The organism is Streptomyces rapamycinicus NRRL 5491 (assembly GCF_024298965.1).
In the GTDB taxonomy this organism is placed as follows: Bacteria; Actinomycetota; Actinomycetes; order Streptomycetales; family Streptomycetaceae; genus Streptomyces; species Streptomyces rapamycinicus.
Map to the genome: position 1 here is coordinate 8,338,143 of NZ_CP085193.1, position 56,643 is coordinate 8,394,785.

General features: G+C 66.4%; 60 protein-coding genes, 1 tRNA gene and 1 CRISPR repeat array (2 of these 62 running past the window's edge). Of the genes, 45 read left to right on the forward strand and 16 right to left on the reverse strand.

The genetic code is table 11. From position 1 onward, the window contains the following. A protein-coding gene (locus LIV37_RS34885; RefSeq protein WP_158634870.1) for a helix-turn-helix domain-containing protein crosses the window boundary here: on the forward strand, positions 1-559 show its 3' portion. Its footprint begins 641 nt before the window's first position; the window shows 559 of its 1,200 coding nt (coding positions 642-1,200); its start codon lies off the left edge, out of view; its stop codon occupies positions 557-559. On the opposite strand, the gene LIV37_RS34890 is transcribed toward LIV37_RS34885, so the two are convergent. The 5 genes from LIV37_RS34890 to LIV37_RS34910 all read right to left on the reverse strand — a co-directional run bounded on the left by LIV37_RS34890 (position 549) and on the right by LIV37_RS34910 (position 6,153). Next, positions 549-1,298, reverse strand: coding sequence for an HAD family hydrolase (locus tag LIV37_RS34890; RefSeq protein WP_020871779.1), 750 nt, complete (start codon positions 1,296-1,298; stop codon positions 549-551). The two genes, LIV37_RS34885 and LIV37_RS34890, sit on opposite strands and share 11 nt — an antisense overlap. A gap of 210 nt (positions 1,299-1,508) precedes the next feature. Further along, positions 1,509-2,597 (reverse strand): SIS domain-containing protein, encoded by a 1,089-nt coding sequence (locus LIV37_RS34895; RefSeq protein ID WP_020871780.1) that lies wholly within the window; start codon positions 2,595-2,597, stop codon positions 1,509-1,511. A gap of 47 nt (positions 2,598-2,644) precedes the next feature. Beyond that, on the reverse strand, positions 2,645-3,451 hold the full coding sequence (locus LIV37_RS34900; protein ID WP_020871781.1) for a BtpA family protein: 807 nt from the start codon (positions 3,449-3,451) through the stop codon (positions 2,645-2,647). Between the two features lie 194 nt (positions 3,452-3,645). Continuing rightward, positions 3,646-4,083, reverse strand: coding sequence for a hypothetical protein (locus LIV37_RS34905; RefSeq protein WP_020871782.1), 438 nt, complete (start codon positions 4,081-4,083; stop codon positions 3,646-3,648). Continuing rightward, the gene (locus tag LIV37_RS34910) at positions 4,084-6,153 is read right to left on the reverse strand and encodes a PrsW family intramembrane metalloprotease (RefSeq protein ID WP_148717777.1); all 2,070 of its coding nucleotides are present in this window, start codon (positions 6,151-6,153) and stop codon (positions 4,084-4,086) included. It abuts the gene before it with no gap. Between the two features lie 603 nt (positions 6,154-6,756). Between LIV37_RS34910 and LIV37_RS34915 the strand changes: the two genes are divergently transcribed. From LIV37_RS34915 to LIV37_RS34970, 12 genes are all read left to right on the forward strand, one after another. Beyond that, on the forward strand, positions 6,757-7,119 hold the full coding sequence (locus LIV37_RS34915; protein WP_202979593.1) for a hypothetical protein: 363 nt from the start codon (positions 6,757-6,759) through the stop codon (positions 7,117-7,119). A 407-nt stretch (positions 7,120-7,526) separates the two neighbouring features. Next, entirely contained in the window at positions 7,527-8,159 is a 633-nt protein-coding gene (locus LIV37_RS34920; RefSeq protein ID WP_243146106.1) for a hypothetical protein, read from the forward strand. 231 nt (positions 8,160-8,390) lie between these two features. Next, a complete protein-coding gene (locus LIV37_RS51850; RefSeq protein ID WP_020871786.1) occupies positions 8,391-8,981 on the forward strand; it encodes a hypothetical protein in 591 nt (196 codons plus the stop codon). 38 nt (positions 8,982-9,019) lie between these two features. Continuing rightward, positions 9,020-9,832, forward strand: a complete 813-nt coding sequence (locus LIV37_RS34930) for a CpaE/TadZ family protein (protein WP_148717776.1) — start codon at positions 9,020-9,022, stop codon at positions 9,830-9,832. Positions 9,833-10,085: 253 nt separating this feature from the next. Next, positions 10,086-11,267, forward strand: a complete 1,182-nt coding sequence (locus LIV37_RS34935) for a TadA family conjugal transfer-associated ATPase (RefSeq protein ID WP_020871787.1) — start codon at positions 10,086-10,088, stop codon at positions 11,265-11,267. Next, positions 11,264-12,163, forward strand: coding sequence for a type II secretion system F family protein (locus LIV37_RS34940; protein WP_121825080.1), 900 nt, complete (start codon positions 11,264-11,266; stop codon positions 12,161-12,163). Before LIV37_RS34935 ends, LIV37_RS34940 begins: the two co-directional genes overlap by 4 nt. Further along, a complete protein-coding gene (locus LIV37_RS34945; RefSeq protein WP_121824144.1) occupies positions 12,160-13,056 on the forward strand; it encodes a type II secretion system F family protein in 897 nt (298 codons plus the stop codon). The genes LIV37_RS34940 and LIV37_RS34945 overlap by 4 nt, the downstream gene beginning before the upstream one ends. 30 nt (positions 13,057-13,086) lie before the next feature. Beyond that, the gene (locus tag LIV37_RS34950; protein WP_148717775.1) at positions 13,087-13,275 is read left to right on the forward strand and encodes a hypothetical protein; all 189 of its coding nucleotides are present in this window, start codon (positions 13,087-13,089) and stop codon (positions 13,273-13,275) included. A 120-nt stretch (positions 13,276-13,395) separates the two neighbouring features. Continuing rightward, positions 13,396-13,761, forward strand: coding sequence for a TadE/TadG family type IV pilus assembly protein (locus LIV37_RS34955; RefSeq protein ID WP_020871791.1), 366 nt, complete (start codon positions 13,396-13,398; stop codon positions 13,759-13,761). Further along, complete coding sequence (locus tag LIV37_RS51855) at positions 13,758-14,270, forward strand: TadE/TadG family type IV pilus assembly protein (protein WP_121824142.1); 513 nt, start codon at positions 13,758-13,760, stop codon at positions 14,268-14,270. Before LIV37_RS34955 ends, LIV37_RS51855 begins: the two co-directional genes overlap by 4 nt. Next, on the forward strand, positions 14,267-14,713 hold the full coding sequence (locus LIV37_RS34965) for a TadE/TadG family type IV pilus assembly protein (protein ID WP_020871793.1): 447 nt from the start codon (positions 14,267-14,269) through the stop codon (positions 14,711-14,713). Before LIV37_RS51855 ends, LIV37_RS34965 begins: the two co-directional genes overlap by 4 nt. Positions 14,714-14,802: 89 nt before the next feature. Continuing rightward, complete coding sequence (locus LIV37_RS34970; protein ID WP_148717774.1) at positions 14,803-17,703, forward strand: AfsR/SARP family transcriptional regulator; 2,901 nt, start codon at positions 14,803-14,805, stop codon at positions 17,701-17,703. Between the two features lie 383 nt (positions 17,704-18,086). Here LIV37_RS34970 and LIV37_RS34975 read toward each other — a convergent pair whose 3' ends face one another. From LIV37_RS34975 to LIV37_RS34990, 4 genes are all read right to left on the reverse strand, one after another. After that, on the reverse strand, positions 18,087-18,263 hold the full coding sequence (locus tag LIV37_RS34975) for a hypothetical protein (RefSeq protein ID WP_020871798.1): 177 nt from the start codon (positions 18,261-18,263) through the stop codon (positions 18,087-18,089). 241 nt (positions 18,264-18,504) lie between these two features. Continuing rightward, a complete protein-coding gene (locus tag LIV37_RS34980; protein ID WP_243146104.1) occupies positions 18,505-19,332 on the reverse strand; it encodes an IS5 family transposase in 828 nt (275 codons plus the stop codon). A 363-nt stretch (positions 19,333-19,695) separates the two neighbouring features. Beyond that, positions 19,696-22,165: direct repeats of the CRISPR family, unit length 29 nt; unit sequence CTGCTCCCCGCACCCGCGGGGATGGTCCC. A 610-nt stretch (positions 22,166-22,775) separates the two neighbouring features. Beyond that, positions 22,776-23,240, reverse strand: coding sequence for a winged helix-turn-helix transcriptional regulator (locus tag LIV37_RS34985; protein ID WP_158634869.1), 465 nt, complete (start codon positions 23,238-23,240; stop codon positions 22,776-22,778). A gap of 449 nt (positions 23,241-23,689) precedes the next feature. Further along, positions 23,690-24,415 carry a GGDEF domain-containing protein gene (locus tag LIV37_RS34990; protein WP_020871799.1) on the reverse strand — a complete coding sequence of 242 codons (726 nt, stop codon included), beginning with the start codon at positions 24,413-24,415 and terminating at the stop codon, positions 23,690-23,692. Between the two features lie 487 nt (positions 24,416-24,902). On the opposite strand from LIV37_RS34990, the gene LIV37_RS34995 reads away from it, so the two are divergent. The 32 genes from LIV37_RS34995 to LIV37_RS35150 all read left to right on the forward strand — a co-directional run bounded on the left by LIV37_RS34995 (position 24,903) and on the right by LIV37_RS35150 (position 47,436). After that, on the forward strand, positions 24,903-25,349 hold the full coding sequence (locus tag LIV37_RS34995; protein ID WP_020871800.1) for a helix-turn-helix domain-containing protein: 447 nt from the start codon (positions 24,903-24,905) through the stop codon (positions 25,347-25,349). 32 nt (positions 25,350-25,381) lie between these two features. Then, complete coding sequence (locus tag LIV37_RS35000; protein ID WP_020871801.1) at positions 25,382-25,987, forward strand: hypothetical protein; 606 nt, start codon at positions 25,382-25,384, stop codon at positions 25,985-25,987. Then, positions 25,984-27,210, forward strand: coding sequence for an MAB_1171c family putative transporter (locus LIV37_RS35005; RefSeq protein ID WP_121824139.1), 1,227 nt, complete (start codon positions 25,984-25,986; stop codon positions 27,208-27,210). Before LIV37_RS35000 ends, LIV37_RS35005 begins: the two co-directional genes overlap by 4 nt. Before the next feature lie 33 nt (positions 27,211-27,243). Next, positions 27,244-28,644 carry an NAD(P)/FAD-dependent oxidoreductase gene (locus tag LIV37_RS35010; RefSeq protein WP_121824138.1) on the forward strand — a complete coding sequence of 467 codons (1,401 nt, stop codon included), beginning with the start codon at positions 27,244-27,246 and terminating at the stop codon, positions 28,642-28,644. A 561-nt stretch (positions 28,645-29,205) separates the two neighbouring features. Then, positions 29,206-30,027 carry a hypothetical protein gene (locus LIV37_RS35015; protein ID WP_185058018.1) on the forward strand — a complete coding sequence of 274 codons (822 nt, stop codon included), beginning with the start codon at positions 29,206-29,208 and terminating at the stop codon, positions 30,025-30,027. 1,041 nt (positions 30,028-31,068) lie between these two features. Further along, the gene (locus tag LIV37_RS35020; RefSeq protein ID WP_158634868.1) at positions 31,069-31,227 is read left to right on the forward strand and encodes a hypothetical protein; all 159 of its coding nucleotides are present in this window, start codon (positions 31,069-31,071) and stop codon (positions 31,225-31,227) included. A gap of 188 nt (positions 31,228-31,415) precedes the next feature. After that, positions 31,416-31,823 carry a hypothetical protein gene (locus LIV37_RS35025; protein ID WP_148717772.1) on the forward strand — a complete coding sequence of 136 codons (408 nt, stop codon included), beginning with the start codon at positions 31,416-31,418 and terminating at the stop codon, positions 31,821-31,823. Between the two features lie 177 nt (positions 31,824-32,000). Beyond that, positions 32,001-32,387 carry a hypothetical protein gene (locus tag LIV37_RS35030; RefSeq protein ID WP_020871807.1) on the forward strand — a complete coding sequence of 129 codons (387 nt, stop codon included), beginning with the start codon at positions 32,001-32,003 and terminating at the stop codon, positions 32,385-32,387. 117 nt (positions 32,388-32,504) lie between these two features. Continuing rightward, positions 32,505-32,873 (forward strand): hypothetical protein, encoded by a 369-nt coding sequence (locus tag LIV37_RS35035; protein WP_020871808.1) that lies wholly within the window; start codon positions 32,505-32,507, stop codon positions 32,871-32,873. Positions 32,874-33,095: 222 nt separating this feature from the next. Further along, positions 33,096-33,269 (forward strand): hypothetical protein, encoded by a 174-nt coding sequence (locus LIV37_RS35040; protein WP_158634867.1) that lies wholly within the window; start codon positions 33,096-33,098, stop codon positions 33,267-33,269. Between the two features lie 218 nt (positions 33,270-33,487). After that, positions 33,488-34,096, forward strand: coding sequence for a DUF8033 domain-containing protein (locus tag LIV37_RS35045; RefSeq protein WP_020871809.1), 609 nt, complete (start codon positions 33,488-33,490; stop codon positions 34,094-34,096). A gap of 2 nt (positions 34,097-34,098) precedes the next feature. Continuing rightward, positions 34,099-34,497 carry a hypothetical protein gene (locus tag LIV37_RS35050; protein WP_148717771.1) on the forward strand — a complete coding sequence of 133 codons (399 nt, stop codon included), beginning with the start codon at positions 34,099-34,101 and terminating at the stop codon, positions 34,495-34,497. Between the two features lie 61 nt (positions 34,498-34,558). Then, the gene (locus LIV37_RS35055) at positions 34,559-34,816 is read left to right on the forward strand and encodes a hypothetical protein (RefSeq protein WP_020871811.1); all 258 of its coding nucleotides are present in this window, start codon (positions 34,559-34,561) and stop codon (positions 34,814-34,816) included. A 123-nt stretch (positions 34,817-34,939) separates the two neighbouring features. Then, positions 34,940-35,218: a hypothetical protein gene (locus LIV37_RS35060; protein WP_020871812.1), complete on the forward strand. Its 279-nt coding sequence runs from the start codon at positions 34,940-34,942 to the stop codon at positions 35,216-35,218. Positions 35,219-35,496: 278 nt separating this feature from the next. Further along, entirely contained in the window at positions 35,497-35,856 is a 360-nt protein-coding gene (locus tag LIV37_RS35065; RefSeq protein WP_020871813.1) for a hypothetical protein, read from the forward strand. 276 nt (positions 35,857-36,132) lie between these two features. Next, the gene (locus tag LIV37_RS35070; RefSeq protein ID WP_020871814.1) at positions 36,133-36,612 is read left to right on the forward strand and encodes a hypothetical protein; all 480 of its coding nucleotides are present in this window, start codon (positions 36,133-36,135) and stop codon (positions 36,610-36,612) included. A gap of 124 nt (positions 36,613-36,736) precedes the next feature. After that, positions 36,737-37,381 (forward strand): DUF7178 family protein, encoded by a 645-nt coding sequence (locus LIV37_RS35075; protein WP_185058019.1) that lies wholly within the window; start codon positions 36,737-36,739, stop codon positions 37,379-37,381. Positions 37,382-37,713: 332 nt separating this feature from the next. Further along, the gene (locus tag LIV37_RS35080) at positions 37,714-38,256 is read left to right on the forward strand and encodes a hypothetical protein (RefSeq protein WP_148717770.1); all 543 of its coding nucleotides are present in this window, start codon (positions 37,714-37,716) and stop codon (positions 38,254-38,256) included. 176 nt (positions 38,257-38,432) lie between these two features. Continuing rightward, positions 38,433-38,507: transfer RNA gene (locus tag LIV37_RS35085), tRNA-Ile, on the forward strand. A gap of 283 nt (positions 38,508-38,790) precedes the next feature. Continuing rightward, a complete protein-coding gene (locus tag LIV37_RS35090) occupies positions 38,791-39,282 on the forward strand; it encodes a hypothetical protein (RefSeq protein WP_020871816.1) in 492 nt (163 codons plus the stop codon). Then, complete coding sequence (locus tag LIV37_RS35095) at positions 39,279-40,337, forward strand: AcrVA2 family anti-CRISPR protein (RefSeq protein WP_020871817.1); 1,059 nt, start codon at positions 39,279-39,281, stop codon at positions 40,335-40,337. The genes LIV37_RS35090 and LIV37_RS35095 overlap by 4 nt, the downstream gene beginning before the upstream one ends. A gap of 133 nt (positions 40,338-40,470) precedes the next feature. Next, entirely contained in the window at positions 40,471-41,247 is a 777-nt protein-coding gene (locus LIV37_RS35100) for a hypothetical protein (RefSeq protein WP_020871818.1), read from the forward strand. 265 nt (positions 41,248-41,512) lie between these two features. Continuing rightward, positions 41,513-41,809: a hypothetical protein gene (locus LIV37_RS35105; protein ID WP_020871819.1), complete on the forward strand. Its 297-nt coding sequence runs from the start codon at positions 41,513-41,515 to the stop codon at positions 41,807-41,809. Positions 41,810-41,919: 110 nt separating this feature from the next. Further along, entirely contained in the window at positions 41,920-42,390 is a 471-nt protein-coding gene (locus LIV37_RS35110; protein WP_020871820.1) for a hypothetical protein, read from the forward strand. A 13-nt stretch (positions 42,391-42,403) separates the two neighbouring features. Continuing rightward, the gene (locus LIV37_RS35115; protein WP_020871821.1) at positions 42,404-42,757 is read left to right on the forward strand and encodes a ParB N-terminal domain-containing protein; all 354 of its coding nucleotides are present in this window, start codon (positions 42,404-42,406) and stop codon (positions 42,755-42,757) included. A gap of 591 nt (positions 42,758-43,348) precedes the next feature. Beyond that, positions 43,349-44,533, forward strand: a complete 1,185-nt coding sequence (locus LIV37_RS35120) for a DUF932 domain-containing protein (protein ID WP_020871822.1) — start codon at positions 43,349-43,351, stop codon at positions 44,531-44,533. Between the two features lie 27 nt (positions 44,534-44,560). Then, positions 44,561-45,007, forward strand: a complete 447-nt coding sequence (locus tag LIV37_RS35125; RefSeq protein ID WP_020871823.1) for a DUF4262 domain-containing protein — start codon at positions 44,561-44,563, stop codon at positions 45,005-45,007. A gap of 100 nt (positions 45,008-45,107) precedes the next feature. Beyond that, a complete protein-coding gene (locus tag LIV37_RS35130; RefSeq protein WP_020871824.1) occupies positions 45,108-45,449 on the forward strand; it encodes a hypothetical protein in 342 nt (113 codons plus the stop codon). A gap of 114 nt (positions 45,450-45,563) precedes the next feature. Next, a complete protein-coding gene (locus LIV37_RS35135; protein ID WP_020871825.1) occupies positions 45,564-46,205 on the forward strand; it encodes a hypothetical protein in 642 nt (213 codons plus the stop codon). A gap of 266 nt (positions 46,206-46,471) precedes the next feature. Further along, complete coding sequence (locus LIV37_RS35140; protein ID WP_158634866.1) at positions 46,472-46,627, forward strand: hypothetical protein; 156 nt, start codon at positions 46,472-46,474, stop codon at positions 46,625-46,627. 69 nt (positions 46,628-46,696) lie between these two features. Further along, positions 46,697-46,927 carry a hypothetical protein gene (locus LIV37_RS35145; protein ID WP_020871827.1) on the forward strand — a complete coding sequence of 77 codons (231 nt, stop codon included), beginning with the start codon at positions 46,697-46,699 and terminating at the stop codon, positions 46,925-46,927. Between the two features lie 8 nt (positions 46,928-46,935). After that, positions 46,936-47,436, forward strand: coding sequence for a hypothetical protein (locus LIV37_RS35150; RefSeq protein WP_020871828.1), 501 nt, complete (start codon positions 46,936-46,938; stop codon positions 47,434-47,436). A 123-nt stretch (positions 47,437-47,559) separates the two neighbouring features. Here LIV37_RS35150 and LIV37_RS35155 read toward each other — a convergent pair whose 3' ends face one another. From LIV37_RS35155 to LIV37_RS35185, 7 genes are all read right to left on the reverse strand, one after another. Beyond that, complete coding sequence (locus tag LIV37_RS35155; protein WP_167525783.1) at positions 47,560-48,603, reverse strand: replication-relaxation family protein; 1,044 nt, start codon at positions 48,601-48,603, stop codon at positions 47,560-47,562. A 160-nt stretch (positions 48,604-48,763) separates the two neighbouring features. Beyond that, positions 48,764-49,729 (reverse strand): C40 family peptidase, encoded by a 966-nt coding sequence (locus LIV37_RS35160; RefSeq protein WP_121824136.1) that lies wholly within the window; start codon positions 49,727-49,729, stop codon positions 48,764-48,766. Between the two features lie 233 nt (positions 49,730-49,962). Further along, on the reverse strand, positions 49,963-52,467 hold the full coding sequence (locus LIV37_RS35165) for a DUF8128 domain-containing protein (RefSeq protein WP_252505490.1): 2,505 nt from the start codon (positions 52,465-52,467) through the stop codon (positions 49,963-49,965). 85 nt (positions 52,468-52,552) lie between these two features. Further along, on the reverse strand, positions 52,553-53,404 hold the full coding sequence (locus LIV37_RS35170) for a GP88 family protein (RefSeq protein WP_158634865.1): 852 nt from the start codon (positions 53,402-53,404) through the stop codon (positions 52,553-52,555). Positions 53,405-53,514: 110 nt separating this feature from the next. Next, positions 53,515-55,293, reverse strand: a complete 1,779-nt coding sequence (locus LIV37_RS35175) for a VirB4 family type IV secretion system protein (RefSeq protein ID WP_020871833.1) — start codon at positions 55,291-55,293, stop codon at positions 53,515-53,517. A gap of 122 nt (positions 55,294-55,415) precedes the next feature. After that, entirely contained in the window at positions 55,416-56,570 is a 1,155-nt protein-coding gene (locus LIV37_RS35180; RefSeq protein ID WP_020871834.1) for a PrgI family protein, read from the reverse strand. Between the two features lie 16 nt (positions 56,571-56,586). After that, positions 56,587-56,643: the 3' portion of a TrbL/VirB6 family protein gene (locus LIV37_RS35185; RefSeq protein ID WP_020871835.1), read on the reverse strand. 1,767 nt of this gene lie beyond the right edge of the window; the window shows 57 of its 1,824 coding nt (coding positions 1,768-1,824); the start codon falls outside the window, past its right edge — the gene reads right to left on this strand; its stop codon occupies positions 56,587-56,589.

Here is a 56,643-nt window from a genome sequence, read left to right on the forward strand (position 1 = left end):
TGTCGAGGCACTCGCACTGGCTCGAACTGCCTATGATTCCAGTTCTGCTACGGGGCGAACGGGCGCGATGCTCGCCACTCGTATGGCTCGCGCTCTCGCTGAGAACGGCCAAAAGGCCGAGACGCGGGCAATGCTCCGTGTTGCGGAAGGTGCTTTCGGCCGTACAGGGGCACAGCCCGATTCACCTGTGTGGCTGGCCTATTTCGATGAAGGGGAACTATTGGCGCAGCAAGGAACCTGTTTGATGAAGAGTGGCGCTCTCGAAGAAGCGCGTGCCTGTTTGGGCGGTGCCCTTGAGTATCTACGCGCGAGTGGGACACAGAATCTTCGCGACCAAGTTCACTACCTGATCCGACTGGCAGATATCGGGTTAATGGCCGGTGACCTCGACGAATCCTGTGCTCAGGCCGCACGAGCCCTCACTCTCAATGAGCAGATTTCCTCGACGCGGATGACGAAGAACATCACCGACTTCATGGCAAAGCTGCGGCTGCACGGATCTACGCGGCCTGTTCAGCAGTTGCTTGGCAGGGTCGCAGAGTCAGGGATCACTCGCTGAGTTTCGTCAGCGATCCGCTGGCTTCACCGGCATTGGCACCCAGGACTGCGTCAAGCACCGCTTGGGTGTCTGCAAGGTCAGGAAGAACTATGTCCGCTCCTCCGCGGTGAAGTTCATCAGCCGACACCGACCCGGTCGCTACGGCGACAACTCGCGCATCTCCTGCCTTAGCGGTCGCGATGTCCATCAAGGTGTCGCCCACTATCACGGTCTCAGTAGCGGAAAAGTCCCGACGGTAGTGCAGTTGGGCGCGTTTCCAGGCGGAGGGCAGCAGTGCCACCCGCTCCTCAGCGTCATCCCCGTAGGCCCCAGCGTCTAGATCGAGATGCTCACCCAGCCCGAAGACGCTCAGCTTGAGCTCGGCGAGAATTCGCATGTTCCCGGTAAGGACCGATTGCCGAACACCGGGTACTCGGCTCAAGGTGCCGAGTGCTTCTGGAACCCCTGGCAGAACGTGGCCGCGGACAGCTAGTAGGTCTGCTCGTGCCTCAAGCTCCTCAGCAACAGCCGTGATGAAGGTGGTGAGGGTGCCCGGGTCTGGATCGATGTCGTGCAGACGGAGGGTCTCCGAGGCGATGAGCAGATCCGTTTTACCTGTCATGTCGGCCATGCGTGACATGGGGCGCCCCGTCACTCGGGTGAAGGCGCTTCTGTAGGCGTCACGGCTCACTCCGCCGCCGTCGAGCAAGGTGTGGTCGATGTCCCAGAGGATCAGGCGTGCGCACTCGTCGAACTGCATACCGCCACCCATGCGTCGTTGGCCACCAGGTCAAGTGCAGGCTACCCATACCGTCCAGCACGCATGGGAGACGCCTTCATCGACGAGATCCAAACTCAGAGTCTTTTCCGCCGCGACGCCGACCCTGTGGCCATCAGGACTGTCGAATCGGCCCTTGCCCGGGAGACCCTTCGCGGAGCGCGCTCGCCGACGCTTGCGACGGCTGTGGCGTCAACTGCTGGAGCGGTCTGCTTGGAAGGGCAGGCGCTCAAGGCGTTGTGCCGTGTAGGAGGCCGTATAACCGGCGAAGAGGTGATACAGGAGGGGAGAGAACTCCTCTCGCACCGCGCCGTGCACTGGCAGGACCGCATCGGCGTACGCGATCAGGTCTGTTTCGTTTCGGTCGACGACGGCGATGACATGCCGTCCGAGCCGGGATGCCTGCTCCGCGAGTCGCGCGGCTCGCTGCTGGGAACGTCCTGGTGGGGCGATGACGAACACGGGCATGTCGACCGGGTAGGCGAACCGCTCCACGTGGCTCCACTCCTCCAGGTCCTGGCCCGCCGCGAAAACTCCCGCCGCTTCGGCCAGTTTCGCCGCGCCGTACTGTGCCGTCCCATGATTCGGGCCGCTTCCCACCATGGCCACCACCGGCGCTTCGGCGATCACCTCGGCAAGCCGCGCACATCGCTCTTTGATGGCTTTGGTGGTCGCGTCCATGGTGCCGGCGAGCTCGGCGAGTTCCCGGCGCAGGCCGGCCGCCGCTGCTTCAGAGGAGTCGGCTCGGCGGGCTTCGGCCAGTTGGAGGGCGATGAGCAGCATGCCCAAGACGCTGGCCTGGTAAGTGCGGATCCCGGGCGAGCGCTCGGGGTGCTCCAGGTCGACCAGGAGGAAGCGGTCGGCCGCCCGGGTGACGGCGCTGCCGGGAGTGCCGGTCAGGGCCACGGTGAGCGCGCCGTCGGCCTTGGCGCGCTCGATGGCCTGGACGACTCCCTTGGTGCCGCCCGAGGCGGATGTGGCGATGACCAGGGTGCGGCCTTCACCGGTGCGGCGGCCGAGGGGAGGGCTGTAGCGGAGGAATCGCCATGCGCTCAGCGGCTCACAGGTGACCTCGGCGAAGGTCTCGAAGGCCATCTCCGCGGCGCAGGCGGCGTGGTGGGAGTCCCCGTTCCCGGTGAGGATCACCGTGTCGATCGATTCCCACTCGGCAGGGGAGAGCAGCGTGCTGACCCGGTTGGTGAACAGGTCCGTGCGGGTGCGCAGGTCGGTGGACAGGGCTTCGACCTGCCGGACCATGACCTCGGGCTGAATGGGCTCCATGGCCCCGCGTCCTTCCTCTCGCCGCGGGTGGTGGCCGGCACCGGGTATCACCGCTCCAGCGCTCGCACGATGTCGACGTACCGTTTCACTCGGTCGACATCGATCTGTCCGCCCCAGCCCCCGCGCTCCAGGCATGTGCCCACGAACGCGCCGTCTGCCGCCGCCATCAGTCGGGCGGCGTTGTCGTGGTTGGTGTGTCCGGCCATGAAGACCGGAACGTCGGGAACGGCTCGGCGTACCGAAGCGATCATCTCCAGCGCGGTGTTCTCGTCCGGATGGCACAGCGATACGGCGTCGGCGCCCACGTAGCGCGCTGCCCGCGCGACCTCCGCGGTGGTCTTCTCCTCGCCGAACCACCGGAAGTGCATGGAGTCCACTTCGGCGATGACCTTGATGCCCATGGCGCCAATCTTGCCGCGGTACTCCATCACACCGAGGGGATCGGCTTGCACCATGCCATGGGTGGTGAGCGTCGCCCCGACGACCGCCCCGGCCCGGATATAGGTGCCACCGGCTACTTTCGCCACCGCCAGCGAGGCCTTGAGCGCGTTGCGCATCAACTGCACACCGACCTGGAACTCCGGTCCGGTGGCCTGTACCACGGCACGGACGATCAAGCTCATGGCGGCTGTCCGGGCGGGATCCGACTCGTCTTCGACGCTGTAGACCCGGTCGACGGTCTGTATCAGACATCCGTCGGCGCCACCTTCGTGGAGAGCCCTGGCCGAACTCACCGCGGTCTCCAGGATTTTCTCCAGGCTGCCCTCTTCGTAAAACGGCGTGCCGGGCAATGGCCGCAGATGGACCATGCCCAGTACGGACTTCCGCGTGCCGAGCATGGTGAACTCGGGCATAGGTCCCTCCCGCACAGTTGACTCGATCAACCGGCAAGTCCGGCCCTGCGTGGCAGGTCCGGTGTCGCGGCGGCGCCGCGAACTTGTCCCCTGCGGCTGCTGGGGAGGTCTCCCCGCGAATCTTCCCCGTCAACCCTCATCACCCGCGGGCCCGCCATTACTGGCCGAAAACTCGGGCGACGTCGCGGGACGAGTCAGTCGGCCATGTCCTGGGCTGTGTATCCCAAGAGGCCGATCTTGAACAATGGGGCCAGCATCTGTTCGAGATACCACGGCAGGTCCGTCATCTCCTCGGCCACCGTGTGAGACTTCCTGTTGATTGACGGTGTGAAAGATGCCTCCCTTCTTCCAGGGAAGAGGAGAAGCAAGCCTCCGGTCTCAGCTCCCGGGTGGTACACGGAAACCCCGATACTCTGCTGCTCACGTTCGGATGAGTCAAGAGTGCCGATGATCTGTCCAAGCGTTTCTGGTGGCGCGCTCGACCAGTCCAGGTCGCCGTCCTCATCCTGGATGGCGTACGAGATCCCGCGAGGCTCGGCCGGTGACCATCCGGACTCCGACAAGGCACGCACGATGAGGGAAGCCGTGACCGGCGCCTGGAATGTGAAGTCGATGTCTGCCGTTCGGGACATCTATCCCGCCTCCTTCGAGATCACGCGCCACACATAGTTTTTCTTGTTGAGCCACTTGACGATGTTTTCCGGGATCGGCTTCTCGGAGATGAGCGAGAACCTCCTGCCGCCCTCTTCGGCGATGCGGCGCGCGTCACCGAGGTTTGACTTGAACTTCTCCATCACCTTCGGATTCTCGTTCGCGAGGTCCCAGTATCGGCCGGACTTGGCCTCGTACCATACTTCGATCCCGTCGTCTCCCGGGTAAGCTCCGTCGAACTCGCGTCCCCCTTCTCTGAAGGATCCGCGACCGCCCAGCTTCTCCTGCACGTGGTCCTCGTACTCCTTACCGCGCCGCACCCTGCCCTGTCCTGACGTTTCAACCGGGCTTCCGGACCCCTCGGACTCCGGAGAACCCCCGCCCCCGTGCCCGGCTGCGCTCGCCGACATCAGGACGATGCCCAAGGTGCCGAAGGCCGCGGCGTGAATGACCGCCGGGACGGTGACGAGGCCCGCTTCGGCTCCGGCGGTCGCCAGAGCGAGCCCGCCACCGGATGGCAAGAGGGCGAGCAGCGCCATCAGGAGGAGAGCGAAGCCGAGATAGGCGAGGAAATTGTCGAGCGCCTCCAGCAGGTGGAGGTTCCGGATCAGCGGTTCATCCGGCTCCAGACCGTCCCGGAGGCGCAATAAGAGCACCGCTCCGGTGGTCAGTCCGCCCAGCGCCGTCCAGACCCGGAGCCGGGCGACCGCTAGCAGCTCCCCGTGGGGCACGGCGCGGGTCGCCTGCCATGTGCGCAACAGCGCGATGAGCTGCCAGCCCATCCACAGCAGTCCGGCGACACCGAAAGCCATCAGGACGTACGGGCCGTTTCCCGAACCGAAACGCTCCTGGAGGGCGGCAGCGGCGGGGAAGGAGCCGACACAGAGGAAGACAATCGCCGGGGACGCGAGCCCGAGGGAGATGAGGACGAACCACTTACGGCGCCGGTCCCGCACGGCGCCCGCCATTCCGCGCACGGCGCGGAAGTCCAGGTGCCGCCAGGCGTGTTCGTTGTCGGAGGCGTCGATCTGCCCCGCGGCCCAAACGACGCTGTGATGCAGGGACTCGGCACCGGGGTACGCAGGACGAGCCGCGGCGTAGAGCAGCGAATGCCGCATCCGGGCAAAGCGCAGCGCGATCAGCATCGTCCACGGCACCCGCCATCCCCCGTACGCCGCCAGCGCCGCCAAACCGGACCGGCCGGTCCGCTCGCCCCGGAGGAGGATGCCCGGCACGAGCCGTTTGCCGCGCCGGATATGCCGTAGGTCGACGGCCATGGCGATGGCCAGGCACAGCAGCGGAACCGTCCACAGGACTCCGTCGAAGACATCCGCCCAGGCCCGCGCATCCCGGTCGGCGGGGCGCGCGGCGGCATAGTTGGTCAGCATGTGATGCGAAACGGCGGCCGCGACCGGCAGTGAGCTCAGCGCACGGACCCATCCGCGACCCCGCAACAGCACACCCACACCCAGCGCGGTCAGAGCCGTATACACCAGATGGGGACTGGTCTCCGCGGCCGGGCTGAGATCCCCCAGCTCCAACGTGCCCGAGGGGGCGGGGAACCAGGCGGAGAGGATCTGCTCGGGCCCCGGAATATAGGGCGCCCTAAGGCTGTCGGGGATGGCCCAGCCGCCGGCGGGATGCGCGATCGCCCGGTCCGCGTCCAGCCCGAACCGGGCCACCGCCTCCAGCAGCCCGAACCCCGCCCCCAGCGCCGCGCCGAGCACCACGTAGTCCGTCATGCCCCACTGGCGCCGGATCCGGACGTTCCAGGCGACCAGCAACAGCGGCGCGAGCTTGATGAGTTCCTCGATGACCGGATCGACGGTATAGCCGGCCACCTCCACGACCTTCGCCAGCGGCTCACCCGTCAGATCCGCAGCGCTCCGCGTGTACGCCAGCTCCAGCAACGCTGTCACGACACCACAGCCGTAGACACCGACCGCGATCGCCAGCAGCACCGTCGACACCCGTACCGACCTCGTAGGCGAGGCCAGAACCAGCAACTGCACCACGCCGTACACCGCCGCGGCCACCATGACCAACGCCACGCTCAGCCCCCCAACGGCCGTAGGACCAAAGCCGCGACGCTAAGGGGTAATGGGCAGCCGAGCAACCGAATAGCCCGGTGGCCGCGCGAGCCCGGTCAACTTTGAGCCGTCCGCCAGCTCCTTCCCGCAGTCGCGCCGTGCCGCGTAGACCGACTACACCAGCACCGCGGAGCTGGCGACGATCTGCTCTCCCTTTTGGTCGACGCGCTCACTAATTCAGCTAAAACGCCTGAATCGTCATCCGGACTTTGAAGTTAGGCCCGGAGGAGGCTCGGCTGCACCTTGCAGTTGGAACGAGGAGGCGCGATAGACGTGGATCTGTTCGGTCGTGGCGAGAACCGTACTTGAGGCGGTATGGCTATGCGGAGAGAAGGATCACGGAGGTCGTGCGGGCATCGGATCATTTGGGCGGTCCTTGGCGCTTCCGTAATGTTTGTCGTAGCGGCGTGCAATTCAGATGGGCCAACTGGCCGTGGAGGCGCCTCCGGTGCGGGTGCGGGTGATGCATCGAGTTCAAGGGCGCCAGTCTCGCCGTCTTCCCTGTCTGCGGTGGGGGTGGCGCGTCAGCAAGCAGTAGCAGCATACGTAGGCATGTGGCGGGACATGGCGGAGGCGGGAGAGACGTCGGACTGGCGGTCCCCGACGCTGTCGAGGTATGCCACCGGAGATGCGCTGTCGACGATCTCGCGAGGTATGTATGCCGACCACCTCAACGGATTCGTTTACAAGGGAAGGCCGAAAAACCACCCGAAGGTGACGTCGGTGGATCCGTCGAAGGATCCGAATGCGGTGCTGATCTCCGACTGCGGGGACTCTACGCACTGGTTGAAGTATCGGGTCGATAACGGCAAGCTCGCCGACAATGAGCCTGGCGGACACCGGTCGATTACGGCCGAGGTCAAGCAGCAGTCGGATGGTAAGTGGAAGGTGACGCGCTTTGCCGTCGAGGGGATCGGCTCGTGTTAAAGCGAGGAGCGGTCGTGGTGGGGCTGTCGCTGGTGGCAGTGATGGCGGGCGCGGTCCCCGCTTGGTCGGATGATTCGTGGGGTTCTGTGGACTGCACACAGAACCCGTACCCCGGATGCGACTTGGGCGCGGGGAAGGGCCCGCAGAAGGAGAGCCCGGATCGTAGAGGGGGTGGGGAATCGCCTGAACGGGGAGGCGGAGGCGATAGCGGCGGTAGCCGTCGCAGGGAGGATCCGGAGAGCTCCAATCCTGACTTCAATCGGGCTGATTGCTCCTACCGGCGCAGTGACTACAAGCCGCCCGCGGACGCTCAATCGGTCTCCTACCAGGGGTCCCTCATTGGCGGTGTCCCTACGGCTCAGTCAGCGGTGTTCCACGCCCAGGCCCAGCTCCCGATGGTTGGGCCGGTGGCCGGACCGAAGCCTGGTGAAGACGGGGCCTGGTACGTCTACAAGTGCGATGCGGGCGGTACACGTGACGCGCTCTACCGGCCTCCGGTGTGGATTCCCGAGGGACCACAGGACGATGGCGGCCCTCGGGTATCTCCGGCCGGGTTGGCGGAGCAGGCCCGCGGTCAGCTCCGGCTGCCCTCGCCGGAGATCAAGGCGAGCCCGGCGGAGCAGCAACTGGTGACCTTGCCGACGTGGCTGTGGCTGGAGCGCGGCGCGTGGCGGAAGGCGTCGGCGACGGCGTCGGTGCCGGGGGTGTCGGTGACCGCGGTGGCGCGGCCGACATCGGTGGTCTGGTCGATGGGCGATGGCGGTTCGAAAGTCTGCCATGGCCCTGGTACGTCGTACCGTCCGAGCGAGGCGTCCAAGGCGCGGCCGAACCCGAAGAGGCCGTCGCCGGATTGCGGTTATACCTACCGTTCGTCTTCGGCTGGGCAGCCGGATGACGCGTATCGGGTGTCGGCGACGGTGCACTGGTCGGTGACCTGGTCTGGAGCCGGCCAATCGGGCGTCTTCCCGGGCCTGACAACGACTTCGGCTGCTGCTTTCCGCGTTGCGGAAAGCCAGGCAGTCAACACCGACGACGAATGAGCCTGCTCTCCTCCTGCCGATGGAGGAGGGCGATAACACCCACATCTGTTTGTGATCACCGGGCTGTGCGGCTCGGTGCCGAGTAGCCCATGCCAGGAGGCGGTTGTGATGAGTACGCGAACGTATCTTCCTCCTCAAGCCCCGTTCCCAGAGGGCAGCGACTCTGGACGGCGGCGCCCTGGGGCGAGCGAGGAACCGTCTCGGCTGGTCGGTGGTCGGTGGCGACGCCGGGTGTCGTATCTGCCGCTGGGAGCGCTGTTGGTACTGGGCTGTTCGGCGGGCGGCGTAGTGGTGGCCTTGAACCTGGGGCACCGGCAGGCGGTGCTGGCGTTGGCGCACCCGGTCACGGTGGGGCAGACGCTGATGGAACGGGACCTACGGGAAGTGAACCTGGCCCGTGGCAGTGGGCTCGCAGCGATCCCCTCCGGGGCGACCGACCGGATCGTCGGGCGTCCGGCGGCTTACACGATGCCCAAGGGGACGTTGCTGACGGAATCGGTGCTGGGCGAGCCGCAGGTCCCACCGCGGGGGAAGGCCGTGGTTGCCGTGGGGGTAAAGGAGGGGCGGTTTCCTGCGGGGCTGGAGCGGGGGAGCCGGGTTGCGGTGGTGCAGGTGCCGGAGCCTGCGGGGGATTCCACGGAGGCTCCATTACCGAAGCCGTCGTCCCCCGTGTGGTACGCGACGGTGGTCGCGGCGTGGGGCAAGGAGCGTGGGGAGACGGCGGTGGTGTCCCTGCAACTGGGTGAGGATGAGGCGCGCGAGGTGGCGGCTTCTCCCACAGACAGCATCAGCGTGCTGCTGGTGCGCGAGGAAGCGCTGTGACCCTGGTGGCCCTGTGCAGTGTGAAGGGTTCGCCTGGGGTGACGACCACGTGCGTGGCGCTGGGGGCCCGGTGGCCGGCCGGGGAGCGGCCGGTGGTGGTGGAATGCGATCCGGCCGGAGGCGATCTGCTGGCCCGATTCCGCCTGGAGCTGTCACCGGGGCTGGTGAGTCTGGCCGTCGCGGCCCGCCGCTCTTCGCGGCCGGGCCTGGTGTGGCAGCACACCCAGTGGCTCCCCGGCGGGCTCTCGGTGGTGGCCGGACCCGCGGGCGCCGCACAGGCGCGAGCGGCGCTGGGGGAGATCAGCGATGCCCAGGCGTCGGTACTGCGTCGGTCGGCCGACAGGCCCGACACCGCGGTGATCGCCGACTGCGGGCGCCTTGACCCCGACTCCCCGGCCATGGCCGTCGTACAGGCGGCTGACGTGATGCTGCTCCTGGCTCGGGCGCATGACGACGCTCTGGCTCATGTCGCGGTGAGGCTTGAGGAGGCGGCTTGCTGGTCGCGGCGCCCCTGTTTGGTGCTCGTCGGCGATGGCTGCTCGACGACGGAGGTCTCCGGGGCGCTGGGGATCGAGGTTCTGGCGCGTATCCCGGAGGACGCGAAGGGCGCCGCGGCGTGCGGCGGGCTGCCCTCCCGGCGTGCGACGCCGACGCGTTCCGCTCTGGGGCAGGCGATCGTCGACATTGCCGCGCTGGTGTCCTCCCACGCCCGTTCCGAGCCCACCGCCTGGGGCGGACGTCGTCTGCCCCGGTTCGCCGCGATAGCGCGGTTCAGCCCGTCCACGCGGCGGGTGAGAGCACCGGGGACTTTGCCCAAGGAGGTGTGCTCCGATGACGCAACCGGGCGGTGAGCAGGCTGCCTGGTCTCCCCGAGCAGGGCAAGGGCAGCAGGACCGGGGGAGGGAACGGCACCGGGAACCGGGAGTGAGACTTCCTGGGCCGGCCGATCTGGTCGGCGCCGGAGTGCCTGTGGATTCTCCTGTGGAAAAACTGCGGCGCAAACTGCGTCGGGAGCTGGCTGCGCGACTGTCCGAGCGCATCCGGGCTGATGAGGAAGGGGGCCGTCGGGAGGTCCCGTCGAGCGAGCGTCGCAGGCAGGCGGAGATGATCCTGGCCGAGACAGCCGAGGAACACACCCGCATCGAGCTGAGCCGTGGCGGCACCGTGGTACCGCCGGAGACCGAACAGCAGATCATGGCCCAGGTACTGGACGAGGTCTTCGGTCTGGCCGGGCTGGAGCCGCTGCTGCGCAACCCGGAGATCGAGAACATCAACGTCACCGGCGATCGGGTCTTCGTCCGCTACGCCGACGGCCGCCGCGAGCAGCTGCCCGCTGTTACGGGGTCGGACACGGAGCTCATCGAGCTTATCCGCGATCTGGCCGCACGCTCCGGAGCGGAGGAACGACGTTTCGACCGGGGGACGCCGGGGGTGAGTTTCCATTTGCCCGGCGGGGAGCGGGCCTTCGCCGTGATGGCGGTCACCCCTCGCCCGTCCCTGTCGATCCGACGACACCGCTTGGAGGCGGTCACGCTTGCCGAGCTGTGTGAGCTGGGGACGGTCGACCAGGCATTGGCATCGTTCCTCCGCGCCGTGGTCCGCGCGCGGAAGAACGTGTTGATCACTGGTGGGACGGTGATGGGGAAGACCACCATGCTGCGGGCCCTGGCCGGCGAAATCCCTGGGTGGGAGCGGCTGATCACGATCGAGGACACTTTCGAGCTCGGACTGGACGCCGACAGCCAGAAGCATCCGGACGTGGTGGCGATGCAGGCACGCGAGGCCAACGTCGAGGGCCAAGGAGCCATCACCCAAGCGGAACTGGTGCGATGGGCGCTGCGAATGTCCCCCGACCGCGTCATCGTCGGCGAGGTCCGCGGACCCGAGGTGATCCCGATGTGCAACGCCATGAGCCAGGGCAACGACGGCTCCATGGCCACCCTCCACGCTTCCACCAGCCGCGGGGCCTTCGCCAAACTGGCCGCCTACGCCGTCCAGGGCCCGGAGAAGCTCCCACTGGAGGCCACGAACCTCCTCCTCGCCTCCGCCCTGCACTTCGTGGTCCACCTGGATACCGGGCCTGGCGGAAGCCGGGTGGTCGCCTCGGTGCGGGAAGTGGTCGACGCCGACGACAAGCAGGTCGTGTCCAACGAAGTCTTCCGACCCGGTCCGGACGGTCGAGCGGTGCCCGGGGCACCGCTGCGCGCCGAGACGGAGGAAGACCTTGCCGCCGCCGGGTTCGAGGCAGGGCTGTTCAAGCGCCCGGAGTGGGTGTGGCGGTCATGAACGGCTACGTCGCCCTGCTGGGCCTGTGCGGACTCGGAATGGCCAACGGCCTGATCGTGCTGGTCGCTGTCTGGCGCGGCAGTCTCCCGACCGATGCCCGAACGCAGCGCCGGAGCTCACGTCGCTCGGCGCGGCAGCCATCGCGGACACGGTGGTGGATGGCCGCGGCCGCCGGTGCCGGCGTACTGGCGGGGAGCGTCACCGGCTGGGTGGTCGGGGCGTTGCTGGCGGCGATGGCCACCTGGAGCGTGCCGCGCATCCTGGAGGCGACCAGGGCCGATCAGCAGCAGACCACCCGGATCGAGGGCATAGCAGGATGGACCGAGATGCTCCGCGACACCCTCGCCGCCGCAGCCGGCCTGGAGCAGACCATCATGGCCACCGCCCACACCGCGCCGAAGGCCATCCGCCCCCACGTGCTGAGTCTGTCCGCCCGGCTCGCCAGCGGAGAACGCCTGACCGTCGGGCTGCGACGGTTGCAGGCCGACCTGGACGATCCGACCGCCGATCTGGTGATCGCCGCCCTCATGCTGGCCTCACAGCACCAGGCGCGGCAACTCACGCCTTTGCTGGGCGAGTTGGCCTCGACTGCCCGCGCGCAGGTCCGGATGCGCCAGCGGGTAGACGCCAGCCGCGCCCGGATGCGCACCACTGTCCGCGTGGTGGTGGCCACCACCCTGGTCTTCGCCGGGGGCATGGTTCTGCTCAACCCGGAATTCCTCAGCCCGTACGACTCCGCCACCGGGCAGCTGATGCTGCTGCTGATCGGGGCGATCTTCACCGTCGGATTCGCCTGGCTGCGCCGGATGGCCCGGATCGAGGAGCCTGAACGATTCCTCACGGGACCAGGACCACGGGGCGACGTCGTCGTAGAGCACCAGGGGGCCAGCCGGTGACTGTGCTGATCTTGCTCTCCGCCGGTGTGGGTGCGGGGTTGTGGGCACTGTGGGTGTGGCTCATCCCGCCCCGCCCGCCCCTGGACGCACTCGTCACCCGCCTGCGTACCGAACCCGACCCGCCCCCGATCGTCGTCCGTACCGGTGACGGCGGGTGGGCACAGCGCTTGGGGCGCCCCTTCGTCGAGGTCATGCGAATTCTGGGACTGCCCCAGAGCGCACTCAGCAGGGATCTCGCGATCACCGAGCGCTCGGCCGAGGTCCACCTCGCCGAAAAGGCGGCCCTGGCGCTGACCGGCCTGCTGCTGCCCACGGTGATCGAGCTGCTGCTGGCCCTCGGCGACCGTCCACTGCCGTGGACGATGCCTCTGGCCGGGGCGCTGGCATTGGCGGTGGGGGGCTTCCTCCTGCCGGACGCCATGGTGCGCTCCGAAGCCGCCAAACGCAGGACTGCGTTCCGCCACGCGCTCGGAGCCTTCCTGAACCTCGTCCACCTCCTGCTCGCCGGCGGCTCCGGCGTCGACGGAGCGCTCACCGACGCAGCCGGGGCAGGACACGGCTGGGCCTTCCAACAGCTGAGCCGCGCACTGGACCTCGCCCGACTCACCCGCACCTCCCCCTGGCAGACCCTGGGACAACTCGGCGACGAACTGGAGATCAACGAGCTGTCCGAACTCGCCGCCGCACTCTCCCTGGCCGGCACCGAAGGAGCCAAGGTCCGGGCCTCACTCGCCGCCAAAGCCGCCGCGCTACGCCACCAAGGAGGCAGTGATGCCGAGGCCGCGGCGAACGCGGCCACCGAACGGATGACGCTGCCGGCGGCGCTCATGGCGGTCGGCTTCATCGTCTTCGTTTTCTACCCCGCCCTGACCAACGTCACCAGCTCGCTGTGAACCCAGCCCGACGCCGAGAAGGAGCCTGCCGTGCCTTCGCCGCCAACCTCGATGACGACGCGCCTCGCAGCCCGGCTGCGCACTCTGGCCCGCGACGACCGCGGGTACACCTCGGAGACCGTGATCTGGATCGCGCTCCTCTCCGCACTCGCCCTGTCCGTCGGCGCGCTGATCGGTCCGGAGATCGTGGACGCCGCCCGCAACATACGCTTCAAGTAGGTCACTGACATGACAGTAATCGCGGCCCTCCGCTTGCCCGATCCGGTTGACCTCATACCAAGCCGCCGCTTCCCGGAACGGCGTCGACTGCTGGAGCGGGCCCGAGATGACCGCGGGGCGGTGACTACCGAGATCGTGCTCGTCCTCCCGCTGTTATTCACCCTTGTCTTGGTGATCGGGCAGGTCACCGTGTGGGCGTACGCCACCCACATGGCGCAGGCCACCGCCTCGCATGCCCTGTCCGCCACCCGCGTGGAAGACGGCACCGCCCAGTCCGGCAGAACCGACGCCCAACACGTCCTGGACCAGCTCGGCCGCGGTCCGCTGCGCAGCGTCAAGGTCAGGGTGACCCGGGACGCCGACAGTGCCTCGGTGCGCGTGGAGGGAACCGCAACAAGTGTCGTGCCCTTCCTGCATCTGCCGGTTCACGCGGAATCGGCCGGGCCGTTGGAGAGGTTCCAGCCCGGCGACCAGGCCGCGCCATGAACCACCCCTTCGTACGTTGCCCTTCGTCACAGCACCGGCGTGGACTGATTGCCGCCCACCATGGAGACCGGGGATCAGCCACAGCCGAGCTCGTCCTGCTCATCCCGGTCCTGCTCCTGGCAGTGTGGTTCCTCGTCTACTGCTCGCGGCTACCCGACGCACGCCTGCGCCTTGAGGACGTGGCTCACCAAGCCACCCGCGCCGCAAGCCAGGCGCGCAGTCCGGCCACCGCCACCCGCCAGGCCCGCTCCACAGCCGCTGCGGCACTGGACCAGGCCGGGATCACCTGTCAGCCCCTCGCTGTGAACACCCGCGGCAATCTGCAACCCGGCTCGACGGTGACCGTCACCGTCGCCTGCACGGTAGACCTGCACGATCTCGCGCTCCTCCAACTTCCCGGAACGACGGTGCTCCAGGCCCGCTTCACCGCCCCGGTCGACGTCTACCGCGGCAGAACGGCTCGCGGCACATCGGAAACATCTCCCCACTCCGTACAGGAGAGCCCGTGAACCCCGATGGCCCCGTCTCCCGGCTACGTGACCTGGCCGATGACCGGGGACAGATCACGGTGTTCGTCGTCGTCATCACGGCACTCGTCGTGCTCTTCGCCGGTCTGGCCGTCGACGGCGGCTTGGCGCTCACTGCGAAGATCCGCGCTCTGGGCGAAGCGCAGGAAGCCGCCCGCGCGGGTGCTCAGGCAATCGATCTGAGCGCCTACCGGGCCAACGGCACAGTACGACTCGAACCTGATCAGGCCCGTGCGTTGGCCCGCCGCTACCTCGCCGCCGTTGGTGACACAGGCACCGTGACGGCCACTGAGCAGATGGTGACCGTCGCCGTCACCGTGCGACAACCCACACAACTGCTCCAAGCGGCTGGCATCGAAGAACTGGCCGTCACCAGCTCCGGCACCGCCCGACCCCGCCACGGCGTCACCACCCCCGAACCCTAAGAGACCCCCATATGGTCCATGATGCTCACCACCAGCGGCTGCGCCGGTTCGGCCCCGTGGCCCGTGCCCTGTTGGCCGCACTCCTTCTCATGGTCCTTGCAGTCGGCATCCCCTGGGGCCTGGTGTGCTTCGCCGGCTGGCCGCTGCCGGACCACCTGCCCACCCGGACCGAGATCCAAGACCTCCTGCTCACACCGTTGAACGACTCGCTGCTGCTCAACATCCTGGCGTGCCTGCTCTGGCCCACATGGGCCGTCTTCGTCCTCGACGTCGCCCGCACCACCGTCGACAGCGTGCGCACCGCCGCGTGGCCCGAGATACGCCCGGCGGGCCTCGTGCACACTCTGGCCACCGCGCTCGTAGGAACGATTCTCCTGGCCCTGGCGACCAGCAGAGCCACCCCTCAGAGCATTCCCACCTACGCCACTACCGTGGTTGACCGCACCGCGACCGCCACCAGCCCGACAGTCCCCACACAACCAGTATCGAGCGAGGCAGCAGAGAACCAGCGAGCAGCGCCGGGCAGGGCCGTGGTACGCCCGCCACACGATGGCGTCTATGACAGCTTGTGGCGCATCGCGGAGCGGGAACTGGGCGATGGGCGCCTCTGGCCGAGGATCTATGCCCTCAACGAGGGCCGTACGCAGCCAGACGGCCGAGCCCTGACCACGCCAGGTCTCATCCGGCCCGGCTGGATCCTCCATCTTCCCGACACCCCCCGGCACTCTCGCCCCGGGCACGACGATCAACCCATTCCCGGCAGCCCGGAACTCCCTCCGGCCCCTCACCCCACCGCGCCGGAGCCCCCGAGCACCCAGCCCGCTCCTTCCACACCGCAAGGTTCCTCACACGTCCCCGACGACCGAGCGCACCACACCGGCCCCGGCACCGGCATCTCCTTGCCCACAGGGGCGTTCGTGAGCCTGGGCCTGGCTGCCTTGATCTCCGCCGCCTGGTGGTCGGTTCGGTGGCGCCGTCGAATGCACTATCGTCCCGGCAGCGGCGAGCGCGAGGACCTCACCGTCGCACCTGTCGTCCGCGCACTCCGCCTCGCCAACGACCAGGACCACCTCTCCTCCGTCTCCGACGCAGACACCGCCGACGTCACGTCCAAGGCGTCCGAGGACCCAACTCATCGAACGGCCCCGATCGGACGCCCTGCCCTGACGGCGCTGCCAAGGCCAGAACGGCCTATTGCGGTGAAAGACGGCCGAGCGCTTGTCCTGGACCTGGCCCGCGCTCAAGGCCTCGGCCTGGTCGGCCCCGGCGCACTCGACGCCCTCCGCGCTCTGATCATCACCCTGCTCGCCGAACGACATGGACCTCAGCCGCCCCCGGACATCCTCATCCCCTCCCACGACGTCCACCTCCTGGTCGGCGAGAACGACAACTGCCAGCCGCGACTCAGCCGACTGCACATCGTCGACGACCTGGACACCGCCCTGGACACACTCGAATCCGAACTCCTCACCCGGGCTCGCCAAGATGCCGACACGACGACGAAAACTCCGAACGCGAACGAACTCGTACTGGTCGCCACACCCGTCCCGCATGCCCAGAGACGGATGCAAGCCATCCTCGACAACGGATCAAGCCTCGGCCTGTCAGGTGTACTCATCGGACAGTGGCGCCCCGGAGCAACCGCTCACGTACGTACAGACGGCACTATCGCCGCCACCAGCGCACGATGGGCCAACGCCCTAAACGCAAGGCTGTTCACCCTCCCACCTCCCGACAGCCAAGCCCTTCTGAACTTGCTCAGCGAAGCCGAAGCAGACCCTTCGCCCCGCGAAACCCCTGCCATAACCCCACCGCACAACCGCGACTCACCCCACGACGAGACAACCACCGCCTCGCCAGAGGGCAACAGACCGTCGAGTCCGAAGCCACCCGACCGCGGCACCTCATCGTCGGAAAGCAACCCCAACCCACCGAGCATCGACAGCGCCGATCTCCTCGATACCCCGCCACCACCAACGTCATTGCCCGCACCCAGCAGCGACGCGTCCTCGACGCCCGACACACATGCTCGACAACCACCGGCCGCCACACCCGCAGCACCACAGAACGCCACCGAGACGAGCGACCCTTCAAGCGGAGGGCCGCCACGGGAGAACCCGCGAGACCTTGTCGAGGGGAAACCACGCCACCCCCGGCCTGCTCGTGACATCACACCGGCCGACAGCGCACTGACGATCAACCTCCTCGGCAATCTCCAAGTGATCCATCACCACGGTGACCACCACCAAGACATCACCAGCGCTCTCGCACCCCGCCAGCGCGAAGTCCTGGCCTTCCTCGCCCTCCAGCCCAACGGAGCACGTCGCGAGACACTCACCGCGTCGCTGTGGCCGGACGCCCCCGCTGACCGCCCGTACAACGCTCTCCACGCCACACTGAGCCAACTACGCCGCGCACTGCGCACCGCGACTCAAGAGGCACTGGCCGAGGTGATCGTCCGCACGGACGGTCCCTACACCCTTGATCGTGACTGGGTCAGCGTCGACCTGTGGGAGCTGCACGACGTTCTCGACGCCACCGGCCCTGGCCACACCAACCAGCACCGCCTGGCCTCGGTGGAGCGCCTCGGCGATCTCTACCGCGGCGACCTCGCCGAAGACCTGACCGCTGAATGGATCGAGGCCCCTCGCGAAGCCCTGCGCCGCGACGTACTCGACGCCTTCGGCGCCCTGGCTCACACCATCGACGACACCGACCCGGAGCAGGCCCTCATTCTCCTGGAACATGCCCGCACACTCGACCGCTACAACGAGACCCTGTACCAGGACATCGCCCGTCTTCAGGCACACCTCGGCCAGCGTGATGCTGTCGCACGCACACTTGCTCTACTCACCAGCACACTGGCTGAGCTGGGAGAAAGACCCAGCCAAGAAACAGTGTCACTGTGCGAGTTACTTCGCCGACGCGTTCCTTCTGCCGACTATCCCCGTGGTAGGACCAACTGGGGTCCACCGAGTACACGCCGGTGACTGGCGGCTTGTGCGTGGCGTCCTGACCATGGGAGCACCGGAGATCGTCATGCTGGTACGGGATGAGTCTGTCGACGAGCAACTTCGCTAGGCGCTGTGCTCATGGACGGTCCAAACCCGCTGAAACCACTGGATTTTACCCTCTTGGCGCGGCTGATGTTGCCGGAGGCCATAGCTCTGTTCACGCGCCTGAGCGTCGTAGTGGGAGGTGCGAGGAGTGTGGAATCTGATTGTCTCGGCGTCGTCGCTGAGGTCCGTGAGGTATTTGTGGGCTTGCTGGGTGGTCCAGGGTCGGTTGGGTTCTGAGAGAGCGGTAAGTGACGTGCTGCCCGTTTCGCGCTTGCCGCTGGGGCTGTCGGGCGGGTGGTGGCCTCTCCGGGTGGCTATGGCCGTGGCTGGGTGAACAATCCCTGCTCGGGCTCGATCAGGATCCCGCGTTCGACCAGCCGCTTGAGCTTCAGCCGGACGTTGTTGATGTTGCTGGGCGCGATCTCCAGATCCATCGCCTCGCAGACCGCCCGTGCCCGCAGCGGGGCGTCGGCCGCGGCGAACACCGCCACGATCTGCCGGTAGGCCGGATGGTGCGGCAGCTTCGCGGCCGGCGGCGTCGGCGGGGACGGATCAGGCAGCGCCAGCAGGTCTTGCGGGTGATGCGGACCTCCTGGGCGACCCGGTCGAACTCCTCCAATTGCGCAAAGAGTTCCGCCATGCGTCCCCGCGCGGCCTCGGCCTGCGCGGCGATCTCGCACTCTTGCTCTTTCAGGTGCGCCAGCACCGCTCCCAAGGTCAGCTCGCTGCCGTTCATGCGCCGCGCCAGGTGGGAGTGGAGGTCGCGGTCAGCATCCGGGCCATCCGGTCGCTTATGGCCCAGTACACCCTCGACTCGGCGGAGGCGGGCCGGTGCTCGTAGTCCCGTACCAGCCTGCGGTGCAGCATCGTGATCCCGTTCACCTGTTCCACCACCCACCTCTTGGGCTGCGGGACGAACCCGCTGGTTGCCGGGTTGCGCTCGACGACTTCGACGTCGATGCCCACCTTCTGCCCGTGGTCGATGACGGCGGTCTTGAACCCCTGGTCCACCAGGGCCTTCTGCACCGTGCCGGTGTCGGCGGCGACCTTGTCCAGCAAGGCGATGCCGGCGGCGTTGTCGTGCGCGGACGCGGCCAGCACCACCACCGTGATCACCAGACCGAGAACATCAACTCCCAGGCCGCGCTTGCGGCCTGGGTCTTTTTTGCCGCGTCGCTTCCGGTGGTGTCGGCGGGCACCCCGGCGGCCGGTGCAGGCTCTGGGTGTCGAGCACCACCAGGCTGGGGTCGGCCTTGCGCCCCGGCTCTCGCGGACCTGCCAGCGCAGCAGGTCGTGGATGGTCTGGTCGGTGCCGTCGTCGCGCCACTTGTAGAAGTAGTACTTCACCGCTCCGACCGGGGGCAGGTCGTGGGGGAGGTAGTCCCACTGGCAGCCGGTCCGGGACTGGTAGAGCAGGGCGTTGACGATCTCCCGCATCTCGTAGGCGCCTTGGTGGCCGCTGACAGAGGGATGCCGGGCCTTCCAGGAGGCGATGACGGGCTCGATCAGGGCCCACCGCTCGTCAGATAAGGCGCTCTTGTAGGGCTGGCGATCGCTCACGAAGAGCACTCCAGCACGACAGGACTCCCCGATCAGCCCCGATACGACTGTGCCACACGTTCCAGCGACAACAAACGCGGCATCATGTCACATACCACCCTCTGGATGACGTGGACGATGTGCACCTGGCGGGTGCTGTGGGCTCGTGAGGACTGCGCGAATATAGACCGTAGGAAGGCTGTGTTGAGCAGGGAGGGGTTGGTGGCCATGGTGGCCGAGGTCTGGGCTTTAGGGAAGGCGGGTCGGCCAAGCAACCATGGCGCGAATCTCGGAAGAGGTGGGAAACCTATGTCTGGTATGCCGGAATTTGGGAAAGTGCTCTGCGAACCGCCTGTTGGCAGATAGACATGCAGGTCAGGGAGCCTGCTCCCCGCACCCGCGGGGATGGTCCCGACAAGCTCCGCCGGACTGCGGTCCGTACGATCTGCTCCCCGCACCCGCGGGGATGGTCCCACCACGATCGGCGGAATCCTCACCGCGCCGAACTGCTCCCCGCACCCGCGGGGATGGTCCCCAGCGGCGGCCGGACCGGCCCTTCCCCCGCTCCTGCTCCCCGCACCCGCGGGGATGGTCCCAGGGGGTTTTCGGTCACTGCTCGGTGGGGGCTCTGCTCCCCGCACCCGCGGGGATGGTCCCGCCCCCGGTGCGTGCTCCCGCCACGCCGTGAGCTGCTCCCCGCACCCGCGGGGATGGTCCTCAGCGGTTCACTGTGGAGCGACTCGATATGCACTGCTCCCCGCACCCGCGGGGATGGTCCCCCCGAACCTTGCCGGACGCAAGCCGTAGGGCTCTGCTCCCCGCACCCGCGGGGATGGTCCCAATCTTGCTATCGAGCTTGGGGGGCTTGAGTCCTGCTCCCCGCACCCGCGGGGATGGTCCCTCCAGGTCGGCGGCACCTGGACAGAGGTCACCACTGCTCCCCGCACCCGCGGGGATGGTCCCGGTCGATGACCTGGAACCGCATCCGGCGCTCTCTGCTCCCCGCACCCGCGGGGATGGTCCCGCGCCCCGCGCTCGCCGAAGGGGAAACCAGCACTGCTCCCCGCACCCGCGGGGATGGTCCCTGTCCTTCGAGGTCGACGCGGAGGAGGAGAAGCTGCTCCCCGCACCCGCGGGGATGGTCCCGAGGGCAGCATCCGCCAGCTCCTCGACGAGGGCTGCTCCCCGCACCCGCGGGGATGGTCCCCACCACCAACCACCACACTCGAAGGAGATCAACTGCTCCCCGCACCCACGGGGATGGTCCCGTCGTTCCGGGGCGAGCGCGCGATAACGTCCACTGCTCCCCGCACCCGCGGGGATGGTCCCTTTGGGTGGCGGAGCGGGACGCGTGCGTGCGCCTGCTCCCCGCACCCGCGGGGATGGTCCCGCGTTGCGCCCGAGCGCGGCGTAGCGGGCCTGCTGCTCCCCGCACCCGCGGGGATGGTCCCATCGAGGATCATTTCGTGGTCGACCCCGCGAACTGCTCCCCGCACCCGCGGGGATGGTCCCGCCCGCACCCTGTTCGGGGACCAGGTCTGGGGCTGCTCCCCGCACCCGCGGGGATGGTCCCTCCCCATCACCGCCCGCCGTCCGTACGTGTCCGCTGCTCCCCGCACCCGCGGGGATGGTCCCCATCCTTGACCGGCATCGCGTCCCCTCTCGCTCTGCTCCCCGCACCCGCGGGGATGGTCCCAAGGTCGAGGAGAAAGACCTCGTGGGGTATGACTGCTCCCCGCACCCGCGGGGATGGTCCCAGCAGGTGCAGCAGCACCACGTAGTCCAGGGCCTGCTCCCCGCACCCGCGGGGATGGTCCCTCGGCCTGAAGGTCTGCGTCATCAAGGACAACCTGCTCCCCGCACCCGCGGGGATGGTCCCTCCGGCTCCACCTGGTCCTCGGTCGTGGAGGACTGCTCCCCGCACCCGCGGGGATGGTCCCCCCGGGCGACAGCGACGGCCTGGCCGACGACCTGCTCCCCGCACCCGCGGGGATGGTCCCACCGAAAACAGAGGGAAGGGGGAAATCTTGAGCTGCTCCCCGCACCCGCGGGGATGGTCCCGCGCGCCGGCGGACATCGCGGCGGAACTTGGCCTGCTCCCCGCACCCGCGGGGATGGTCCCCGTCGACCCGCTGACCCTCAACGAGAGCCGCGCTGCTCCCCGCACCCGCGGGGATGGTCCCGGCTCGGCCTGTGGTCAGACGTCGCATGCCGTCTGCTCCCCGCACCCGCGGGGATGGTCCCCATCTCTTGGGTTAAACCCTGGTTACTACCTGCTGCTCCCCGCACCCGCGGGGATGGTCCCTGCTTGGCGATGTCGATGCGTTCGGTCGGATTCTGCTCCCCGCACCCGCGGGGATGGTCCCTTCGAGGAGCGGCTGCTGAACGCGGGCAATCTCTGCTCCCCGCACCCGCGGGGATGGTCCTGAGGGCATCACCGAGGGCGACCACCTCAAGGTCTGCTCCCCGCACCCGCGGGGATGGTCCCACAACGGGCGCCGCAGCGGGCGGACTCGGGTCCTGCTCCCCGCACCCGCGGGGATGGTCCCCACCGCCACCGTCTGACCTCTCGAATTACCTCCTGCTCCCCGCACCCGCGGGGATGGTCCCGGCTGTCGCGTGCACGTGGGTCCCTCCCCTTCCTGCTCCCCGCACCCGCGGGGATGGTCCCGCCTACGCCACTTGGGAGGACGTCCTGTTTGACTGCTCCCCGCACCCGCGGGGATGGTCCCTGGGCCGGCGCCCACATCGAGTTCGACCCGTCCTGCTCCCCGCACCCGCGGGGATGGTCCCACGGAAATCAACACCTGCGATGAGCGCATTAACTGCTCCCCGCACTCGCGTGGATGGTCCCTGCGGACACCCAGTGTCTGGTCGTCGGCACGTCTGCTCCCCGCCACCTGCGGGGATGGTTCCGCCTATGGCCAGAACCAGGCGACGAGTGGCAGTCTCGCGGCGGAGGGCTCGGCAATGGGTGTGGGCGGCGCGGGGCGAGATCTGCGGTTGGTGTGAGTCATGCTCGGTGTGGGTGGAGGGGAAGTTCCACTTGGGAACGGCGTGCGGTAAGCCTGGCCACACGGGACGTCCAGCTGTTTGATGCGGACGCTGCCTCCATCGGTACGCCTTGCTGACGCGCTGGTGGCGAGCGTCACCACCCTGCGCCTCACTGGCCCCAGACCGTCGTAGGCCCTCGCTCCTGGCGTTCATGCTGATCAATACCAGGATGCAGAGCGGTGGGGGCGTCGCTCAGGTCGGGGTTCCCGTTCGCCGCTAGCTTCCGCGAGGTCTGCTCCGGGTCTCCCAGCCCCTCACTGTGTCCGAGGTCAACGCCGTGATCTCGCATTGATACATCGTGACGATACGGGGCCGCGTTCTCCAGGCTGCTGTCCACCTTCGCCCGCAGCGCCGGGTCGGCCATCAGGTGCAGCCGGACGGTCCGAGATTCGATCCGACAGCTTTCTTGACTACTGTTCCCTGTGCCCGGCTTGCTGGGCGCGACTCACAAGATCCGCATGATGTTTGGGCCACTCCGTCAGCGGCGTGAGAGCTGTCAGCAGCTCGTTGGCAGCCGACGTCAATTGGTAGCGGGCACGGTAGGGAAATGTGGGCTCGCGGTGACGCTCCACGAGCTCTTCCCGCTCCAGGCGCCTTAGGGTCCGGTTCAACACACTTTCTTGGAGATAGAGGTGCCGAGTCTCCGACCAGCCATCTTCGCGGGTCTTTTCTCGGATGATGCCCAGTAATCCGGTGTACTGTTTGGGGCCATCTGCAAGTGCCACAAGGACGTCGGGTATCCATTCTCCGTTGAGAATATGGAGAGCGTGGCGCAGGTTCAAAGTGAAGATATGGTCTCTGGGCTCCTCGCCCGTGCTTGAGGTGACCTCTGCGCTATTCGCTTCTGGGCGTCGGCGGTGCTCGCTGCGGGACATTCGTGCCTTCCACGCTAAAGGTTGCTGTTGGGGCGCCTTGGACGACCGAGCCCCCATGCCCACCAGGTGGAGGGCGAGGCAGAGGAACCTGGGACTGGTCGACCACGGCTCATCAGGACAGGGCGGGACAGTCCAGTGTGGGCCCGGAGGGGCGGTGAGGGAATGGCTGGGGACAACGACGAACCAGCCTTTGCCGAGTGCGCGACTCCCTGGTGCGCTCCAATGGTGGGCAGTGGAGCGCCGGACCAGGAAGTATAGGTGCGGTTCTCTTCCTTCCAGGTCTGCGATAACCGGGCCTGGTGTACATCGGATCTGGTGGCGGAGGACTTCAAGCACCTGGTATCCAATTTCCGCCGACGTGCGAATCGCGTCCCACCACAGGCCTGTCGCAATGGCCTCACGCCTTCCTGTCGGAGGAATCCACGTGGGCAGCCACTGGCGGAGGCTGTTCATTGTTCTGTATGGGCGAGTTGGTCGAGTACGGCGGTGAGGTCGGCGTGAAGCCGGTGAGCCGACTCGGGCGACAGCACGAGAGAACGGGGAGCGTAGGGGGTCGCCTGTAGGTAGCGGGTGAGCGGAATGCACACCTCACCGTCGGCCAGTTGACGCACCTCTTCGACCGTCGGATTGCGCTCGTGGTGGGACGTCGCGGCTTGCGAGCCGGCGATGCAGATCTGGTTGCCTCCGCTGCGCTTGGCATCGCGCAATGCCACGTCGCACTCCAGTAGCAACTCGGAGAGGTCGCCGGGGATCAGGTCGGTGCTGGCGGCGACCCCCATGGATACGGTCCATCCGGTAATGGTCACGGCCGACTCGCAGCTGGTCATGGCAGGTACCGACAGGCTGCTTATGTGGACCTGGATGCTCCGGGCGACCGCCACGGCGGCCTTCAGATTGGTGTCGGGCAGCAGGATGAGGAACTCGTCGCCGGTGTGCCCGCCGTAGCGGCCGACGATGCCTCGTTCGCCGCTGTGGTGGCGTAGCGCTGTCGCCGCGGCGCGGAGTACGGCGTCTCCGGCAGGGTGCCCGTACAGGTCGTTGATGTCCTTGAAACGGTCGAGATCGACCAGGATCAAGGACAGGGGCCAGGGCTTGTGGCGTGCTTGGAGCAGTGCCTGCGAGGCGTCGTGGTCCCATCGGCGCCGGTCCAGGACGCCGGTGAGTTCGTCGGTCAAAGGGGTCTGGCATGCCGGGCAGCGGGATTCAGTTCTGTGCGCAGGTTGCTCCTGCTGCGTGTCACCTCTGGGTAAGCCGTCTGGCGGTGGAGGGGGCTGGGGGAGTGGGTGGGGGGTGGCAATCATCGGTTTCTCCCTGCGCGGGAGCGCTGGGACTCACGGACAGCGGCTCTCGCTGGATTTCAGCGGCCCCTGGGTCGGGTCGGCCGTCTGGCATTGCGCTCTGGCTGGTCCCCCGTGCTCAGCCGCCGTGAACGTGGCTGACTCGGTCATCGACTGGTGACCGAGCGCCCCGCTGTGGGTCCTCGGTGCTCCTGCGCATGACATAGATCAATTGCAGGTTGACTGGCCGGATGTACTGTTCAACCAGTAGTTGATGAGTGGCGGTGCGTGAGTCTAGACTCTGATCCGCCAGGGCTGTCAACCAGTGGTTGAAAACTGGGAGTTCGAGACAGCTCCGGCACAACGCGGTGGAGGTGAGGGCCCCATGTCCGATGCCGAGCCGAGCGCGACTCTGGCCGAAAAACTGAACCGCCTGTTCGACAGCATCCGTCCGGATGGTCCGAAGGGGCGCGCATACACCAATGGTGAGGTAGCCGAGGCCGTCAAGCAGGCGAACCCCAGCATCCGGGTCGGAGGTGCATACCTCTCGGCGCTGAGGACCGGGGCGAAGAAGAAGCCTTCCTCCGAACTGCTCACGGCTCTGGCGCGTTTCTTCGGTGTCCCGACGGCTTACCTGCTCGACGAGGTCACCGCGGCACAGACCGACGCCGAGATCGAACTCGCCAAGGTCGCCCACAACCTGGGTGTCCGACAACTCGCCCTACGAGCACTGGAGTTGACTCCTGAAGGCCTCGCGGCGGTGACAAAGATCGTCGAGCACGTACTGGAGACTGACCGGACTCCGCCAAAGCCACCTGAAACGAAGGACTGAGCATGTGAACCAAGCGAGGCCGGGGGGCGTGGATGCTCATCGTGGTCTGGAGCACGACCAACCAACAGCGGCACGGTGATCCGATGGACCTGAAGACAATGCGCCGCAGTTGTAAGGCGCTCGTCCGGGATCTCGACCTCCCTGTCCCCGCGGAGCCTGACCAGGTGGTGGCCGCCTTATGCGGGCGCATGAGGCAGCGGCTCGGCCGAGCCGTACATCACCGCCTCGTCTCTTTTCCCCCGGACACAGTCAGCGGCTTATGGGTGGCCACAGACAGTGCGCACTACATACTGTGCGAGAAAGACACCAGCCCATGGCATCAACTCCTCATCACCTGCCATGAGTTTTGGCACATGGAGGCGGACCACGAGGCCACACTGGCGGCCGGCGAAGCCTCCACTCGCTTGGTGTTCCCTTCGTTGGACCCCGACACAGTGGCCCGCATCGTTGCCTCCCGGACTCATTGCAGCAGCGAGGCAGAGCAGGAAGCGGACTTCTTCGCCTCGTTGCTGATGGCCAAGGTGAGCCGCTGGTTGCCGAACGAGATCTGGACCACGCCAGAATCACCCGCAACGGCAGCGGTGGTCCGTCGGCTTGAGACTTCCTTGGGACACGCCCCGGATGAGGGAGAAAAATGAGCAATCCGAACGCCGTTTTATGGACCTGCTCGATAGTCGGCTGGCTCGGGCTGTGCTTCAAGCTCCGCGATCTGAAGCAGGCACCGCATAACCCATTGCGGAGGGCCGTGTGCATCATGCTCGCCCTCGCATCCCTGTCCATGTTCTGCGCGGCCCCGGCCACGATCGCCTTCATCAACAAGACCACCGGCACACCTAATCTGGCCGCCCTGCTCGTATACGCGATCATCGTCGCATTCAGTGCCTCGGCTCGTGTCACACTCGCCTACTGGCTCCACCCCTTGGACCGCGCACGGAGCGCCGCACGTCGGTGGACCGTGACGTACACGATCCTTATCGTGGCACTGATCGCTCTCTTCGTGGCAGGAGAGGCCCCCATCGAGCGCCGTGTGGACTTCGACACCTACTACTCCAGCACCGCCTTCATCCGCGAATTCATTCTGCTATACCTCGTCGCCCTGGCTGTCGCTGATGTTGCTTTGATGGGACTCTGCTGGAAGTGGGCCGCGCTGGCCGGCCGGCCCTGGCTGCGCCGAGGCCTCAAAATAAATGCCATTGGCGCGAGTTGTGGCCTTACCTTCAGCCTTGCCAAACTCGTAGCGGTGATCGCCCGATGGTACGGCACGGATTGGGACGGGCTGAGCTCCCATGTGGCTCCCCTGTTCGCGGCACCAGCGACGGTATGCATGGCTATCGGCCTCGTGCTGCCTTCACGGGGCCAATTCCTGACGCACATGCACACCCGAGTCAGCCGGCGTGGCGCCTATCGAGAGCTGTATCCGCTGTGGAGCGCCCTGCGCCAGGCCATCCCAGCCATCGTGCCAACAGGCCGCATCCCGCGCGGCGATTTCGAGCTGCGCCTCGTCCGGCGCTTGGCAGAGATCAACGATGGCCGTCTCGCCCTGCGCTCTTCCATTGACCCACAGGTCAAGGACCTCGCCTTGCGCCTCGGTAGAGAAGCCGACCTTTCTGGCTCCGAACTCCGCGCGGTTGTAGAAGCAGCTCGCCTTAAGTCAGCCGTCGACGACAAGGCGCGGCACATCAAGTTTCCACCGGATACGGCGACGGACGACCCGCAGGGCGGGGCCGATGGGATCGGTGAACTGGCCTGGCTGGTGGAGGTGTCGCGCGCCTTTGCGAACTCGCCAGTCGTCCGCGACGTACTCATCCAACTCCAAAGGGCGAGAGAGGAAGGTGCGCTCAACCCGACCCGGAATGAATAACGAGTCTGCTCTACGGACGGAGACACCAGCCTCATGCGCACACCCGCACACGCTGTCGTTCTCGGCGGAGGGCTGGCCGGGACACTGGCCGCCGTGGCGCTATCCAGCCACATGGACAAGGTCACCATCGTCGAACGCCATCATCTGCCCGACGGCCCGGGAACCCGCAGAGGAGTCCCGCAGGCACGTCACGCCCACCTGATGTGGTCAGGAGGCGCCCGCGCCATCGAATCACTCCTCCCCGGCACCATCCGACGGTGGATCGCGGCCGGCGGCCGACAGATCGGAGTTCCCAGCGGGCTGGTCTCCCTTACCGCTCAAGGGTGGCTGCGACGCGGGCCGCGGATGCAATTCATCATCATCTGTAGCCGTGACCTCCTCGACTGGGTGGTACGCAAAGAGGTACTCGCCAACGACCGGATCACCTTGGCCCCTCCCGGCCGCGCCGTAGCGCTCCTCGGCAGTCCTGCTCGCGTCACCGGCGTACGGGTATGCGACGAGGTGAGCGGCCAGGAAGCGGAGCTTCAGGCCGACTTCGTCGTCGATGCCACCGGCCGCAGCTCACAGGCCGGCCAGTGGCTGGTGAACCTCGGACTCACCGCGCCGGCCGAGAAGACTGTCGACTCCGGCCTCACCTACGCGACCAGGATCTTTCACGCCCCGAAAGGGACGCCGGCCGACTTCCCCCTCATCAACGTCCAGGCCGACCACCTAGCGGCCCGCCCCGGGCAAACCGCCACCCTCATCCCCATCGAAAACCGCCGATGGCTGGTCACCCTCTCCGGCACCCGGGGCGGTGAGCCCCCCACCGACGCTTCCCACTTCGTCGACTTCGCGCGCGGCGTGCGCCACCCCATCGTCGGCGACCTGATTGTTCGCGCTCACCCTGACAGTCCCGTCTACAGCACCCATAGCACTGCAAACCGCCGACGTTACTTCGAACGTCTACAGCATTGGCCGGATGGATTCGTCGTCCTCGGCGACGCGGTCGCCACCTACAACCCGATCTATGGCCACGGCATGTCCGTCGCAGCCCGCAGCGCCGTTGCACTCCACCACGGACTGGCACGGCACGGCATGCATACCGGAGCCGCCCGCCGCATTCAGCGAGCCATCGCAGGCACCGCCGAAGGAGCGTGGTCGACGGCAACCAGCCAGGACGTGCTCTATCCCCAGGCCATTGGCGCACCCCCCACCATGGCGACGCGCCTCCTGCAGCGCTATGTGGACCGGCTCGTCAAAACTGCGAGCGATCGCCCCGCGGCCGCAGCAGCCTTCTATGGCGTGTTCGCTCTCTCCAAACCGATGGCACAGCTTGTATCCCCGAAAGCAGCCCTGGCCACTCTCCTCGGCCCCACCCGGCCCGCGCTTTCCGCCCCTCCCCTGAGTGACGAATTACTCTTCTTCGCGAGGCCTTCCTCCTCAAGCGAATAGTGCAATCAGATGCCGGGCGAAAGATATGGAAGATGGGCCCGGTTCGCTTGCTGAATATTTTCCCACAGTGAGTCAGCCCTGCCCTGATTTGCTGGTTTCGAGTTGCCGATCTGGTTTCCGATCTGCCCGCCAATCGGACTTCCAATCCCCCTTCCTTCTAGATCGGTAGGTCCCTCGGCTTGCCTTGGCGCAGGTCGGGGCGCTGTGGCCCCTACCAGTGCTACCCGCAACTCGATACCCAGGGGTACTGAGGGAGACGGGCGGGGGTGACCGTGGGATGGTGGCAAAATAAGTATTTCCTGGAATTGCGTGGCGGTGATTATTCGCGTTTTCGGTGTTCTGTTTTGGGTGTCATTTGTCTTGGGTTCTTCTGTTGCTGATTCCCGCGACCCTGATTCGCTGGAATTCCGGCGATTGGCTGCTGTGGTTTGATGGTCGAGGGGTTTTGTGGAGAATTCGAAAAGGGTGGCATTGGGGCTTGCGTAAAGGGTGAATTGCGGGAGAATGGAATTACCGAGACGCAGTACACCATGTACGTGTCGCGAACGATCGGAGACGATCGTGCTCAAACAACAATCAAACAGGGGAACCCCGGGTGACCGGCAGCGCGGCGAAGTCGCAGCAGAGGACATGAAACGCGTGATGCCAGCAGATTTCGCGGAGCTGCAAAGGACTGCACGCGGGTACTGCCGGACGGTCGACTCCACACGCTCACGGAAGCGGATGGACGGGAGCGCGACGGTAGTACGCAGCGACTATGCGCTGCTCGGGACAGACGACGTGAGTGACGACGTCACGCAGGATGCTGTGTTGATCTTCGCGAAGCGGCTGGGTGAGATCGTCGCGACATGCGAGGTCTCAGCCGTCTGGATCGACTCCCGTGAACCTTGTGCGTGGCAGTACGTTCGCCGAGACGGCGAAACGATCATCGTCACCCGTAAGACCCTCCACTACTGGGCGGTGCGCGATGCTGCTGCGCGGAACGGGTACCGGATGGACGTCAAGCCCGAGGAAGACGACGCCACACCGGGGAAACAGGTCACACGCGGGATCCCACACGCGGACAAGCTGACCACACTCGCCGTTACCCCGTACCTCTCGGGCAACAGCGAAACGATCTTCCGCTCCGCTTGGGGGGATGGGAATGAGTACCCGACGCTACGGCGTATGCTGCGGCACGCGAGCAATGCGGATGATCTCGGGCGAGCCGGTGTCATAGGCAAAACAGCGCAAGAGATGTACGGTGGCCCGCTCAATTCATCGTCCAAGGTTCAGCGTGCGCGGGATGCTGGCGCCAAGGAATGGCGTGAGCTGTCCGCGTCCCTCGACACTGCGCGGGATGAGCTCATCTATCGCAGCACACGCCCACAGAAGGACGACTAGGAGCGGTCGGCGCGTTCCCGGCCCCGAACCGTAGGGTTCGGGGCCTCCGCGCATGCCATGGCTCGTATTCGGGGTTCGGCTGGCTGTATTTGGCATGAGAGCGCGCGTTGGCGGTGGTCGAGGGTGTCATTGGTTGCGTGCCGTTCCGCGATGCCCTACGGGCAGGTCCGTGCCGTAGCTTCACAGTGAACCCATTTTGCACACGCTGTGGCCTGTCGTTCCCAGCCGTGATTTGGGGATGAGTCTGGACGGATTCTTCAGTGATCGGTATTCGGGAGTCTCTGTGAGACGTGTCTGAATGAGGGCGCCATGGCGCCGATATGGCGCAACGTGTGTCCCTCGTTTCTGAAACCCAGATGCCGCCGCTGTGACTGCGGCACCTGAATTGATCAGAACAGAAGGGTCGATCATGAGGATCGTCTATACGTACGAAACTCTGGAAGGCGTTACGTGCACCAGGATTGATGTCGCTGAGTGGGTGTACTGACGCTGGCGACCTGATCGATTTGCGTCAACTCAAAACGATCTACGTGCATCGTAGCGAGTACCGCAACTGGGACGCGTGATCACGACAGGGATCCATGGGCATTAGTCGCAGTGGGGTGCAGTGTGAGCTGCAAACAGCCCTGCCGCAACCAGTCGTGCCGAAAAGGTCTTCGAGAAATCCCCGCAAGATCGGTATACGGGGGCCTCCGGAACCCGTATTTATGTGAGAACCCAACGGTGACGCCATGAAGGGGTTCTAATTCCCCTTCGTGGCTACCTGTGTGAATGTGAAAGACTTCGCTCAGTTCTCACTTGATCGGTAATCGGGCAGTTTTGGGCGACGTATTTATGTGAGAGCACATCGTGCCTCACAGAGTCGCACCTGCCCGGTTCGCCACAGTGCGGAATGCACGGAAAGACGTAGCGTCCCGGTGGTTGCAGAGCTCTCAGAGATTCTGTGCCGAAGCCGCTTGCCTGATCGATTGGAGAGGGATCATGGCACCTTCTATGCGGAATGCGGTCAACCCGAACAGTTCTACAGTGCGCCAGCTGATCATGGCTGCACGCGACCGCGAGATGTACGACGTCGACTGGGACTCGAAGGAGGGTTCCTGGGGCGTGGTCAACGGCCGTGGTGTCTTCGTTCAGCACACCAACAGCCGTGCGGCGGCCCGCGTGGCGGCTCGCCACCGTGGTGCGTGGGAGGGGCTGTGACAACTGCGTGGCCTGCAATCGTCACCGGTCTGGCTGTGACAGGTTTCGTCGGCGTCAGGTCTCTGATGGCCCGATGGAAGGGCCGGGCTGACGACACATCCGACTGAGTCCCACTTGAGCGCACGTCCCGTACGTGCGCTGACTGGGGTGCTCATGCCGGAGCCCTCATGACCCGTTGGAGAGGGATCATGGAAACTGCAAGCGCGATCGAGTTAGTGGAAGATGTGATCTACAAGCCGGGCTGGACGTTCACCGCCCGCGATCACACGAAGCGGTTCGAGAGCACGATCGTTGTCCGCGTGAACTACCCCGCGCGCAACAGCAACCGGGATCAGGCGGAGACCGGGTACCCCCAGGAGATCACCACCTACGCGGAATTCCCGCTGGTGGTCAACGACTACACCGACGAAGACCTGTACGCCGCGCTCCTTGAAACCATCATGTCCATCGAGGAGCACGAGGCCAGGGAATTCCTGCGGGTGCAGCCGACCAACTGGGCGCCGTTCCATCCGCATCGGGCGACGGGTATGCGCCGCTGGGCCGCCCGTAGCGACAAACCCGACCTGATGGATGATCTTCAGTTCGGGATCGCGTGATGTCCGACCGAGCTTTGTACCTGATCACCTGGTGCGCTCTGGCGGTAGCGGTCGTGTGTCAGATCATCTTTTGGGCGCGCAGGTGAGCACGTCTGCCGCGTGGCATGGGTGCGGCACCCCGCCCGAACGGGGTGCCGCCGCCCGTCCGTTGCAGGCACATGATCAAGGAGAGGGATCATGCAGCTCATCAACGATGCCACCGCCTCCGTGGTCGAGCCGGGTTCCATGATTCACATGGTGTCGGGCCCCACCGCTGGCCAGGTGTGGCGCTTCGAGAGGGTCATCGACCACGCGACCGATGGGCACCGCGTGCACGTTACGCGGCCTCACCCGAAGCTCGGACGCATCCACCGGGAGTACCACCCCCGCCTGTTCGGCTGCTCAGTGGCGATCGATGTCCACTGGTACGCCGATAAGCACCGTCTCCTGCGGGGCCTGTACGTCGTGGCCTCCCAGACTGTGCTGTTGACGCTGGGCGGGATCATCGCCTGGCTGGTGGCCGAATACGGCAACGCGGAATGGGCCGGACTGCTGGCCGCGCTCGGCGTACACGCTGACGGGTGAACTGCTGGACCACAGGGGCGCGCGTCCATGCCGGGACGCGCGCCTCCCGTGGTCTTGCAGCCCGCAAGACTCCCGCCATGCCGGGCGGGACCGTGATCAGCATGGAGAGGACTGATCATGGACACCCTGACCACGCCTGCCGTGGAATCCCTGTACGACGACCTGTTCCTGAACGGCGGGTTCACGATCATGGCCCGTACGGACGGGAGCGCCTACGTGCCCACCGACGGGTACGCGGTGAGCCTCACCCCGACGCAGCACACCATCCCCGCCACCGCTCCGTTCGACGCATTCGCGGACTTAATCCGCAGCGTTACGGCACGGTACGGGGCCGCGAACGGTCTGGGCGGGTGGCTGTCCGACGGAGTGATCTACATCGACCCGATCGAGATCATCCCCGATCAGCAGGCCGCGATCTTAGCTGGAAAGGAGCGAGAGCAACTGGCGATCTTCGACCTGGCCGCAGGTGCAGAGATGACGCTGTGACGGCCGGGTCACGGAAGGCGCATCCTCCGTCGAGGGTGCGCTTTTTGGGCCTTGCAGTTCGCAAGACTCCCTCCCCGAGGGGTGGGACGGCGATCAGCATGGAGAGGACTGATCATGTGCAGGGGGATCACACCGCAGCGCATTTCCGAGGTCACGAGCCAGCTAGTCCACTGTCCGGACAGTCTGGACCGGGGGCCCGTACCTCTGAGGAGTGCGTGACCCATGAGCTCTGCCGCCAGGCTGCTCAAAGCCCAGAGCGTGATTGTCTGCTCGCTCGCTCCGTACAAGGGCCGACCGGTGCAATACCGCCCCCGCCACCGGCACGACGCGCAGCCATGGGTGCTTGGGGCGTTCCGCTACAGCGGGCGGGAATGCCATGCCGTCAACGGCAAATGATCAGCCCTTGTGCCTCAGCCACTTCGCGCTCATGAAACCAGGACGCCGACGGTCCCGGCCAAGCCAGGGAGGCCGCCGGCTCTGACCATCCGCCCGACAAGCGAGGGCCGCCAAGCGTCGCTCTCGGGGATGCCGCCCCGTGGCGTTCGCGTACCGAACGCGTCGCCTGGCGCCTTGGTGGCCCTCACGGTCCCGCATCGTTGGAGAGGACAGGACCTGTGAAGAAGTTTGCCACGCACTCATGGGCCACGCGAGAGGCGCTGGCCCGCCACGAACCGTTCGACACCTACGGCGCCTTCCGTGCCGTTGACGGGTACCACTTACCGTTCGGCAACCGGCTTCCGCCCCGCTGGCGCGATCAGTACATCGAGGACGCTGCCGAAGTCATGTTCACCGTCCTCAGCTACCGGACCCCGATCGCGTGGGTTTTGCGCTGTGGGGCCGTTGTCATCCCGAACGTGAAGTACTCGCGGACCACCTCGGGGCACCAGGCTCTGCTGTATGCCCTGCGCGAGTCTGCGCAGGGCCCGCTGGCCATTGCGGCACAAGAAGAGCGGCAGGAGGCCCGAGAGCGGGCCACACGGCGCCGTCAGGCGGCTGCCCGCGGCATCCCGCCCGATCCGGCAGTGGCCACCCCGGCTGAGGAACTCACGCGGTCCCTCATGCGTGACGATGCCGGTGCACTGGACGGGTCCTCGGACATCGTGGCGCGGATCGATGACGTGCTGTCGCGGCGTGTGCCGGTCAACTCCGGTGAGGCCGCGATCTACAGCCCGCAGTATCTGGAGCGCAAGCAATACAACCGCGACCGGCAGGACGCGGCGTGATCATGAGCTACGCGATCGAAATCACCCGCAGCGTCGTGAGCTACCGCACCCCGACAGGCGTCACCCCGACCGACGGGCGATACGGCGGTGAGTGGATGGAGGGGGAGAGCAGACTCATCGAATCGCCGTCCACGGTGTGCGAGGCGTACGACGGGTGCGACGCCGAATGGTGGGAGGGCGACGTGATCGCTTGGGCCGTCGACAGAATCGACCGGACCGGCGTGACCGACCCGTCCGCCTATCCGATCGGCGACGCCGTACCCGAGCACGCGTGGCTCCACGGCCAGTACGAGGACCTATACGAAGGCGACGCGAAGGTCACCGAAACGTCCGTACGGCTCACCGGCGACTGGTCCCCGCAGCAGCGGGCCAAGGTGTTCAACAAGGTGAGCCACCTGTGACCACGGCACTCAGACATCGGAGAGCCACACGCCCCCGACTCGTTCCCAGAAGGGAGAAGTAATGACCGCAATCAGCAGGGACTTCGCGACCGAAGCCAACCTGAACGCGTTGTTCTGGCCAGCAGATTCGGAGGACCCGACCACTCTCCCATCGATCCAAGTCGGCGGGGTTCAGGTCTTCGTCTACGTGGACCCTTGCAGCGCTTCACTACGGGTGTCTGTCCACCTCGATGAAACTGCCCCCGAGCTGCTGACCGAAAAGGAGACGGTCCGCATGCAGATCAACGTCGGGGACAACGATGTCTTCGTCGCGCACTGAGTCGCCCAAGGACTCCCGCACCTCCTCCACTCTCCCCTGAGGGGGTGCGGGGCTACGCCGGGGGCGCCGTCATGTCGGGCGGCGCCCCCGGCATTCACGACCTGAGAGGAGACGAGCAAGACCATGAACAACGAGGGGATGGAGGAGTTAGCGGAGTCGGGGGAGCTGACCAAGATCAGCGTCGAGCTGACCGTAACCGAGGTGGCGACCTACGACTTCCCGATCACCCTTGAAGTCCCAGCCGATGTCGCCGATGACATCGAGGCTCTCAAGGGCCACGTGGCCGAGCACGAAGATCTATGGCTGGACGACCTGCCGATTGACGGAAGCAACGACTACGTGGCCGTTAACGAACGCGACGTAGATGACGTCAAGCTTCTTCCGCTGGACAAAGCAGCCTGATCGCAGCGACCGCGTTCGGAAGGCGCTGACTCACTTCGACGCGTCGCAGTAGGAACCGGCCCAAGAACAGCGTGGGGAGGAGCCCCGGGACTTCACCGTCACCGTAGTCGGACCCGAGCGCTGACCATGTGGCCGCAACTGAACTCACACTCCGGGCTTCCCGCTTGTGGACAGTAGCTACCACTGGAACGACCGGCACCCGAGAGCGCAGCCGCTCTCACTCGATTGCTGGCTGGAAACCTCCTTCCCCTGATGACACGTTTCAAAGGAGTACCGCCATGAGGCACACCGGACCGCTTCTGAAGCCTCCTTTCATCACCCAGGACAACGTCCTCAAGTCGACCTCCCCGGAACGGGGACTGTCCCACCTCCTCACCACGCTTCAGTGGCTGGAAGAGCGCGACTACTTCGCGGGCGAGGACGGCTGGGCACGCTTCGACATCGACTTGGCCCCCCTCCTCGTCGGGGATATCGTCTCCGATCTTCTTTCTTACGCACACGAGGCCGGAGGGCTCGCTGCGATGCGCCGCGCCGTTGAGGAAGCGGTCGAGCAGCTCGCCACCGACCTTGAACTCGAAGCGGACAACGAGGCAGAGCCGATGCTCCAGGAACTGGCCATGAGCACTACCAGCGTGTGACGATCCCGATCGCCGAACCACAATGAGTGATGTCGGCCAAGCCTGACGAAACAGCGACAAGCACGCCGACCCGGGCCTGTCCAGGCGCGCGAACGAACGCGCCGTACGTCCATACACGGGTCAGGCAGGCCCATACGCAGGGCCTGGATTCCCCGAACGTCGGCTATCGCTCTGGGAGTCCATAGCCATCTTGCGGACCGCTACCTACGCCTCCGGTAGCGGTCCGTTGCTATGCACCCTTCGCCGCACAACAAACAATATTCGAGGTCTTTTGCCATGAGTATCGCTAGCCGTGCCGCATCCGCCCACGAACAACTGCGGCGGCACTCGACCCATCCACTGATACCCGACAGCAAGGCGGCTGACATCGCGAAGGCCGCCGCCCGCCTGGCGGCGTTGCTGGGAATCGATCCTGCGTATGTGCAGCCGAACCGAAGCTGGAATTCCCTTGAGCTGCCTCTTGCGCCGCTCACTCTCCATGCGAGCGACCCGGACGATGAACAGCAGGTCTACACCTTCTCCTACCGCGATCCGCTCTACGACGACGAACCGTTTTTCCTGCTGGGGCCATGTCCAGTCTGCGATGCCATGGTGCCGCTCGCCGAAGTTCGCAGCTTGGCAGACCTCGGGACCTTCCTGAGCCAAGGGCCCGCACCTCTGCTGGACAACAGGATGCTGCCCGGAAGCTACCCAGATGAGTTCGACCGGGATCCCGCCCATTCCTCGAACTGCCCGTTCCGGGAAGGGGAGAGCTGATTGCCAATCATGTCGGAGGTTGCCGACTCAAGATCGGTAATCGGGTACTTTTGGACGTCGTATTTGGGTGAGCGGCAAGTTTTTGGTCGTTCTCGCGATACCTATTCTCGGAGGGAGGCGCGCCGTGATCTCCATCAAAGCATTTGGCGAGACACGTGAGCATTACATTGGCAACATCATCTCCGTATGGCGGGCTGCCACTCCAGAGCAGATGCAGCGCGGACGAAAGTGGTACCACGTCGCGAATGAACTGGCCTCGCTGATCACGGACGGGGACGCACGTACTGGCGCTGGTGTGATCGCCGCGCTGTCCGCAAATAGATCGTGGTCGGAGAACTGCCGCTTAGCTCGCCAAGCATATGAGACCGGTAGGCCCGTCGGTCACTTTCAAGATGCCCTGACCAAGGTCGCCAAGATAATGGCTGGCGCGGACCCTGCGGAAGTGCTGCCCATGGAGCGGAAGACAGGAATGTTTTTCCGCTGTATCGCCGACCCTTCTGATCCCGATGCAGTCGTAATAGACAGGCATGCTCACGATGTCGCGGTGGGAGAAACGTATGGGAATCGCGACCGAGGTCTGGGCAGCGCCGGCCGGTACGCACTGCTGGCCCACTGCTACCGCGAAGCCGCGCTGCGGCTCGGTGAGCTGCCGAGCATCGTGCAGTCCGTCACCTGGGTTGTCCACACCGAACGCATCGCAGGTACCGGTACGCGTGCCTTTGAAGGCCGCAGGACTGCTGCTGTATCCGGCACATGCTGGGGCCCGTAGCTCAGTGGCAGAGCGTGCGTCTTAAAACGCCCGAGACGGGGACACGCACCTGTACCTCGCCGTGAGTGCCGACGGCTACAGCATCCGTATGGGTACCGGAACGTCTCGCGCCTGATCGGCTGCCACAGGCATGCTCGTTCATGACGCCCGAATAAATTTCGAGCGTGATCGGTAATTGAGCGCATCTCGGGGCCGTATATAGGTAGGAATCATTCGCGCGGGTCGAAATCATCGAGGGCACACTGCCTGGACAGATTCGTTCAGGCAGATCCTGAAACATCTAATGCCCTGATGTCCTCGACTCCTTCCTCTCTGACACTGGAGGTAACTCATTGAGCACCCGTGGTTTTCTCGGCTTCGTGGTCGATGGACAGAAGAAGATCGCATACAACCAGCACGACAGCGCTCCTGCTGGCCTCGGAACCGCCGTGATGGCATGGGCAGAGCGCGCAGACCTTGAGACAGCCCGAAGGCTGGCGCGTGAATTGCGTGTTGTGACCGATGGCGACGCACCGACCGCAGAGGAGATCGAGCGGTTGAAGCCGTACACCGACGATCTTGAGCACGTCGGCCGGGAGGGGCCGACGTGGGACGAACTGCTGTGGAAGACACAAGGGGATCCGCTAACCATTCTCACCTGTGGATACGTTGCGGATGCCACGGCTTTCGCCGTGTGCTTCGCCGAGTGGGGCTACCTCGTGAACTTCGATTCTGGTGAATTGGAGGTCTATCGGGGTCGGCAGAGTGCGCCTCACCACGATGGTCGGTTCGCCAACCATGCCCCGTTCCAAGAGACCCTCTGGCCTGTCCGGCTGGTGGCGACGTTTCCGCTCGGCCACGCCGACTATGGCGCGCTTCAGGCGCTTGGCGCCTGATAGCCGCCTCTCTCCGCTCAGGCCCTTGCAGTCGAGGATCGACACCGGGCTGTGAATCAGCCGCCCGACTGCCGCCTCCTCAATTTCCAGACCAGCGGCCAGGCCTCCGTCCTGGGCTTGGCCGCTCTCAGGGCCGCGCTTCGCCCGCCCCTGGCGGAGCGCGGCCCGCACACTCGGGTTGCGTAGCTCAGGTGGTAGAGCGCCGGTCTTATAAGCCGATGCGGTCGCGGGTTCGAGTCCCGCGGCAACCACTCCGGACCAGGAAAATCCGATCGGAACACCAATTGTGTACTGACTTCGCTGTTGAGCGCGTATGAGCAGCAGACCAGCCGCTGGCCGGTCCCAGTGCTCGAAGAACCCGCACTGGTCGACCGGATCGGTGACAAGAGCGGCTGGTACAACCTGCGTTGCGGCTGTCGGATGTGGGCTGGATCCACATGGTCGACGCCCGCGAGTCGTGCGCCGAGATGAACAGGCTCCGGCACGCATACCTGTCGAGGGTGCCGTACGTCGCCATTCGAAAGGAGGACATACATGGCGCCACCCAAGATCCGAATCGTCCGCCAGGGGATAGGAAAGCCACACGCCACCATGGAGGCCCGCTACTCGATCGACGACTTCGAGTCCGAGGATGCAACAGCACTGAGGACAGGCACGAAAGCGGTCTACACGATCTACATCGTTGCCGCCGAGGCCCTCGCTGCCATCCTGGACAGCAGCTGCAACCACATCGGGCCGCCCGGCTGCGAGGGCTTGTATGACACGCCGTGGCACATCGGAGACGAGGCCCTGGGCTACTACGCGGCCGATATCTGGACGGCAGCGTGCGGCATCAGCCTGGGCGACCTGGTGTGGATGCCCGAGACCGGCCGTGAATTCGAGGTCATAGCGTTCGAGCAGCGCGACGTCGGATACGGCTCTGAGGGCTATGCGACCGGATTCCTTCTGGTCACGTCGGTGCAGCATCCCGACAGGAAGCCGCTGCGCGTCCGCATCGACTCTGTCGAGAAGCGAGCACGGGAATGAGCCGCGCGTCGAAGCAGCCGGAGCTGATGTCCGGCGCCGCGCTTGCGGAGGCGCTGGCAGACGCCATCGAAACTCCGCGCCTGAAGTTCCTGAGGCACGCCGACGCCGTGCCGCTGGTGCAGATGATCCAGGGCAGGGAAGCGGATCTCGACCGGGTCCCAGCACCGCGCGGTGACAGCAACGATGACCACCTGCTCGCGGCGGCCGGGATGGTTGCGGCCACGCGTATGTGGCGAGAGACGCGAGTGGTGTACGACTTCGACCCGTCGCTGTCCGAGAGCCTGGTGGACATGGAACTCGACTCCGAGTTCCCCGGAGAGGTGCTCCGCCGCCTACCCCACCCGAACCCGCTGTTCCTGTTCCGGAAGCCGATCTTGTCCCAAGACCAGTTCGGCCGGCCGACAGCGATGCGCGGATTCGTGCTCATGCTCCGCCCCTCCCTGGCCGAGGTGGTGAGCACCGTTGACATCGACAAGCACGACGGGGTCCCGTATGCGGTCATCGCCGTGGTGGATGTCCTCGACGAGCACGGCTCAGTACTGGAGCGCCAGACGGTCGAGCTGTTCGCCCCCACCAAAGCGGAGAACACGACCGCGCGGAAGATGATGGACGAGGCGCCCGTGATCCACGTCCTCGGCGGGGAGATGGGCCCGCAGGACAGCGCGCTGCGTGAATACATGGCACGCCTCACCCTGATCGTGGTCTCGCACCTGCTCTACGTCTGCTGCGATAAACCGGACCTGGAGAAGGTTCCAGCGCCACCGCGGCGTGCTGAGCGCCGTGGAATACGCCAGGGGAGGGCAGCTCAGGTACACCGCGTCGGCTGGCGACTGGGCCCGGCGATCCGACAGTTCCATGAGAAGGTCGACAGGCTACGGCGGACAGCCATTCGAAGAGACTGGAAGGTGATCCCCCACGTGCGCCGGGGCCATCCTCACACCTTTCTCTTCGGGCCCCGGAAGAGTCTCAAGAAAGTCAAGTGGATCCCGCCGCTGTTGGTGAATGCCGCCGCGTTCGGCAGAGACGGCGAAGGCATCATTGTTCCGGTTCATTAGGCCACCCTTGAGGCGGACCGGATTCACAAGAGCTATTTCCGGATAGCGACGCCCGATCTCTGGAATTCTTCAACATTTTTCAGCGGCTCACCAGTTGGGAGCCGCTTTTTCGTGCCCGGAAACGGAGGATGATATGTCATTGAGTCTTGCCGAGTTCAAGCGCCGTGCCCAAAACTGCACGACATTCCAGTGCGTCAACCATAAGCACCCCCACCTGTCAGGTCCACGGACCATCAGGTCCATCGGACCGAGGAGCATCCGCTATGCCATCAATGGCTTTCCGAACACCGGGCGCACCGAGTGGCCCAGGACGGGCTTCTATCGCATCGAGGGCAACAAGATCACGTGGCTTCATCATGGCGACGGGAGTGACTGCTTCACCTATATCTTCCCCTTCGACAGTGACGCTGAGGCCCGTCACCTTGAGCCGGAGCAGGTCAATGCACTGCTGGCCGGGGCGATCGCAGTAGGGGAGCACCGGCCGAACGGGGTCACGGTGTGGCACCAAGACGGCTGGCGGTACCCAGTGACCTGGGGCGGCACTCCTCAGGCCAGCCTCCCGGGCACGCTCGTCGACGCGCGAGTCCTGACCGCGGGTTCCGGCACTTACCACGTGGACCTCTCCGTCGGCGGGACCACGTGGTATCGCATGCCCGAACCGGCTGTTCCCCGGATGCTGCTGACGGCTGTGGCCGACGCCGAACACGATGGCGTCCGCTTCACTCGGGATGGCTGGACCTTATACCTCGCCTATGCCTCCGGACTGTGCGTACGGCTGACCCCTAACGGCCTTGATGGCCAACTCGTGGACTTGTCTCTGCTGGTGACCACGCAAGGGCCCGGATGGGACGACCCGGGCGTTGCCCTGGACATGGCAGAGCGTGTCCTCAAAACCGCAGGACTGCGCTGATGACGGTTGACGAAGTTCCGGGGAGTAATCGTGACCGTGAACGTCACCTACCTCGAATACCCGGATGCGCTGGACCTGCTGCCTTTCATGGGGCTACATCTGGTCGCACTTTCGACGGTCGGCCGGTATGGGGTGGTCAGCTCATCGCCATCAGCGACAAGGCCCACATCCGCAAGAACACAGGCGAGATCGCCGAATTCCCCCTCATGGGACCGTCTTCAAAGCCGTCCGGGAGACGTGGTGTACAAGAAAGGAAGGAGGCGAAATGGCGGACAAGCCCTGGGTACACCCCGACATCCTCCCAGCAGAAATCGTCAAGGTGACCGACCAGACGGGCGAGGTCCGGGTCGGCTACCACGTCCGGGAGATCGAATACCGGGACGGTCGCATCGCGGCTGTATGTCTCGCCAGCCCCCTCGGCAGTACGGCGGAGTGGTACGTCGCGAGCGACCGCTGCCGTATCGAGCCGCTCTCTGAGGAAGAGATGCGGCAGTTGCTGGAGGAGCGCCGAAGCGCGGCCTGGCACCACGGGCCCACACAGACCGAGGGGCCCGAACGCTGAGGCCCAGCCCCACCCGAAGCAAGCCCCGCCGTTGGACGACGGCTTGCCCCGACGGATGCCCGGCCGACGACGGGGGCTGTACCGAATACCACGCCAACCAGGAGCAGGGTATGAACACCACCAAAAAGATCACCGACCGCGTCGAGACCTATGAACTAGCTCGCGACGCCATGCTGGCGGCCGACCATTCGGTCAAGGCTGGATACAACGAGGATCAGGTCAACCGGCTCCATGACGGCCTGGCGGCCGACGCAGCCGACCTGGTGCAGGAGCTGGCCAGGGAGCATTTCACGATCGTCGCGGATTGGGAGACGGCGATCGGCTCCGACGGCGAGACCATGTCACCTGATCTCCTGCCCGTCGTGATCACCGTGCAGGCGAGCGATCAGGAAGTGGCCTACTGGGCGGCAGCGCACAAGCTGTTCGACTACTTCGGCCCGGTCATCGAAGCCCTGGGACGCATGGACGTGATGGACGAGGAGTTCTTTGGTCACCAGGGCCGCACCGCACTGCTGCGCGTCGCGGCCATCTTCCGGGGCCTGCCCCCGCCCGCTGACACCGAGCTGTGCCATGTCATCTGAGAAGAAGCACACGATGCGCAGCGACGATGAGGGAGGCGAGTACTTCCAATTCCTGGCCTTCCGGTGGGACGTCACCAAGGCCCAGCAGATCGCACGAACACTTCCCATCTGCCGCCTGGACCCCCAGCCGTGGTTCCGCCTACTCGGCGCCATCCGACTGAACGAAAACCACGTCCCGCAGGCCGATCTGGAACGCCCCCTGATCCTGGTCAGGATCTGCGAAGCCGACGGAGCCACACTGATCATCGACGGATGGCACCGGCTGGCCCGTGCCCAGCGCGAGGGCGTGAAGGACCTGCCGGCCGTCCTGCTCGATGAGAACCAGGAACTCGAAGTCCGGATCTTCGGTGGCGTCAAACCGCTGTAGACCGCGTCATCACCATCCCGCAGGGTCCTCATCCGGCGCCCCGTTCACCGCGACCGCCCGCGTGCGCGTGCTCCTGGGGCCAGTGGCGCCCCGCCCACCAGCCGGGGAACGAGAGTGTTCGGGAGGCTCCCGCGGTGGCGGCCGGGAGGAGATGGGGACCCAGCGAAACCAGTGCCCGGGAGCGGGTGACGGCCCCGTTCGCCTGATCACCCACCCGCCTAGCCCACCCGAGGACACCACCACAAGGTCGGTATTCGGGGCCTGTCCAACCCCGTATTTACACGGAGGGACCAGCCGCTTGCTACTTCCGGCACCCGAGCTCCTGACCTTCCCCAAGGGGGCAGTAGTGGCGTGCCGGGCCGGGGAACTTCTCCGTTTGATCAAGCTCCGGCGGCGGCTTCGTCTGCATTCCCCGCCGCCGGTCCCGCCCCGCCCGCGCCACGGGGCGGGCTCGGGCCCTCTCCTGATCTCCCTCTCCCAGGAGAGGGCCCCCTCCCTACTCGCAGCGTCACCTGCCCACATCTGGTGACGCTGCCGCCTTGGCCGCAGCGGCCCATCCGATGCACCACCTGTCAGAGAAAAGGAGTACGCATGTCCACTGACGTAAACGAAGCCTTCGCCGCCGAACGCGCTGGCCAGTTGGAGGACGCGCGCAACTGGGAGCGCGCTCTCCAGGAACGCCTCGACGCCGGGACGGTGGAACGCCTGCCCGACGGCCGCTATCGAGTCCTCACCGGCTGGGACGCCGGAGAGATCCTCAGCGCCCGCGGCGTCCCGCAGCACGGCCTCGACCTCACCCGTGGCACAGCCGCCTTGTACACCTCCGCTCCGGCATGGCACTCCCTGGGCAACGTTGTCCCCGGAGGCATCAGCGACATCGACAAGGTCCTGGAACTGGGCGGCATCGACTACGGCGTCACAACGGTCCCGGCCACCTATCTCTGGAACGGCGAGTCCCGTGTGGACCGTGAACGGTTCCACACCGTACGCACCGACACCGGCGCCTCCCTGGGCGTCGTCGGGAAAGGCTATGAGGTCATCCAAAACCGGAGCGCCTTCGAGTTCCTTCAGAAATTGGTGGCCGACTCCGGCGTCATCTGGGAGACGGCCGGAGCCCTGCGGGGAGGCAAGAAGGTCTTCGTGTCCATGCGCCTGCCCCGGCATGTGACCGTCGACGCCGAGGGCATCAACGACCGGATCGAGCCGTTCATCGTGGCGATCAACAGCCACGACGGACACTCCCCCTACCAGGTCGTGGTCACCCCCTGGCGCCCGGCCTGTGAGAACACGGAGCGCTTCGCCGTCAGGGACGCGATCACTCGCTGGAAGATCCGGCACACCCGCAACGCCACCGACCGCGTCAAAGAGGCCCGCCGCACCCTCGGCCTGTCGCTGAATTACTACGACCGATGGGCAGCCGAGGAGACCGCGCTGGCCCGCACGGATATTGCGATCGACGAGTTCAACCAGATGATCGACAGCCTGTGGCCGCCGCAGGACGACACCGGTCCGCGCTCGGCACGCAACCGCGAAACCCGTCGCGACCGACTCCACGGCCTGTTCGAGGGCGAAACGCAACGCACCGGCCACACCGCCTACGCAGCCGAGCGCGCTGTGACCGAGTACCTGGACCACTACGCGGACATCCGCCCCAGCGCCGCTTCCGGCCTGAAGGGCAACAAGCCCGCCGCCCGCGGACTGCGTCTGCTGGAAGGCACCGACGACGAACTGAAATCCCAGACGCACCGCCGACTGATGCTGCTGCGCCAGCACTGACACCCTGCTTCACCAAAGGAAAGGATCATGACCAACATCGACCCGTACCTCCGCCGAGTGGAAGGGATCATCGCCCACCACGGTCACGCGGTGCAGTACGTGGGAGGCGACCCGGACACCGGAGCCCCTCCTTTCGCCTACACCGTCGGCCTTCACACGCGCCCGGACCGCGACTACGAGCTCGCGGTCTCCGGGCTGCGCGCTGAGACATCACACGCCCTGCTCAACACCCTCACCACTGCGCTCGCCGACGGTGATTCCGCCGCTGCTGACGGACTGGAGATCAGCGGAGCCCTGCAAGGGGGCCTCGCGATCCGGCTGCGCCCCGTCAGCCGCCCGGAAGACCTCGGCATCATCTACGCCTTCTACAGGACTACCCCGCCGGTCTGGCAAGCGCTCTGGCCCGACCAGCGCGGCCATCTTCCCGACGATGACCGATGCCTCCTGCCCCCACAGGCCCAGGCCCTGCTGTGAACGGCGTGGGCTGTGGCACCACAGCCCGGCCGCAGCGTTACCCCGCGCTGTTCGACTGGCTCCGCAGGCCAGGGCATCCGGAATGAGAAAGGCACATCCCATGCATATAAGCCGAGATGGAGAGCCGTGCCACATCGAGATCTTCCGCCGCTGGCGCGGCCCGGTGATCGCCGACGGCGGCGATGACCAGGAACCACTGCCCGAGAAGGCGCAGGAGCTGCTGAAGGCGCACGGCTTCGTCGAGCACCAACAACCCCCGCTATACCGCTGGTACGAACTGCCGCCGGGCCTGAACACTGAGGAGGAGAACGTTCACGCGACTGGCGCCCTCGAAGCGCTCACGGAGGCGGGCTACCGGGTCGCGTTCGACCCCGAACTGTACGACGCCGCCAGCAAGGGCCGTACAAACCCCCCGCCCCCGGATCCTGCGCCTGATGGCTGACCTCCCTCTCCACGCGTGCGCGGTGGCGCCGCCCCCAGAGGGCGGCGCCACCGCCTTTCCCGGTCCACGCGCCCAACGGATCCATCACAACCAGCCCCCTCAACGGAACCAGCCATGACCACCACCCCGCCCGTCCCGCTACGGTGCGTCGGCCGCCCGCTCAGCGGCGGCCTGGTCGTGCCGTGGATCACCCTCGAACACAACGGCCACGTCGTCTTCGGTGCCATCGACTCGCGCAAGCGGTACCTGGCCCTCACTCGCCGGCTGTGCCAGATCTGCGGCCAGCGGCTCGGTGACCGCATCTACCTGCTTGTCCGGCCGATGGACGTAGACGCCGGGTATATCGCCGAACCGGCTGTTCACCCTGAATGCCTGAGATACGCCAAGCAGCACTGCCCCATGCTCAATGGCCAGGCATCCCACTACCGGCGCTCGCCGCTGCTCGCCGCGCACCCGGCAGGACGTCCATGCTCCGATTCGCACTGCCCGTGCCCCGACACCAACTCGAGCGGCCACGAGGCCCGCTCCGGACAACCGGCCGATGACTGGGACGCCTGGTTGATCACGCCCGCCAACTACCGGCTCAAGACTGGCCCCCAAGACGACCTTCTCGGCTTGGACCTCGACATCAGCGTCTTGAAGATCAGGCCCATCCGGAGGAACCGCCACGTCGACATTGACGAAAAGCTCGACCTGATCTGGCAGCTTCTCGGCCTTCCACCGAGGAGCGGTCAGGGTGACGACGCCGAGCCATAGCCCCCGTGCTGCTGCCCGGCGCGGTGCTCGCGTTCTGCGAATGCACCGAACGCGAGAGAGAGGAGAGAACGGGTGGAATCGTTCATCTTGCATGAGGAGGAAGCCTGCCACTGGCTCACTGAACTCGTAGTCGCCCGCGGAATGGGCATTGGCTTCGGTGAGGGGAATCCCGTACGAAGCACGGATTCTCCACCGATGGGGATGGCCTGGAGACCCACGGATCCGGGAGGGATGCCCTCGTCCCGACGCCGCTGAAGCTTGCCACCTTGTCCAAGGCGATGCCCATGCTGGGGAAGCCGGACGACTCCGGAGTGGAGGCGGCCATGGCGATCCTGCGCGAAGCCGTCCAGGCGGCTAACCTCCTCCTTCAGCAGCTGTCGAACTACGTCGAGGCCAGCACAATGCCGGGCCACGGCAGCTGACCCGCGGGAACGAATACCCTCAGGCGTTCCAGATGCGGGAGACTGCCGGAGAGCCTGGAGGTTGAACCTGTGGAGATCGACTTGAGCGTGGCACGGGAGACCGTGCGGCAACTGGCCGAACGGCTGGAGGCGCTCGATGGAAGGGCGGTGGACCAGGCGCCGACCCGCGAGGGGTCGCGCCAGCGCACCGAGATCAGCCGCACCCTGCAGCACCTTGCCCATCTCGGTGACAAGGCTTCTGTGGAGATCATGGAGGTCTTCTACGACTTCCGCGGTTGGGACCGTCCTTCCGGAAAGTGAGCAGCCGGATGAACCGCGACACCGAGATCCTGCTGCGTAACGTGGCCGGCCGCGTGGAACGGGCCGTCACCGAGCGGGACTGCCCCGCAATGGTCGCGGTTCAAGGAGACCGAACCCTGGTGCTCTCCGACTACGACTACCTGCGCGATGCCCCGACGGCCGCGGCGTTCGAACAGCGTGCTGCCGAGAAGGCACAGCAGATTCATGCCGTCCGTTTCGTCTTCGCGGTCCCACAGGTGTGGCTCTTCGACCAGGACACTGTGTACGGCCGCGCGGTCGCCAACTTGCCGTTGAGGGAAGGCGAGCAGGAGCTCATCGCATGGATGAGCTTCGACGCGGACGATGGGGTGGACTACGGCTTTCTTCCCTACGCACGCCGCCCGAGCGGTGAGCCGGTCTTCGACGACCATACGGTGATCACCGTCCCAGTCCAGCCGTACGACGACTTCCCGGGCCGCCACCTGCTGCGCGCCCTGACGCACGAGTCCGGTGACCCGACCAGTACGTGACGCTGATGGCCGGTACGTTGCCCAGCCCGGTCGCTCCTCACTGCCCCAGAACGCAGCTCTCGAGGCGGACTTGGCGGGCCTGGTTACACCATGCCGCGCACCGGTGATCTCACCCATGTCGTTTCACCGGGTCCCGCGGCGGGGCGTCGGACCCGGGGCAAGCGGTGATGGCGGAAGCAGATCGCTCCAAGAGCCGCTGTTTCCGGTCACGACTGAGGTGGGTGAGGAAGGCGGCAGGGGCGGTAGGTGCGGCCAGGCGCGCCCGAGTTCCGCGAGCGCGAGACGCCGCGTAGTGAGCTGCCTACCTTCCAGCGGTTGCCAGCCGGCGGCGGCCGGGTGGGCGTCACGGTCACTTGTGACGAAGTCGGCACTGGATGTGGCCACGGGTACCAGTGTGGGGTCGTCGAACGTGTTCAGGACCGTGGCGAGGGCGTGGCGGACACGGCTTTCGTGGCGCGTGGTGGGCATCCAGAACAGGACGGGTGTCGTGATGCCAGTGGCGGTGGCGAGTTTGGCGTAGCCAGGCAGTTTCGCCGCGACGCGGTCGGGGCGTTCAGTGCCGAAGTCGAACTCCAGGAACCACTCGAAGGCGGAGCGGTGCTCGTGCCACCGGCCGTAGCCGTCCGGGCGCACGATGTCGCCGAAGTGCCGCTTGCAGCGGGCCTCGGACCACCAAGCGGTGAGCTGTCCGGAAGCATCCGGGTTGCGGGAGCGGGCAATGAGGGCTGTGAAGAAGGCATTGGTGCCGACGGTGTGGGCCAAGCGCAGGGAGTGGGCGATACCGATGGCTCGTTCGTGCCTGTAGTCCAGGTCGCGGGGGTCAAGGCCGTCTTCGCGCGCGACGACGGCGGCTCCGGCGACATCGAGCACGTAGTGCATGGGCGCGGTGCCGGAAGCAATGAAGGGCTGGAAGCGGTCCAGCAGACGCCACTTGTACAACTGGAGGAGCCGCAGGTTGGCTGCACGGGCGGATGGATAGGCGATCTCGGTGATCTGGTGTGTGGTGAGGACCTTGTGCTCGTAGAACATACGAGCCAGCCAACGGTCCCGATCCGTGAGGCGTGCGGCGAGCCGGGCGATGTATTCGCCGCTGGTCGCGGCACGCTGGCTGAGGCGCTTGGGCCGGTGGGCGCGAAGAGAGCGTTGAGAAGTGGGGTTGGTGATCACGGTGAAGATGCACCTCCGGGCAATCCTTCGTCTGTGCGGTCTTCGGGCGATGGAGGAACTGTTGCGACGAAAATCGCGGGGCTTTGCTCGGCCAGGCGGGTTCTCCTGAGACAGCCGCTCGGTGCTGTCAGCCAAGGTGGGACTTTGGCGCAGCGGTGCTTTAGGCAGTACCGGCGGAGGCGGAAATTGCTGGTCGGGTCGCACCGGCGTAGTCGTCGCCTTGGTAGCGGTAGGGTGCGATCTTGATCTTTTCGCCGAAGTTTGGTGCGTTGATCATTTGACCGCCGCCGACGTAGAGGCCGACATGATGAATGCCTTTATCGGGGGTGCCGTAGAAGGCGAGGTCGCCGGGCAGCAGCGGCTGTCCCTTGGGAATCTGGTGGCCGGTCCGGAACTGTTCTTCGGCGGTACGCGGCAGGGAGATGCCCGCGGCGGCGTAGGCGGCCTTGGTCAGCCCCGAGCAGTCGAATCCAGTGTCCCCGTTTGCCGGGCCGTTGCCTCCCCATACGTACGGGAGGCCAAGCTGGCCCTGAGCGTAGTTGATCGCCTCTCGGGCGGGAGGATTTGCCTTCGCCGTGCCGCCGAGTCCTGAGGCGCTCTGGTAGTCCTGTGCCTGAGCGAGGACTTTCGAGACGTACCACTCGGCGGGGTTGTAGGCGAGGATCGCCTGATGGAGGTTGCGTCCGCCGCGGGCGCCGGAGTCGCATAGGTAGTCGACCGCCGCATAGATCGCGTCTCGTGGGTTGTACGGAGAGGGAGCTCGTTTTCCTCGCTGCGGTATCAGGTGCTTGGCAGTGACCGCGTCGAAGGTGGGCCGTAGGAACTGCATCGGGCCCTCCGCGCCTTTGTCGTTGGAGCCGCTGCGTACCCCGGGCAGGGTGGATCGGCCGTGGTTGGTCTCGACCTTGCCGATGGCGGCTGGCACTGACCAGTCCAGTCCGGGGCAGGTCGCCGCCGCTTGCTGGTAGAGCGTGAGGTAGCTGGGCGGTATGTCAGTGAGAGCGGTGCGATTGGGCTGGCTGCCGCCAGTACCGCCGAAGACAGACAGGACGCTACTTGCTCCGGCTGCGGCCAAAGTGATGACCAGCAGTATCGCCCCCAGGAGCGTGATGCCGACTCTGGTCATGCCTCACCTCTGTGTGGCGGAGAATGATGAAGTCGGGGCCGTCGGCTCGGTAACCGCAAGGAGTCGGCGGGGACTGATGTGTCCGCCGAGGGCGGTCAAGCTGTCGAGTGTCGTCAGGGCTGTACTGGTGATCACGGGATGCTCACCTCCAGATATCTGTAGTGGGGGGAGCTGGCAGGTATGGACGTAGTTTCGAGGCGGCCTGAGACGGGGTGGGCTCGGGCGACTGGATGTCACATCGTGCGTCGGGGGTCGGCCTGGACCGGAGTGTTGCGAGCCTCAGGAAGTGCTGCTGGGCCGCGTCGTGACCGGGCATTTCGGGAAGCGGCGGTCCGGATCTGCTTGGCCCGTCCCCGGGTAGCGGGCGGGAGCTTTTCCGTGACTGCGGTGAAGGCGGGGGCTTCGGCTCCGTGGAGCACAGGGCGGACCGCGGCGTGGAAGACGTCCAGATTGGACAGGTCGTGTGCGGTCAGGCGCGGCTCGGTGTGCTGGGCCAGGTGCCGGGCGTCCTCCGGGCTGGCGTTGAAGATGATCTTTGTGCGGGCGTTGGTGCTGATGCCCTCCTCCAGCTCTTTGGGAAGCTGGCGCAGGTACTGGTGGGCGAGTGTCATCGACAGCCGGTAGGCGCGGGCCTCGGCCAGCATGTCGCCCAGCGAATAGGGCAAGTTGAGGAAGTTGTGCGCCTCGTCGATGTAGAGAGAGGCGTCATGTCGCTGGGACTGGGGAATACGCGCGCGGGCGGTGGCGGCCTGCCAGGCGCGGGCGACCACGATGGAACCGACCAGGTGCGCGGTCTCCGTGCCCAGCGCGTCCTGGGCGATGCGTACGAGACAGATCCCGCCGTTGAGTGTGCCGTTCATGTCGAAAGTGGAGGGACCGCCGGCGAGGGCATGGCGGACGAACGGGCGCAGCAGGAAGCCTCGAAGTTTGTTCATCAGCGGGGCGGTGACCTGGGCACGGGCTGGGTCGGACAGGGCCTGGTACCAGGTCCAGAAGCCTTTGAGGATCTCGTCATCGAGTTGGTCGGTGGCGCGCTGCCGGAATGCGGGGTTCGACAGCAGTTTGGGCAGGTCGGTCAGTATGGGGGTGCCGGGCTGGGCGCGCAGGGTCAGGAGTGAGGCGCGCAGGATGTCGTCGGTGCGTGGCCCCCAGGAGGCGGCGTAGACACGGGAGAAGATGGATACCAGGTTGTCGACGGTGCGTGGTCCATCCGCTCCTTCCAGTGGATTGAGTACGGGTGGGCGGGTCTTGCTGTCGGCGTCGAAGAGCACCACTTTCTCTCCGAGCTCGACGGGTAAACGCTGGAGCAGGTCGGTGACCAGATCGCCCTTTGGATCGATGACGACCGCTCCCCGACCGGCTTCGGTGTCGGCGAGGACCATCCGTGCCATCAGTTCGCTCTTGCCCGAACCGGTGGCGCCCAGGACGTGCAGGTGGTGCCGTGCATCGGGGACACGTAGCCCGACGGGACGCTGGTGGCCGCTGTCGGCCAGCCCGATCGGCCGGACCGCCGATCCCGTGGTAGCGATGCCTGGCGGAGGCGGCACGGCCCTTGCTCCAGCGCGTTGCAGACCGGTGACCGTCTCGTCCCACGGCAGGTGTGCCAGCGCGGCGAGTTCCGGGATCGACAGCAAGTCGCCGCTGTTCAGGCGCCGTTCGGCCAGGTGGCGTAGCGCGTGGCGGCCACGCAGCCGGGTACGGCGGTAGTAGTTGTGCTCGGTGAAGGTGGCGAACGCGGAGGCGATGGCGTGGCCCCGGCCGCGCGCCCGGTCCCGTTCCTTCGCCTGGTCGACGGCCGAGGCATTGTCCGGAGCAGTGGTGGTGACTGCGTAGCGGATACGGGTTTCGTAGGGAGCGCCGCGTTGTTTGGCTACGATCACGCGGTCCTCGGCAGCCATCTCCAAAGCTGTTTGCGGGTCGATGAGCGTGGTGTTCTGCCGGGCGCGGCGGTGGGGGTGGAGACCGGGGGTGAGTAAATCCAGCAGGCGGCTGATCAAGCGGGTGGACCTTCCGGCGCGTGCGTGCCGTGCTGCCCGGCGGGCCTTCTTCACCCTGTGCCCGGTCACCGGCCGGGCCAGCACCTGCACCACCGCCCGCTCCCGCGGCCCCATCCCGACCGGTGCGCCGAGCAGCGGGCGCACGGGGTCGAGAGGGAAGTCGGTACGGATCGGTAGGGCCTCGCTGCGCGCTAGTCGCAGCTCCCCTGCGGCGGTGAGAAGTCGCTGTCCCGGAGGCGGTGCAGCGGGCAGAGGGGCATTGGCGGGTGTGGTGCGGGTATGGGCGCCGGGCCAGGCGGACTCGACGGCCCGCTCGATCATGCCCGGCGGGACGTGGCCGGGCACCCATATCTGCAGATGCACGGCTTCGCGGTCGAAGAGGTACTCGAAGGCAAGGTGTGGCTGGCCGGTCAGCCACCGGCGCCAGGCCGGGCGCAACAGCCCCACCAGGTTCGCCCACAGCGCGGCGGCCCCTGCAGCGTCCACAGTTGGCGGGGGCAGGATCTGAACGACGCGCGCGTCAGCGGCGAGATGCCTCCGACAGCGGCGGCGCCACCACCAGCGCACCCAGGCCAGCGTGGTAGCGCCGGCGACCACGGCAGGACCGGCGATCCATCCCCAGTCGAGCACCCACCTGTGGATGTGGGCCAGCACTGCGTGCACCGCGCCGGAAGGGTCGCGCAGGTAATCGCCGACCGGGGAATCCGGTACGTCTGAGCCGGAAGCGGTGGCAAGGAACAACGAGGATGGAAGAACGAAATGAACGGGGCGACCCATGGCACGCGACCTTCCATGGAGAGAGCGTCAGGGGGGTGGAGAGCCGCCGTTAGGCAGCGCGGTCCTGGTGCTCAGGAGCGCGCCGTTCCTCGGCGTTGTCGTGCGTCTCCGGTCGATTGCCCGTGATCAGGCGCAGACCGCTACGCGCGCTCGATCGGTGATGAGCCTGGCGTTCGGCGTCGACCTCGGCCTGCCACGAGCGGAAGGTGCGACCGTTCAGCCTCTTGAGGAAGCGCGGAATTCTGTTGGCGGGAATCCCGACCAGCCGCGGACCCAGTACCGCGAGGAGATCGCTGGCTTGTTGTGAGTGCCATCCGGCCGCGGTGATGGATTCCTCGTCGGGGAAGACATCCGCCACGCGGTCACGTTCGGGATCTAAGGCGGCGTCCTGGGTGCCCCCGAAGCTGAATACCCACAGGAAGTTCTCCGGTGGATCCGGCTCCACCAGTGCGCGGAACCTGGCCACTTCCTTGGTGTAGGCGTAGAAGTTGACGTCCGGCCGGGCGCGGATCACCCGGAGCCAGCCGCGTGTGTAGGCGTCGGTGAAGAAGTCGCCTGAGTCGTGGATGCGTATCCAGACCCCGCGGAACTTCTTGGCGCCGAGTTCGGTGATCATCGCCTGTTCCCAGGCGGGTAGATCATTCAGGACGAAGCGCAGGTTCGCCTCGTGCTTGGCTTTGACCACCGGCCAGGTGTAGGTGCCGTGCCGGGCGTAGCAGACGTGGCGGCAGATCCCTGCGGAGGGGCAGGTGTTGTAGGTATGGCCCTCCGGGAGCCGACCGGCCCAGGCCGGCAGTGTCCAGTTCCACGCTCCGATCGCGCGCATTTCCCGGTTCTGGGTCAGCAACGGCGACGGTGGTGATGGAGGCAGGCGGGATGGTGCTGATGAGGGGGTAGGCATGAGAGCGCCCTTCGTGTGAAGGAGCAGGTGAGGCGTCGCTGGCTCCGGAACTGCGGTATTGGAGGCTGTACGACTGCATCTGCAGTGACGTGATCGCTCGGAGAGGTTGGTCAGGCGATCCCGAGGTCGACGTGATCGCCGTTGTGATCCGCGAAGTTGTCTGCCGCCTCGGCGTGGGCGAGGTCCAGGTATGGTTCTTCGGCCTCTGCGAAACCGCTGGATTCGGCCATGGCGGCGAGTTCGGCAGGGTCGGTGGTCACCAGGCGGTGTTCGGTGGGTGAGGCGATCGCCTCGAAGGCCACTCGTTGGGTTCCTGTGGAGAGCAGGCCTTGGCCGCGGTCGGCTGACAGCAGGAACTGCCGCTCACCGTCCGAGAGGTTGAACGTGGCGGTGATCTCGTCGATGGCCTGTGGGGCCTGGCGTAGCAGGATTTGAGTGGCGGCGTTGGACACGATGGCTTTGCCGAGTTCGGAGCCCAGGATGTCGGCCGCGTCTTGGGTCGCGACGGTGAGGCCTGCCCAGCGTTTGCGGGAGGACTTGGACATACGGAACAGGAACTCGGCTCCCGCGGGTTCTTGCATCAGCAGCCAGGCTTCGTCCACGACGGCCAGTTGGGGGCGGCGAAGGGCCGGGTTGGACACCCGTCGCCATACCGCGTCCAGGGTCAGCAGCGTTCCGATGGCTTTGAGCTCGTCGGCCAGGTCGCGCAGGGAGAAGGCGACGAGGTGGCCTTCGGGTTTGCTCGTGGTGGGGCCGTCGAACAAGCTGGAGAAGGCGCCGCGTACGTACGGGTCCAGCCGAGCGGCCAGGTCCTGCGCTGTGCGGTTCTTCGACCGTTCCAGAACGGCCGCCAAGTCGGCGAGCAGCGGGGCTGGGCGGGTCCAGGTCCGCGGGTCGGTGGTGATCCCCGCGCGCTGGTAGGTCGCCGTGATCGCCCGGTCCAGTACGGTCCGCTCGGTGGGGCGCAGGGTGCTGCCCAGCAGGACGCCGATGACGGTGTGCAGGAACAGGGCACGGCGTACGAGGGCGTCCTTGGGCGCGGTGCGCCGTCCGTCGGGGCGGGTGTGCACGGGCAGGTCGAAGGGGTTGAGGCGGACCTGCTCGGCGCCGAGGTGGACGTAGGTGCCGCCGACCGCCTGGGTGAGGCGGGCGTATTCGTCCTCCGGGTCGATGACGTGGATCTCGATGCCGCGGTAGAGCGAACGTAGAAGCTCCAGTTTGACCAGGTAGGACTTGCCGGCGCCGGAGCGGCCGAGGATGACGGAGTTGTGGTTGTCCAGGGCGAAGCGGTCCCAGTGCACCAGTCCCTGGGAGCCGATGTTGTACCCGTACAGCACGCCGGTGGGGGCGGCGACGGAGGTGGGGTCGCTCGGGGGCAGGTCGGGGCTGGTGAACGGGAACGCTGCCGAGAGCGCCGCGGTGTCGAAGGTGCGGCGCATGCGGATCAGGTCCAGGCCCATGGGCAGGCAGGTGACCCAGCCTTGCAGGCTGCGGTAGCTGGTCGGTTTGGCGTCCAGCAGCAGGCTCGCCGCCAGCGAGCGGACGGCGGCGACCTCCTCGGCCAGCTCCTCGGGGCTGGTCGCGTGCACGGTCAGGTAGAGCCCGAGACGGTAGAGCTTGCCTTCGCCACGGGCGACCCGGGAGGACAACTCGTAGGCGTCCTCGGTAGCCGCTTCCACGTGCGGGTCGAGCAGCCGGCCTTTCTGCTCCGTGTAGCGGCGGTCGGATTCGAGCTTGGCGAGCTGCCGCTTGAGGCGGGTGCCGGCGGTGACCGGGTCGATCGGCTCGATGTGCACGCTGACGTCCACCCGGCCCGGGTAGGTCAGCAGAGGTTGTAGCCAACCAGGGTAGACCTCGCGGGGAAAGCCGGTGATGGCGAAGGAAGCCACCTGATCGCCGCCGATTTCCAGCCGCCGGGGGCTGACAGTCAGCGCATCGGGAGTGAAGGCACCAACGCTTGCCGCGGGCGCCTCCCGACGTGAGGCGCGTGAACGGCCAGCACGTTTGCGGATCATCGCGATTCCCTCCCTGCTGGCCGGTCGTGTTCGGTCTCGTCGCTCTCTGGGGCGGATGTGTCCGGGCGTTCGAAGGTGCGCAGGGCGGTGTCGTCTTCGGGGACCGAGGCGGTGGTGATTACATCGTCCGCTCCGGCGAGGTGGGAGGAGACGGGGACGAGGCTGTCGGGGTTGCAGGCGGCGGCCAGCACCGCGGTGGCTTGCCCGGCGTCCAGCGGGGTGACGACGATCCCGGTCGGGCTCAGAAGATCAACGGCTTCGCCGAGCCGCCGCACCAAGCGGGCTTCCGCCGCCCCGCGCGCTGCCTCCGCCGAGGGGCGCGCGGCGTCCCGGTGCCGCGGGCGGGGGGTGAAAGCCGCCAGTGGTGAGGCGCCGCCGAGCCCGTCGACCGCACCCGGCGGTCCCAGCGGTTCGCGTAGAACGAGCAGCACTTGGCGGCGCAGTAGATCGCTCTGGGCGCTGAGCTGGGCCAGATAGTCCGCGTGTTCGCGGGCGGCTTCCTCCAGCGCTGGGTGCGGCAGTGTGGGGGCCTGCTCGCGGAGCTCGCTGATCTGTCCCGTCAGGTCCAGGCGCTCGGCGCGCACCAGTACCTGAACCGGCGCGGTGAGGGAATGCAGATAGCGGCCGAACGCGGCGGTCAGGGACTCCTGTTCAGTCGGGGTGCGCAAGGAGAAGTTGACGGTGGAACACACGGCCAGTGCGGCGACCCCGTCCGTGCCGAGGTCGACCACACCGGCCTCGGTGACGCCCTCGGCGGGAAGCTCCAGCGCTGCCGGAACAATGTCCCCCTTGGCGCTGAGTTCTTGCGAGTTGTGGGTGGCCCGGTCGGCCAGCCAGGCGGGGGCGCGGTGGATGCCTTCGGGAGCGGCGACCCGGTAGCGAGGGCTCATGCGCTGGCGGATGGCAGCAAGGGCCAGCCGGTCCAGTGAGATGCCGTCCCGCCACCCGAGGGCCAGCAGGGTGATGGCCACCGCGATGGGGACGGCCACGACTGCGAACACTGCCAGCGGCACCACGTCGCGGGTGGCTGTCCAGGTGCCGTAGAGCACGATGCCGGCCACCGAGAGGATGAGCAGTTGGCGGGCGGTCAGGTTCGCCAGAACCGTGTCCTCACGGTCGACGTCGGCTGGAATGCGTACCGGCTGGGTCATCGCGGGTCACCCTCGTTCAGTTCCTGCGCCGTCCTTGGCGGGGTGATGGTTGGTGATGAGGGGGTGGGGAGCT

What these genes read in the sequence shown, in the direction of transcription:
- LIV37_RS34985 (WP_158634869.1), bottom strand. Translation starts at nt 23,240, where the DNA reads ATGTCCCGCAGCGAGCACCGCCGACGCCCAGAAGCGAATAGCGCAGAG.
- LIV37_RS35035 (WP_020871808.1), top strand. Translation starts at nt 32,505, where the DNA reads ATGGACACCCTGACCACGCCTGCCGTGGAATCCCTGTACGACGACCTG.
- LIV37_RS35050 (WP_148717771.1), top strand. Translation starts at nt 34,099, where the DNA reads ATGAGCTACGCGATCGAAATCACCCGCAGCGTCGTGAGCTACCGCACC.
- LIV37_RS35090 (WP_020871816.1), top strand. Translation starts at nt 38,791, where the DNA reads ATGGCGCCACCCAAGATCCGAATCGTCCGCCAGGGGATAGGAAAGCCA.
- LIV37_RS35150 (WP_020871828.1), top strand. Translation starts at nt 46,936, where the DNA reads ATGAACCGCGACACCGAGATCCTGCTGCGTAACGTGGCCGGCCGCGTG.
- LIV37_RS34915 (WP_202979593.1), top strand. Translation starts at nt 6,757, where the DNA reads ATGGCGGAGGCGGGAGAGACGTCGGACTGGCGGTCCCCGACGCTGTCG.
- LIV37_RS34940 (WP_121825080.1), top strand. Translation starts at nt 11,264, where the DNA reads ATGAACGGCTACGTCGCCCTGCTGGGCCTGTGCGGACTCGGAATGGCC.
- LIV37_RS35120 (WP_020871822.1), top strand. Translation starts at nt 43,349, where the DNA reads ATGTCCACTGACGTAAACGAAGCCTTCGCCGCCGAACGCGCTGGCCAG.
- LIV37_RS35160 (WP_121824136.1), bottom strand. Translation starts at nt 49,729, where the DNA reads ATGACCAGAGTCGGCATCACGCTCCTGGGGGCGATACTGCTGGTCATC.
- LIV37_RS35170 (WP_158634865.1), bottom strand. Translation starts at nt 53,404, where the DNA reads ATGCCTACCCCCTCATCAGCACCATCCCGCCTGCCTCCATCACCACCG.
- LIV37_RS35005 (WP_121824139.1), top strand. Translation starts at nt 25,984, where the DNA reads ATGAGCAATCCGAACGCCGTTTTATGGACCTGCTCGATAGTCGGCTGG.
- LIV37_RS35110 (WP_020871820.1), top strand. Translation starts at nt 41,920, where the DNA reads ATGAACACCACCAAAAAGATCACCGACCGCGTCGAGACCTATGAACTA.
- LIV37_RS34900 (WP_020871781.1), bottom strand. Translation starts at nt 3,451, where the DNA reads ATGCCCGAGTTCACCATGCTCGGCACGCGGAAGTCCGTACTGGGCATG.
- LIV37_RS35130 (WP_020871824.1), top strand. Translation starts at nt 45,108, where the DNA reads ATGCATATAAGCCGAGATGGAGAGCCGTGCCACATCGAGATCTTCCGC.
- LIV37_RS34970 (WP_148717774.1), top strand. Translation starts at nt 14,803, where the DNA reads ATGGTCCTTGCAGTCGGCATCCCCTGGGGCCTGGTGTGCTTCGCCGGC.
- LIV37_RS35040 (WP_158634867.1), top strand. Translation starts at nt 33,096, where the DNA reads ATGAGCTCTGCCGCCAGGCTGCTCAAAGCCCAGAGCGTGATTGTCTGC.
- LIV37_RS35095 (WP_020871817.1), top strand. Translation starts at nt 39,279, where the DNA reads ATGAGCCGCGCGTCGAAGCAGCCGGAGCTGATGTCCGGCGCCGCGCTT.
- LIV37_RS34890 (WP_020871779.1), bottom strand. Translation starts at nt 1,298, where the DNA reads ATGCAGTTCGACGAGTGCGCACGCCTGATCCTCTGGGACATCGACCAC.
- LIV37_RS34895 (WP_020871780.1), bottom strand. Translation starts at nt 2,597, where the DNA reads ATGGAGCCCATTCAGCCCGAGGTCATGGTCCGGCAGGTCGAAGCCCTG.
- LIV37_RS35125 (WP_020871823.1), top strand. Translation starts at nt 44,561, where the DNA reads ATGACCAACATCGACCCGTACCTCCGCCGAGTGGAAGGGATCATCGCC.
- LIV37_RS35025 (WP_148717772.1), top strand. Translation starts at nt 31,416, where the DNA reads ATGGAAACTGCAAGCGCGATCGAGTTAGTGGAAGATGTGATCTACAAG.
- LIV37_RS35105 (WP_020871819.1), top strand. Translation starts at nt 41,513, where the DNA reads ATGGCGGACAAGCCCTGGGTACACCCCGACATCCTCCCAGCAGAAATC.
- LIV37_RS35010 (WP_121824138.1), top strand. Translation starts at nt 27,244, where the DNA reads ATGCGCACACCCGCACACGCTGTCGTTCTCGGCGGAGGGCTGGCCGGG.
- LIV37_RS35180 (WP_020871834.1), bottom strand. Translation starts at nt 56,570, where the DNA reads ATGACCCAGCCGGTACGCATTCCAGCCGACGTCGACCGTGAGGACACG.
- LIV37_RS34935 (WP_020871787.1), top strand. Translation starts at nt 10,086, where the DNA reads ATGATCCTGGCCGAGACAGCCGAGGAACACACCCGCATCGAGCTGAGC.
- LIV37_RS35135 (WP_020871825.1), top strand. Translation starts at nt 45,564, where the DNA reads ATGACCACCACCCCGCCCGTCCCGCTACGGTGCGTCGGCCGCCCGCTC.
- LIV37_RS35060 (WP_020871812.1), top strand. Translation starts at nt 34,940, where the DNA reads ATGAACAACGAGGGGATGGAGGAGTTAGCGGAGTCGGGGGAGCTGACC.
- LIV37_RS35065 (WP_020871813.1), top strand. Translation starts at nt 35,497, where the DNA reads ATGAGGCACACCGGACCGCTTCTGAAGCCTCCTTTCATCACCCAGGAC.
- LIV37_RS35030 (WP_020871807.1), top strand. Translation starts at nt 32,001, where the DNA reads ATGCAGCTCATCAACGATGCCACCGCCTCCGTGGTCGAGCCGGGTTCC.
- LIV37_RS34995 (WP_020871800.1), top strand. Translation starts at nt 24,903, where the DNA reads ATGTCCGATGCCGAGCCGAGCGCGACTCTGGCCGAAAAACTGAACCGC.
- LIV37_RS35000 (WP_020871801.1), top strand. Translation starts at nt 25,382, where the DNA reads ATGCTCATCGTGGTCTGGAGCACGACCAACCAACAGCGGCACGGTGAT.
- LIV37_RS34905 (WP_020871782.1), bottom strand. Translation starts at nt 4,083, where the DNA reads ATGTCCCGAACGGCAGACATCGACTTCACATTCCAGGCGCCGGTCACG.
- LIV37_RS35115 (WP_020871821.1), top strand. Translation starts at nt 42,404, where the DNA reads ATGCGCAGCGACGATGAGGGAGGCGAGTACTTCCAATTCCTGGCCTTC.
- LIV37_RS35055 (WP_020871811.1), top strand. Translation starts at nt 34,559, where the DNA reads ATGACCGCAATCAGCAGGGACTTCGCGACCGAAGCCAACCTGAACGCG.
- LIV37_RS51855 (WP_121824142.1), top strand. Translation starts at nt 13,758, where the DNA reads ATGAACCACCCCTTCGTACGTTGCCCTTCGTCACAGCACCGGCGTGGA.
- LIV37_RS35100 (WP_020871818.1), top strand. Translation starts at nt 40,471, where the DNA reads ATGTCATTGAGTCTTGCCGAGTTCAAGCGCCGTGCCCAAAACTGCACG.
- LIV37_RS35070 (WP_020871814.1), top strand. Translation starts at nt 36,133, where the DNA reads ATGAGTATCGCTAGCCGTGCCGCATCCGCCCACGAACAACTGCGGCGG.
- LIV37_RS35020 (WP_158634868.1), top strand. Translation starts at nt 31,069, where the DNA reads ATGGCTGCACGCGACCGCGAGATGTACGACGTCGACTGGGACTCGAAG.